The following is a 56,834-nucleotide window of genomic DNA, read 5'->3' on the forward strand; positions in this document are numbered from 1 at the left end:
CATCCTGGCGCGGCCTCGGCACCCGAAACGAGTTATCCACCACGTCTGGGGCCAATTCGAGTCATCCGGTCAATTTCGGCCAGGTGTGAGCGAAGTAGCGCACGCTCAAGCCACGCCGACTTCTCGATCGCGGAGTGTCAATCTGCGGCTTACCCCGCCCTCGACCCCGCAATTTGAGACTCCGCGATCCATGGGGAGGGTCGGCAGGCGTCCACCCCTACGCGGCAGGGGGCACAGGGGACGCAGGGGATTCCCAGACACCGTCGGCCCGCACCTCTCGGTCGAGCCAGAGCTCCGCGGTAGCCTCGCGGATTCGCTCCGCCCCCACGCGGTCGAGCAGCGAGATCGCACCCAGATTGTCGTCGAGCTGCCGCACGCTCGAGGCCCCGAAGAGCACGTTCGCCGTCGCGGGGTTCGCGAGGCAGAACGCGATGCCGAGCTGCGCGGGCGTCGCATCGAACGTTGCAGCGATCTCGGCGACGCGCGGGTAGGCTGCGACGATGCGCTCGCGGATCCCCCCGACGTCGGCGCCGATCTTGCGGCGCGGTTCGAGCTTGCCGACCAGGATCCCGCCCTCGAAGGCATCCGATGCCTGCAGCGCGAGCTTGCCGTTCTCGAACCAGCGTCCGTAGAACTCCCCCTCGGCCATGCTGCGGCGCACGAGCCCGTACTTGAGCTGGGCGAAGCTCGGCGGGGTCAGCCCCTCGGCGGTCGCCGTATCGAGCGCGAGCTGCAGCGACTCGGCCGGCCAGTTGTTGACCCCCCAGCTGGCGAAGCTGCCGCGGTCGATCTCCGCCTGCACATCGCGCACCACCTGGGCGATATCGATGTCACCCATGAAGTCGCCCACGACGACCGTGTCGAAGCTCTCGGGTCCGCCGGCCCCGGCGCCGATGCGCTCGAGCGAGACGTCCATCTGGCTCGCGAAGCCGGTATCGGGGTATTCCCACAGCCAGAGCTTGCCGCAGAGCCGATAGTCGGAGCGCGTCAGGCCGAGATCCCGAATCGTCTCACCGAAGAGCAGGTCGGTGCGGGAGGCCTCGGCATGCGGCCCCATGTTGTAGTAGGCCACGTCGAAGAACGCCGATCCCGCTTCGGCGGCCCGGCTCATCAGCGCGCGGCGATCCGCGGCCTCCATGCGGTCCCAGATATTCCAGGAGCCGAGCGCGAAGACCGGCACCTCCGGCCCGCCGGGTCCGAGCTTCCGAGTGGGAACCTTGCCGTTGAACTCCACAACCGCCTCCTCGCAGTTCGAGATTCCGGCTCCGCCGAGCCGTTGCCGTTTATTTTCTACGATCGTATAATATAAATCGCGAACGATCCACTCTCGCATTCGACCGACGAAGGAGTCACCGTGACCTCACCCGCGCCCACCTCCAGCCCCAGCCCAGGCAGCACTGGACCCCGCACCGTCCTCATCACCGGCGGCGCCGGCGGGATCGGACAGAGCATCGCCCGGGCCTTCATCGCAGCCGGGGATCGCGCGATCCTCGCCGACCGCGATGCCGCAGCGGTGACCGCGGCGGCATCGGAGCTCGGCGCCGAGGCCCTCGCGCTCGACATCACCGACGCCGCGGCCGTCGCCGCCGCGCTGAACGGCCTCGCCGAGCGCGGCGGCGTCGACGTGCTCGTCAACAACGCCGGGATCCTGTCGGTGCGCGGAGCGGTGACCGAGCTCGAACCCGACGCCTACCGCTCGATCCTCGAAGTGAACGTGATCGGCACCTTCAACATGATCCAGGCGTTCGCGAGGCACCGCATCGCGGCCAGCGGCGGTGGTTCGATCGTCAACATCTCGTCGATCGGCGGACGCCAGCCGACCCCGGGCATGGGCGCCTACGAGTCGAGCAAGGCAGCGGTCGACTCCGTGACCCGCTGGGCGGCGATCGAGCTGGCCGCCCACGGCATCCGCGTCAACGCGGTCGCCCCCGGGCCCGTGCTCACGCCAACGCTCGAGATGGGAATGCCCGAGGGATCGGCGGCGCGCGAGGCCTGGTCGAGCCGGATCCCGCTCGGCGACCTCGCGAAGACCACCGACATCGCACCCTCCGTGGTATTCCTGGCGAGCACCGATGCCGGGCACATCACCGGAGTGAGTCTGGCCGTGGACGGTGGCCAGCTGCTCACCTGAGCCTGGGTACCCGCACCCGCACCGGCACCCGCACCCGCACCGGCACGCCAACGCGGAGTCCCGAACTGCGGCTTCCACCCGAGGAGTACCAGCAGAATGGGACTCCGCGTTGGCGTCGGCCTTGGGTCGGGATTGGCGTTGGGCTCGGGGCTGGCATCGGCGCATGCGGGAGCGCGCCGCCTAACGTTCGAACACGACCCGCCCGTCGAGCACGGTGAGGTCGACGGGCACCTCGGGCAGCGCCGCGGCACCGACCTCGAAGGGGTCGCGCGCCAGCACGACGAGGTCGGCGACCTTGCCCGTCTCGATCGTGCCCTTCCACGTGGCGGCACGGTCCTGTGCCGCCGGCACCGCGGTGTAGGCGCGCAGCAACCGATGCAGGCGGTCTCGCGCCGCTTCCGGCGCGGCCGATCCGCCCATCGCGACGATGCGGGCGTCGGCGTCGGCGATCCATCTCCGCCAGTCGAACCCGAGGATCGGCGAATCCGACGAGAGCACGAGCACCCCCGCATCGAGCGCGGCGCCGAGCTGCCAGGCGCTGTCGGCCACGGCATCACCCATCATGCTCGCGAGCCAGTCGCGAGTGATGGCGGCGATGCCGGGCTGCGTATTGAGCCAGACGCCCAGCTCGGCCATGCGCCGCACCTGAGCCTCGGTCGCGAGGTCGCCGTGGATCATGACGTGGCCGAGCTCGTGCGACGAGGGGGCGTCTGGCGCGGCCTGGGCCTCGGCGATCGCGTCGAGCGCGACCTGGATCGCGCGGTCGCCGGTGGCGTGGAGGCCGATCTGCAGGCCCGCCGCGTGGGCGGCTCGGATCATCTCGGCGAGCCGCTCGGCCTTTTGCTCGACGGTGTCGCCGTGCACGAGCAGGTCGCCGTGGGTGCCGTCGTCGTAGGGGTGCGAGGTCCACGCCTGGCGCGAGAGCGGGATCAGATCGCCGAAGATCTTCACGCCGGGGACGTTGAGCCAGGCGGGATCGGGTTCGGGATCGGCTGCCGCCCGCTCGCGGATGCCGGCGAGCACGGTATCGACGTCGCACGGGCCGTCGAGAACCCCGTAGAGGGCCAGCATGGTGACCCGCTGGCGCAGTTCGCCGGCCGCGGCGAGCTCGCGGTAGACGTCGAGCACCTCGCTGTGGAAGCACCCGGTCTCGCCGTCGTCCTCCCCCGGGCCGATGCCGGGTTCGGTGTAGCTGGTGATGCCGAGCTCGGAGAGCATGCGGCCGGCGGCGAGGATCGCGGCGCGGCGCGAGGCCCGATCCGGCGCGAGCATCCCGCTCACCTTCGCGGCGGCCTCGGGATCCGGAGCGCCGAAGAAGGTGTGCGGCCAGCGCGCCCCGAGCCAGGTGGCGTGCAGATGGGAGTCGTTGATGCCCGGCAGCAGCGCCCGGCCCGCGAGATCGACGACGCGGGTGCCGGGGCCGATCAGCGGCTCGATCTCGGTGTCGGAGCCGACGGCCGCGATGCGCCCTTCGACGACCGCGACGGCCTCGGCGCGGTCGTCTGCGCCACCGACGCCCGCACTGCCGCTCCCCTCGGCCATGGTCAGCACGGTTCCGCCGCGCAGCACGAGGTCCGCCCGACCGGACGCGAAGAAGGGGTCGACCTCGCGCGCCCCGCCCGAGGATGTGTCACTGCACTGCACCATGGATGCACTCCGTCTCGATGAATTCTCTCGCGACCTCGCGATTTCGCGACTCTCGGTTCGGCGCCCGCATCGCATCGGCGAATCGGGCTTCCCGTTTGGGTCAACGTATGTAGAATAAAACCACATCCTCGGCAGTCGGGCAACGACGCCATGCCGACATCCACGGAACGGAGCATTCGATGACGATCCCCACGTCCACCCGCGCCGCGGTGCTCACCGAGCACGGGCGCCCCCTCGAGATGCAGGACCTGCCTCTGCCGGAGCGCATCGAAGCCGGCGCGGCGCTCGTGCGCATCACCTGCACCACCCTCTGCGGCACCGACATCGAGATCTGGGCGGGCAAGATGAGCTTCCCCGGCATGCTGCCGATGGTGCTCGGCCACGAGATGGTCGGCGAGGTCGTCGCGGTCGGCGAGGGCACGACCGACGCCCTCGGCGAGCCCATCGCGGTCGGCGACCGCCTCGGCTGGTCGGAGTCGGTGTGCGGCGAGTGCTTCGGCTGCACCATGCTGCGCCAGCCGAACGCCTGCTCCAAGCGCGGCTACGGCTTCCTGCAGCGCAGCGACGTGCCGCCCTACGCCACCGCAGGGCTCTCCGACTACGCCTACGTCACCCCCGGCGCCCAGAAGCTGCGGCTGCCGGCCGAGGTGAAGGACACGTGGGCCTCGGCGGCCGGCTGCGCGGCGAAGACCGTGCTGCGGGCCTTCGATCGGGCGGGCGGCGTGCGTGCCGGATCGCGCGTGGTGGTGCAGGGCTCGGGGGCACTGGGCCTGTTCGCCACGGCCGTCGCGAGCATCTCGGGGGCCGGCACCGTCGTCACCGTCGGGGCGCCCGCCGCACGGCTCGAGCTGGCGAAGCGCTTCGGCGCGACCCACACGGTCGACATCGGCGCCGCCGGCGTCGACGGCGGGCCCGGCGGGTCGGATGCGACGATCGCGCGCGTCATGGAGATCACCGACGGGCAGGGCGCGGATCTCGTGCTCGACTTCGCGGGCGCTCCGAGCATCGGACCGGAGGCCGTAGCCATGGCGGCGCAGCGCGCCACGGTGGCGATCGTCGGCTCGACCGGCCCCGCGGGGGACCCGTTCCCGCTCTCGACCGTCATGGGCAAGGAGCTCACCGTCGTCGGATCGCTCAACGGCGACGTCTCCGACTACTACCGCTCGATCGAGTTCTTCCGCACCTTCGCCGACCGCTTCCCGTGGGACGAGCTGTTCTCCGCGCCCTGCGGCCTGGCCGAGGCCTCGGACCGGATCGCGAACATGCACCGTCTGGGCGAGGTCAAGGCCGTGATCGATCCGCGGATCGACGCCGCCTGATCCGCGACTCCACTGAAAGGACCTGTACATGAACACCCCGATCCCCCGCCGCCGCATCGGCCTGAGCGACCTCGAGACCTCGATCTTCGCGCTCGGCTCCTGGCACATCTACGACCGCATGCACTTCGAGGACGCCGTCGCGATGGTGCGCACCGCGATCGACCGCGGCATCAACCTGTTCGACGTAGGCGTCTACGGCGCCCCCGGCATGCCGCCGGCGTTCACCGACGTGCTGTTCTCGGCGATCATCCGCGCCGCGGGTGTGCGCCGCGACGACTACCTGCTCTCGGAGAAGCTGTGGCTCGAGGGGTGGGACTCGGATCGCGGATTCCGCCCGCAGCTCGAGAACGCCCTCTTCCGCGTCGGCGACGACCGCGCCGACCTCGTGATCCTCGGCGATCTGCGCCGCGACGACGTCGAGCTGCGCGATATCGCCCTGAGCCTCGATGAGCTGCGCCGGGACGGTCTGATCCGCGCCTGGGGCGTGAACAACTGGTCGGCGGCCAACGTGCAGGCCCTGCTCGACATCGCCGAGGCCGAGGGCGTCGCCCGCCCCGAGATCGCGCAGCTCAAGTACAGCGTCTCGCGCCGCTCGATCCCCGACGGCGAGCCGTTCGCTCGGCTGTGGCAGCGGGGGCTCTCGATGCAGGCCTCCGACGTGATGGAGGGCGGCTACCTCGCGGGCAAGGTCGAGACCGACCGCGTGGTGGGTCGGGATCCGGGCGGGATCCGCCAGCGCATCATCGACGACGTGCCGGCCTTCGTGGAGCTCGCCGAGGAACTGGGCGGCACCCCCGTGCAGCTCGCGATCGCGTTCACGCTCACGCACCCGGCGACGGCGACGACGCTCTTCGGCACCTCGAGCGAGGCGCAGCTGGAGGCGAACCTCGGCAGTCTGGAACTGCTCGAGCGTGTGGGCGCCGAGGAGATCCGCGCCCGCGTCGAACCGTTCTGGGCCGATCGCGGTCTCGTCGATCCGGAAGGGCCGTGAGCGCGATGAGCACCCCGAACCGTCCGATCGCGCACGGCGCCCCCAGCGTCGCCCCCGTCCCGTTCGATCCCGAGCTGCTGCCCGCGCTCGAGGCCCTCGCGGCATCGCCCCAGCCGGGGCTGAGTCGCGCCACGCTCGCCGCGATGCGGGAACCCGGCGCCGGGCCGGCCTTCCCGAGCGGCGCCGAGCTGGTCGCGGGGCGCCCCGTCACCGCCGAGGAGCTGCTGATCCCCGGGCCGGATGGCGCACCCGACCTCGAGATCACGGTGTTCGCTCCCGCGGATCGCGGGCCGAGCCCGCTGCCGGTGCTCGTGAACTTCCACGGCGGCGGCATGATCGTCGGGCATCGCACCTGGGAGCATGGCCGGGTGGCGGACCTCGTCGAACGACACGGCGTGGTCGGCGTCAACGTCGAGTACCGGCTCGCCCCCGAGCACCCCTACCCCGCCGGGGCCGAGGACAACTACGCCGCGACCCGCTGGGTCTCGGAGCACGCGGCCGAGCTGGGCGCCGATCCGGATCGCCTCATCGTGATGGGCGGCAGCGCAGGCGGCGGCTTCGCGGCGGCGGTGTCGCTCATGGCACGGGATCGCGGCGGCCCAGCGATCGCGGGCCAGCTGCTGCTGTGCCCCATGCTCGACAACACCAACTCGACCGTGTCGAGCCTGCAGTACGACGGCATCGGCACCTGGGCGCGCGAGGCGAACCTGCTCGCGTGGGAGTGCGTGCTCGGCGAGGAGCTCGCCTACTCGCCCGAGGCTCCGGCCTACGCGGCTCCGGCGCGGGCGGCCGACCTCTCGGGACTGCCGCCGGCGTTCATCGAGGTGGGCGCGGCCGAGATGTTCCGCGACGAGGACGTCGACTACGCGCGGCGCATCTGGGCTACCGGCGGACAGGCCGAGCTGCACGTCTGGTCCGGCGGATGCCACGGCTTCGACATGTACATGCCCGACACCGAGATCAGCCGGGCCGCGCTCGCATCGCGCGACTCGTGGATCGCCCGCGTGCTGAGCGGAGGCGGCGATGCCTGAGACCGGCTCCCCCTACCGGGCGCCCGAGCCCGCGAGCCGCCCCGCTCCTGTGCCCTATGACCCCGAGCTCGAGAGCGGGCTCGCCTTCTTCCTCGATCTCGTCGAGCGGATCCCGCTGCGTGCCCACACGATCCTCGAGAACCGCGCCCACTTCGAGACCGTCATCCCGCCGATCGAGGCGCAGGCCGACGGCAGGGCGGTCGAGTGGGAGCACCGCACGATCCCCGGCCCCACTGGCGCGCCCGACGTCGACGTGACGATCGTGCGTCCCAGCGACTCCTCCCGCAGAACGACGGATCCTCTCCCGGGAGTGCTCGGCATCCACGGCGGGGGCTACGTGCTCGGCACGCGCTTCTTCGGCACCGGCGAGCTGATCGATCTCGCCGAGCGCTACGGCACCGTCGGCGTCGCGGTCGAGTACCGCCTCGCCCCCGAGCACCCGGCACCCGCCGCCGCGGAGGACTGCTACGCAGCACTCGCCTGGATGGCGCAGCACTCCGCAGAGCTCGGCGTCGATCCCACCCGCATCGTCGTCTCGGGAGCCTCGGCCGGAGGCGGCCTCACCGCCGCGGTGGCGCTCATGGCGCGGGACCGAGGCGGCCCGGCGCTCGCGGGACAGCTCGTGGGCTGCCCCATGATCGACGACCGCAACGCCACGGTCTCGGCGTGGCAGTACGACGGCATCGGCGCCTGGGACCGCAACAACAACGACACCGGCTGGGACGCCGCGCTCGGCGCAGACCGCGGCGGCGAGCGCGTGCACCCGTACCAGGCTCCCGCGCGGGCGACCGACCTCTCGGGTCTGCCCCCGGCGTTCATCGAGGTCGGTTCGGCGGAGATCTTCCGAGACGAGTCCGTCGACTACGCGAGCCGCATCTGGGCCGCCGGCGGAGAGGCCGAGCTGCACGTCTGGTCCGGCGGGTACCACGGCTTCACGGGCTTCTCACCCGATGCCGCAGTGTCGCGCGCCGCGAACGACGCCCGCGACAGTTGGTGGCGCCGGATCCTCGCCCGATGAGCGCGCGGAGGCGACGGAGCGCGCGATCCTCCCCCGCCCGGCCGATGGGGCTGCTGCGGATCACCCTCGTGCTGGGGCTGCTCGAGGCCTTCGGTCCGCTCTCGATGGATCTCTACCTGCCGCAGCTACCGCAGCTCGCGCAATCCCTCGGCACCTCCGATGCGCTCGCGCAGGCGACCATGTCGGTGTGCATGATCGGGCTCGGGATCGGGCAGCTCGTCGCCGGCCCGCTCTCCGATCGCTTCGGCCGCAAAAGACCGCTGGTCGTCGGGGTGATCCTCTTCTCGGTGCTCTCGGCGGTGTGCGCGATCGCGCCGACGATCGAGGTGCTGCTCGCGGCGCGTCTCCTGCAGGGGCTCGCCGGATCGGCCGGGGTGGTGATCAGCATGGCCGTGGCGAGGGATCTGTTCCATGGCATCGAGCTCTCGCGCATGCTGTCGCTGCTCGCGCTCGTGACCTCGCTCACCCCGATCATCGCGCCCGTGATCGGAGGGCAGCTCGCCCGGGTGATGGACTGGCGCGGCATCTTCTTCGTGCTGGCGGGGATCGGCGCCGCGCTCGTGTTCGTCGCGGTGTTCGGTCTGCGGGAATCGCTGCCCGCGGCGGGGCGGCACGCCGGCGGGGTGCTCGGCACGACGGTGTCGCACGCCTCGGTGGTGCTGCGCGATCCGCTGTTCGTCGCACTCATGCTTGCGGCGTGCCTGAGCGGCGCGGCCTTCTTCTCCTACCTCTCGATGTCGAGCTTCGTGCTGCAGGGACAGTTCGGGCTCACCCCGCAGCTCTTCAGCCTGGTGTTCGCGATGAACGCACTGTCGCAGCTGGGCGGGGCGCAGATCAGTCGGGTGTTCGTGCGGCGGCTGGGCACGGCGCGCATGTACCTCACCGGGCAACTCGCCGGGGCGACCGCGTCCTTCGCGCTGCTCATCGCGACGCTGCTCGGTGCGCCAGTGCCCGTGTTCATCGCACTGCTCGCACTCTACCTGGGGGCGGCGGGGCTCGGCGGGCCCAACGGCACGGCCCTCGCACTCGGCGGGCACGGGTCGCGAGCCGGCACCGCGTCCGCGCTGCTCGGCATGGCCATGTTCACGGCCGGCGCCGTCGCGGCACCGGTGGTATCGGCGCTCGCCGGGAGCTCGGCCGCGACCATGACGACGAGCATTGCGGCGGGCGCCGCGGCGGCCGCGCTCATCGGCTGGCTCGCCGTCCGACGGCTCGCCCGTGAAGCACCGGGGACCGATCCCGCCCCCTCGCCGGCGACTGTTCCCTCAGAGACAACGGGGGCACCGCACGAGTCAAGCCCCGATGAGGCGGGGAAGCTACGCTGAGAGCACCTAGCGGTATTCGACCTGGAGGATCCATGGAAACCTACGAAAGCCTGCTCGCGGCGGTTGTCGCCACTGGTGGCGAGACGCGTGACTCGGTCAATCCGGCCACTGACGAGGTCATCGGGAAGGTGCAGAAGCAGTCGATCGAGGATCTCGAGGCCGCGATCGACACGGCCGAGGCGGCGCAGCCGGCGTGGGCCGCGCTCTCCGACGAGGAGCGCAGCGCGTATCTGCACCAGGCGGCGGACAAGATCGAGGCGTCCGCCGAGGCGCTCGCCGAGCTGCTCTCGCGCGAGCAGGGCAAACCGCTCAACGGCCCGAACGCCCGCTTCGAGGTCGGCGGCTGCGTGGCCTGGACCCGCACCGCGGCCGACACCCCGCTGCCGGTCGAGGTCATCGTCGACGATGAGTCCGGGTACGCCGAGATGCACTACCGCCCCATCGGCGTCGTCGGCGCGATCTCGCCGTGGAACTGGCCGATGATGATCTCGATCTGGCAGATCGCGCCCTCGCTGCGCATGGGCAACACCGTCGTGATCAAGCCGGCCGACACCACCGCGCTCTCGGTGCGCGCGCTCGTCGCCGTCATGAACCAGGTGCTGCCCGAGGGCGTGCTCAACATCGTGACCGGTCCCGGCCGCACCGTGGGCGACGCCCTCACCCGGAGCCCGAAGATCGGGAAGATCATGTTCACCGGTTCCACCCCGGTCGGCCAGCAGATCATCGAGGCGTCGGCGAACAACGTCACCCGCCTCACGCTCGAGCTCGGCGGCAACGACGCCGGCATCGTGCTCCCCGACGTCGATCCCGCCGCGATCGCCGAGGAGCTCTTCTGGGGCGCGTTCATCAACACCGGTCAGACCTGCGCCGCGCTCAAGCGCCTCTACGTGCACGACTCGGTCTACGACGCCGTCGTCGACGAGCTCGCGAAGTTCGCCGCGAACGTGCCCATGGGCGTCGGGCTCGACGAGAACAACGTGCTCGGCCCCTTGCAGAACCCGGGCCAGTTCGACACCGTCGACCGGCTCGTCGAGGCCGCCAAGGCCTCCGGCGCCCGCGTAGTGCTCGGCGGGGAGCCCGACCGCGACGCGCCGGGCAACTTCTACCCGACCACCATCGTCGCCGATATCGACCCCCACAACGATCTCGTCGTCGAGGAGCAGTTCGGGCCGGCGCTGCCCATCATCCGCTACACCGACCTCGACGAAGCGATCCGCCTCGCGAACGAGCTCGAGTTCGGCCTCGGCTCCTCGGTCTGGACGCAGGATCGCGCCAAGGCGCTCGAGGTCGCGGGCCGCCTCCAGGCCGGCACCACCTGGATCAACTCCCACGGCGGGCTCCACCCCATGGTGCCCTTCGGCGGCGCGAAGAAGTCCGGCTACGGCCGCGAGTTCGGCGTCGAAGGCCTCAAAGCCGTCGCCGAACCCCAGGTGATCAGCGGACGCTGACCCGAGGCTCGAAGAAGGGCGCGGTGCTCGCTCGAGCACCGCGCCCGCCGTCGTCTCGTCGCCGTGTGAGACCTCCCATCGTCTTCCCGATATGAGCAGGAGAACAGTATGAGTGAAGCAGCAGCGGTCGAGGCCGCAGTGCAGAAGTACGTCGACGGGTGCAAGGCAGCCGATCCCGCGGTCGTGCGCGACGCCTTCGATCCGAACGCGATCATGTGGGGCTATCTCGGACCCGACTACGCCACGATGAGCGGAGCGGAGTTCGCCGACAACGTCGTGGCGACCGCAGCACCCGCAGGGCCCGAGTACTCCTCCGAGATCCACAGCGTGACCGTCACCGGTGACATCGCCCACGCCGTGCTCGACGAGCAAGGCTTCCTCGGCGCCGACTTCCGCAACCACTTCGGGCTCATCAAGCGCGACGGGGTGTGGCGCATCACCAGCAAGGTTTTCACCACGGTCTGAGCTCGAGGGGCCTCAGTGACCGACAGCGCGCCTTCCACCGGCCTCGACTTTCTCTACCTCGACGAGCCGGCCATGATCGCCGCCGGCGTGACCGACATGGCGGCGTGCGTCGACACCATGACCGACGTGCTCGAGCTGTTCGCCCGGGGCGACTACCGCTTGGCCGGCGCCGACAGCCTCTCGCACGGAGCGATGCTGTCGTTCCCGGCCGATCCGGAGTTCCCAGGCATGCCCGCCGACGGCCCCGACCGCCGATTCATGGCGATGCCCGCCTATCTCGGGGGCGACTACCGCGCGACGGGGTGCAAGTGGTACGGATCGAACGTCGAGAACCGCCAGAGGGGTCTGCCCCGCTCGATCCTCATGTATACCCTCAACGACACCGACACCGGGGCGCCGCTCGCGATCATGTCGGCGAACCTGCTGAGCGCCTACCGCACCGGCGCGATCCCCGGAGTGGGGGCGCGATACCTCGCACGCGAGGATGCCCGCACGGTGGGCGTGGTCGGACCGGGACCGATCAACCGCGCCTCGTTCGAGGCTTTCATGGCGGTGCGGCCCGGCATCGTCGAGGTGAAGGTCCACGGCATCGTGCGAGCCGACGTCGACGGGTTCATCCGCTGGACACGACAGCAGTTCCCTGCGGTCGCCTCGGTGGTGGCGGTCGACAGCATGGAGGCCGCGGTCAGAGGCTCCGATATCGTCAGCATCGCGGTGCCCAGCCCTTCGGGATCCGAGCACTATCCCTTCGTCGTCGACGAGTGGGTGAAGCCCGGCGCGTTCATCTTCTGTCCAGCGCACCTCGCGCTCGACGATGCACTGGTCGAGCGAGCTCGGCACGTCGTCGACGCCCGGCGCATCTACGAGGTGTGGGCCGACGAGGTGCCCGCTCCCGCGTACGAGACCGTGGGACTCTGGGGCGTGCACCTCGTCGAGCGCGTGCGCGCCGGGAGCCTGTCGGCCGAGCGATTCGAGGACCTCGGCGAGATCATCCCCGGCCTCGCCCGCGGACGCGAGCACGACGACGAGGTATTCGTGTTCGGCACGGGCGGCATTCCCGTGCAGGATGTCGCGTGGGCGACCAAGGTCTACCGCAACGCGATCGAGCGCGGCATCGGCACGAGGCTGCGGCTCTGGGATTCGCCGGCGCTCTCGTAGGGCGGGCCGGACGCGACGCGTCCGGCCCCGAGCGTGCAGTCGGTAAGACCCGCGTCTACCAGCGGGGCTTGCGCTTGCCGTCGGCGCGGTTGCCGCCGCGGTCGCGCTGACCACCGTCGCGCTGACCACCGTCGCGCTGGCCGCCATCGCGGCGGTCGTTACGATCCCAGCGGTCTCCCCCGCCCCGGCGGTCGTCGCCGCGGTCCCAACCGCGGTTGCCGCGGTCGCCACGGTCATATCCGCGGTCGCCGCGATCGTTGCGGTTGCGGTCGTAGCCGCCCCGGTCGTAACCACCGCGATCGTCACGCGAGCCGCGATCGTAGCCGCCTCGATTGCGATCGTAGCCGCCTCGATCGTCGCGGTCGCGGCGCTGGTATCCGCCCGAACGGTCTCCGCGATCCCCGCGCTCGTACCGATCGTTGCGACCCCCGCGGTCGTAACGATCACCGCGATCTCCGCGGTCGCGACCGCTCGAGCCGCCCTTGTCGAGAGACATGTCGATGAGCTTGCCGCTAATGCGGGTCTGCGCCAGCTTGTCGAGCGAGTCGGCGGGCAGGTGCTTGGGCAGCTCGACGAGGGTGAACTCGTCGCGGATCTGGATGCGCCCGAAGTCGTCGCGCGACAGCCCGCCCTCGTTCGCGAGCGCGCCCACGATCTGCCCGGGCTTCACCTTCTGGCGATGCCCGATCTCGAGGCGGTACATCGCGAGGTCGTCGCGGCGCGCACGCGGGCCGCGATCCTCGCGCTCCCGGCGGTCGCCCCGGTCGCCGCGATCACGGCCTCGCGAGCCGTCCTCCAGGAAACGCGCGGCCTGGGCGCGATCGCGCTCGAACTTGCGGTCATCGGCCTCGGTGAGCAGCAGCGGGGTGTCGCCCTGGGCGACGACGGCGAGCGCCGCGGCCACATCGGCCTCGGGAACATCGTGGTGCCGCACATAGTGGTCGATGATGTCGCGGAAGGCCTCGATGCGCTTGGTCTCATCGAGCGCGGCCGTGATGGCGTCGTCGAAGCGCGAGAGCCGCGTGGCGTTGACCTCCTCGACGCGCGGCAGCGGCATCTGGGTGAGCGGCTGCTTGGTGGCCTTCTCGATCGCCTTGAGCAGGCGCTGCTCGCGCGGGGTGACGAAGCTGATCGCGTCACCGCTGCGACCGGCGCGGCCGGTGCGGCCGATGCGGTGCACGTAGCTCTCGGTGTCGATCGGCAGATCGTAGTTGATGACGTGGCTGATGCGCTCGACGTCGAGGCCGCGCGCGGCGACATCGGTCGCGACGAGGATGTCGAGCTTGCCGTCCTTGAGCGCCTGCACGGTGCGCTCGCGCTGCGCCTGCTGGATGTCGCCGTTGATGGCCGCCGCCGAGTAGCCGCGGGCGCGCAGCTTCTCGGCCACCTGCTCGGAGTCGCCGCGCGTGCGAGTGAAGACGATGAGTCCGTCGAACTCCTCCACCTCGAGAATGCGCGTGAGCGCGTCGAGCTTTTGCGTGTACGAGACCACGGTGTAGCGCTGCGTGATGTTCGAGCTCGTCTGCGTCTTACCCGCGATCTTGATCTCTTGCGGGTCGTTGAGGTGCTGCTGGGAGATGCGCCGGATCTGCGCGGGCATCGTCGCGGAGAACAGTGCGACCTGCTTCTCGGCCGGGGTGTCGGCGAGAATCGTCTCGACGTCCTCGGCGAAGCCCATCTTCAGCATCTCGTCGGCCTCGTCGAGCACGAGGTACTTGATCTGCGAGAGGTCGAGCGAACCGCGGTTCAGGTGGTCCATCACGCGTCCCGGCGTGCCGACGACGATATCGACGCCGCGGCGCAGTGCACTCAGCTGCTGGCCGTAGGCCTGGCCGCCGTAGACGGGCAGCAGGCGCACCTCGGGCAGGTGGGAGGCATACGATTCGAAGGCCTCGCAGACCTGCAGCGCGAGCTCGCGGGTGGGTGCGAGCACGATGGCCTGCGGCACGCCGAGGCCCGGCTGGATACGGGAGAGGATCGGCAGCGCGAACGCGGCGGTCTTGCCGGTACCGGTCTGCGCGAGGCCGACCACGTCGCGGCCGCTGAGCAGCACCGGAATCGTCGCGGCCTGGATGGCCGAGGGGTTCTCGTAGCCGACATCGGTGATGGCGCGCAGCACGTCGGGTTGGAGCCCGAGGTCTGCGAAGGTGGTGCGGGGCTTCTCGGCGGCAGCCTCGGTGGTGGAATCGGTCTCGGGAGCGGGGTTGGCCGGGGTATCGGCCTCCGCGGGAACTTCGGGCTGGGTCTCAGCCGGCACAGCAGCCTCGGTAGAGGCGACGTCGGTGGCGGTCTCGATGGGCTCGCCTGCGTCGACGTTTTCAGAATTGGTCATCATACAAGCTTACCGCGGATTCCTCGACGCCGCGCCGACGCGCTCAACTCCCGGCTGTGAGTCCGCCCTCGGCGATCCACGACTCCGCCCAGCGCATCGCCTTCGCAGGGTCATCGGTGACCCGGGAGGGGCCGCCCCAGAATCTCATGCCCTTGCGGATCGCCTTGGCATTCGCGGCCTGCGACTCCGCCGACAGCACCACGGCCAGCCCGAGGCAGTTCTGCTGCAGCAGCGGCTTCATCCGCTTCGCGATGCGCACGAGCTCTGCCGCGCTGCCCAGCAGCCGCAGTTTGCTCACGACCGAGGGCAGCTCGATCACCGCGGCGAAGCGGCCGCCCTCCGCCGCCCGCTCCAGCTCTCCGGCGAGTTCGCGCGCGCCCTCGATCGGTGTGCGGTCGCTGACGTCGAAGCGCAGCAGCCGTGCCTCGGATGCAGATGTCGGGCCGGTTCCGGTCAAAGCGGTTCTCCTCGTGCTGTGCGTCATAACGGTCGCATGGGGGTTCGCCCACGGCGACCGGCTTCCGATCGAGGCTACACCGGGCGGGCCGCGCCGGTCGAGCTCACCCTCACTCGCGCACCCGCAGACGCGGAGTCCCGAATTGCGGCCTCGGGCCGGCTCGAAACCGCAATTCGGCACTCCGCGTTCGCGGCCCGGGATGAGCGCGAATCGCCCCTACGCCGTCGGGGACTCGCGCAGCGCGAGCCATTCCGCCCGGCGCTCCGCCTGCCGTGCCGGATCCGCGACCGGGGAGGCCGCGAGCAGGCGCCGGCTGTAGGGGTGCTGCGGATCCCGCGTCACCTGCTCCCCCTCCCCGATCTCGACCAGATTGCCGCGGTACATCACGGCGACGCGGTGGCAGATGCGCCGCACCACGCCCAGGTCGTGCGAGACGAAGAGGTACGAGACCCCGATGTCGCGCTGCAGTTCGATGAGCAGATCGAGCACGGTCGCCTGGGTCGTGAGGTCGAGCGCGCTCACCGGCTCGTCGCAGATGATCAGCCGCGGCTTGCGCACAAGGGCGCGCGCTATCGCGATGCGCTGCCGCTGGCCGCCCGAGAACTCGCTCGGGTAGCGGTCGATGACGCTCGCCGGCAGGTTGACCCGCTCGAGCATCTCGCTGACGACCCTGCGCGCTTCGGAGCGGGAGGTCCCCGCGGTCGAGAGCGGCTCGGAGAGGATGTCGCCGATGGTCATCTGAGGGTTCAGCGAGCCGTAGGGGTCCTGGAACACGACCTGGACATCGGAGGCGAGGTCGCGCCTCGCCCGGCCCTTGAGGTGCGTGATGTCGCGTCCGTCGAAGGTGATGCGGCCCCCGGCGACGGGCACGAGGCCGAGGATCGCCTTCCCCAGTGTCGACTTGCCCGATCCCGACTCCCCGACCAGGCCCACGCACTCCCCCGCGCCGATCTCGAGGGACACCTCGTGCAGCACCCGGTTGGGCTTGCGCCGCGACCCGTACTCGACGACGACGTTCTCGGCGCGCAGCAGCGGCTCGACCGCACTCGCGCCGACTGCACCCGATTCGTTCGCGCTCATGCCTGCTTCTCCTTCGCTGTGTCGAGTTCCACTCGGCTCTCCGCGCCGTCGAGCGAGGCCGCGATGAGCTCTCGGGTGTAGTCGCTCTCGGGATCCTCGAAGATGGGGCCGACGTCGTCGATCTCGACGATGGATCCGGAACGCATCACGACGACGCGGTCGCAGAGGTCGGCGACGACGCCGAAGTTGTGGGTGACGATCACGAGGGCCATGTCGTACTCCTGCTGCAGTTCGCGCAGCAGCTCGAGCACCTCCGCCTGCACCGTCACGTCGAGCGCGGTCGTCGGTTCGTCGGCGACGAGCACCGAGGGCTTGCCCGCGATTGCGCCCGCGATGAGCACGCGCTGGGCCATGCCGCCCGAGAGCTCGTGCGGGTACGACTTCATCACTCGCTCGGGGTCGACGATGCCCACGCGGTCGAGCATGGCGAGCGCCCGCTCCCGTGCTTCGGCCTTGCTCATGCCGTGCACCGCGCGCAGGGGCTCGGTCAGCTGGAACGCGATGGTGTACGAGGGGTCGAGGTTCGACATCGGCTCCTGCGGAATGTAACCGATCTCGTGGCCGAGCAGCTGCGCCCGATCTCGCTTCGACAGCGCCGTCACATCTTCACCGCCGATCCAGATGGCGTCGGCCGTGTAATAGCCCGACTTGGGCAGCAGGTCGAGCATCGAGAACACGGTCTGCGATTTACCCGAGCCCGACTCGCCGACGATGCCGAGCACCTCTCCGGGCGCCACGTCGAGCGTGATGCCGTGCACCACCTCGACCTCGCCGTCGGGGGTCTCGTAGTTGACGCGCAGGTTCTCGAGCCGCACGGCCGAGTCGACCGCGGCGACCGAGATCGAACCGGTGGTCGTGGTGGTCGCGCCGACCGGCTTCTTCTCGGCGTTGAGGCGGGCGATGCGCTTGCGCTCTCTCCGCGACAGGGTCGGGGTCTTGACGCTGATCACGTCGGCGAGGGTGGACCCCATGATCGCGAGCACGGCGATCGTGATGCCGAGTGCGAGCGAGGGCCAGAGCAGGAGGAGCGGATCGGTGCGCATCACGCGGAAGCCCTCGTTCATCGCGGCGCCCCACCCGGGGGTCGTGCCGCCGCCGATGCCGAGGAACTGCAGGCCGGCCTGCATGCCCATCGCCATACCCGCGGTAAGAGCCGACTGGATCACGATGGGCGCGACGACCGCGCGGATCACGTGACGTCCCATGATGCGCAGGTCGGAAAGGCCGGCGACCTTGGCTGCGTCGACGTAGGCCTCGCCGCGCACCGCCATGACGGTGGATCGGGTGAGGCGGAAGTAGCCGGGCGCCATGAACACGCCGACCGTGATCATGAGCACGGTGAAATCGTTGCGGAAGGCGGTCGCCACGATCAGCAGGATGATCATGCCGGGGATCGCCTGGAGCCCGTCGCTGATCCAGGTGCCGATGCGGTCGACCGCGCCGCCGTAGTATCCGGCCGCGAGCCCCGACGGCACGCCGAGCACGAGCGAGGAGAGGATCGCGACGAGCGCCCCCCACAGCGTGATCTGGGTGCCCCAGATGATGCGGCTGAGCACGTCGCGACCCGTCGTGTCGACGCCGAGCGGGTGCTCCGCGCTCGGCAGAGAGCGCGCGAGACCGAGGTCGACGGCGTTGGGGTCGTAGGGCGAGAGCCACGGCGCGAGCACCGCGACGAGCACGATGAGCAGCAGGATCGCGGTGGTGACGGCGCCGGCGGGGCGGCGCAGGAAGCGGACGAGGGTCGTACCGCGGTTGCCGCCGCGCGAGTCGACGGAGTCGGCGACGGTGTCGGTGATCGGTGCGGTCATTTCACACGGGCCTTCGGGTTGATCCAGCCGAGCAGGACGTCGAGCAGGAAGTTGACGATGACGACGAAGACCACGGTGATCACCGTGATCCCGAGCAGCATCGGGATGTCGCCGTTCTGAGAGGCGCCCTGGGTCATGGCGCCGATGCCGGGCAGGGCGAAGATCTGCTCGACGACGATGGCGCCGGAGAGCAGGCCGACGAACATGAGGGCGAGGATCGTGAGCGATGCGGGCGCCGCATTGCGCAGCAGGTGGATGACGACGCGCCACTGCGGCAGGCCCCGGCTGCGCAGCGTGCGCACGTAATCCTGCCGGTCCGCCTGCATGATGGCGTTGCGCAGCTGCTCGGCGATCATCACGATCGCCCCGAGGGCGAGCGCGACCGCCGGCAGCGTGATCGACAGCGCCCAGCCGCTCACGGACTGCGAGGGCTGGGTGTAGCCGACGGCGGGGAACCACTTGAGCTGCACCGCGAAGATCATCACCAGCACGAGCGCGACCCAGAAGCCGGGGAGGGCGAAGAGGATCACCGATCCGGCCTTCACGGCGCGGTCGATCCAGGTGTTGGGGCGCAGGCCGGCGATGACGCCGAGCACGCCGCCCAGAATCGCGGAGAGCAGGATCGAGACGCTCACGACCGACAGCGTGACGGGGAGCTTGAGCGCGATCTGCTTGCCGATGGGCTGGAAGTTCTTCCAGGATTCCCCGAAGTCGCCCCGCAGCATGCCGCCGACCCAGTCGCCGAACTGCACGAGCAGCGGTCGGTCCGTGCCGATCTTCTGCGCGAGCGCCGCCTGCGCCTCGGGCGTAGCGGCACTGCCGAGCAGGCCGAGCGTGGGATCGGGGATCGCGGCGTGCGCGAGGAAGAAGGTGCCTGTCGCGACCGCGAGCAGCAGGATCACCCCCGAGAGCAGCCTCTTGAGCGTGAATGAGAGCATCGGATCTCCTGGGTCGTGGGTACTCGGGAACGGAGGATCGGGGAGGGCGCGCACCGCGCGCCCTCCCCGATCGCCGTCAGCCCTCGAGGTTGATGTGGCGGAGGGTCGGGAACATCATGCCGATGACCGGCGTGACGGTGAACTCCGACGTCGAGATGTAGGCGTTGTTCGCCTGGTACCAGACCGAGTAGAAGGCCTCCTCGGTGACCATCTCGTTGAGCTTCTCGATCTCGGCGGTCTGAGCGTCGCCCGGCTCGGCCGCGAACACCTTGTCGGCCTGGGCCTTGATCTCGGGGAAGTCATCCATGCCGGTGTTCGGGTTGTACCACTGCGGATTGACGATCTGACGCTCGACCGTGGCGACCGCGTTGCCGTCCATCGAGATCACGCCGATGAACATGGGGTAGGTAGGCGCGTTGCCCATGTAGTCCATGAACTGGTACTCGTCCCACGTCACCTTGATGCCGAGCTCGCCGAACACCTGCTCCACCGAGGCCTGGTAGGGCTGGAACGGAGGCGCCATGGGCATCTTCACCTCGAAGCCGTCGGCGTAGCCCGCGTCGGCGAGCAGCTCCTTGGCCTTGTCGAGGTCGTACTCGTAGAGCCCGTTGAGATCGGGCACGTTGCCCGCGGTGCCGTCGGGGAAGACCTGGTTGGTGGCGGCCCCCTCGCCCTGCGCCAGGGCGTCGAGCATCTCGGGTCCGTTGAAGGCGTAGTTCAGCGCCTGGCGCACGCGCACGTCGCCGAGCGGCTTGCCCATCTCCGTCGAGCCGGCGCGGTCGGTGAACTGCAGGCCGACCCAGGTGGCGACGCCCGAGCTCACATTCCAGCCGTGATCCTTCGCGAGATCGATCGCGGTGCGGTCGCCGTAGATGACGTTGAACTGGCCGCCCTCCATGCCGTTGAGCATGGCGGTCGGATCGCTGAGGGGCGAGATCACGAGCGGATCGAACGGGAAGTCGTCGGCGGCCCAGTGGTCGGCGACCTTGTCGAAGTGGTACTCGGAGCCGGCGACGCTCGCGTCGGAGAGCGTGTAGGGTCCGGATCCGACGGGCGCCGTCGCGAGGCTGCCGTCGTCGATGGCGGAGGGCGCCATCATGTAGCTGCGGCCGAGACCCATGAAGTAGAGGATCGTATCGTCGCGCTGGGTGAGGTGGATGGCGATGGTGTCCTCGTCGACGGCCTCGAAGCTCTCGACCTTCGTGTAGGCCTCCTGCGAGCGCACGCCCTCCTTGAGGTACTCGAGGCTCTTGACCGCGGCGTCGGCGTTGAACTCCTCGCCGTTCGAGAACACGGCGTCGGTGCGAAGATCCATGGTGATGGTCTTGAAGTCGTCGGAGACCTCCCACTTCGTCGCGAGCGCCGGCTCGGGCTCGCCCTTGCCGTTGTCCACGACGAGCGGATCGTAGACCGCGGAGAGGTACGGGCCGTCGAAGCCGATGTCGGCGAGTGCAGGGTCCCACGAGGTCACATCGAGGAAGTTGCCGACGTTGAGCGGCACGACGGCGGCGGCTTCGTCGCCGCCCCCGCTTCCTTCGCCGGAGCCGCCGGCCGAGCAGGAGGTCAGCGCGAGCGACACTGCGGCTACGGCAGCGAGGCCCGCGAGGGTTTTCTTCATCATGTCTACTTCTCTCGGTCTTCGGAGATTTGCGTGAGGGGTGAGGCGCCGTCGCTACTCCACCGCGCAGCCCGGGAACGGTGTCCCAACAGATGCGATGGACGTCACTCCGGCGTGCCGTCGGGTTTCATTCTACGCACGTTGACAATAAAAACAAGTCGGATTCGATGCCGAGAATGTTACGAATTCGCCACGGATGATTCACGCCGAAACAGTGGCGCGCTGCGCGGGGGATCGTATACGATCTTCGCAAGGCGAGGCGGAGCCGCACGGCGCACCGTCGCGCACCGAACGAACCAGGAGGCCCAGTGCTCGAGCAGTCACAGATCGAATCCATCGCAGACGAACTGGTGCAGGCGGACAAGGATCGCGCGATCCTGCCCAAGCTCACCGCCCGCTACCCCGGGATGGTGATCGAGGATTCGTACGCGATCCAGAAGGTCTGGTCCGATCGCCGCATCGAGGCGGGCGCCCGCCTCGTGGGCCACAAGATCGGCCTCACCTCCAAGGTGATGCAGGTCGCGACCGGCATCACCGAGCCCGACTACGGCGTGATCCACGACGACATGGTCTACGAGTCGGGGTCGGTACTCGAGTTCGACCGCTACTCGAACGTGCGCATCGAGGTCGAGCTCGCGTTCGTGCTCTCGAAGCCGCTCTCGGGCCCCGGCACCACGATCTTCGACGTACTCGACGCCACCGCCTACGTCGTCCCCGCCCTCGAGGTGCTCAACTCGCACCTCGAGCTCGAGGGGCGCACGATCGTCGACACGATCAGCGACAACGCCGCGATGGGGGCGATGGTGGTGGGCGGACGCCCCGTGAAGGTCGACGAGCTCGACCTCACCTGGGCGAAGGCGCTGCTCTACCGCAACGAGACGATCGAGGACTCGGGCGTGGCCGGCGCCGTGCTCGGGCACCCCGCACTGGGCGTCGCCTGGCTCGCGAACAAGCTCGCGCAGCACGGCCAGTCGCTCGAGGCCGGCGAGATCATCCTCGCGGGCTCGTTCACGAAGCCGATGTGGGTCGAGCGCGGCGACACCGTGCACGCCGACTACCACGAGCTGGGGTCGGTGACATGCCGCTTCATCTGACTCTCCCGGCGACCCTCCGCGACCGACTGGAAGAGGCCGAGCGCCCGCTCATCGGACTCTGGGCCTGCGCCGGCAGCCCGATCACCGCCGAGATCGTGGCCGGCAGCGGCTGCGACTGGGTGCTGCTCGACGCCGAGCACTCCCCCAACGGCCTCGAATCAGTGCTCGCACAGCTCTACGCGATGTCGGCCTATCCCGTCGCCCCGCTCGTGCGCCCGCCATACGGCGACACCGTCACGATCAAGCAGTTCCTCGACCTCGGGGCGCAGAACCTGTTGATCCCGATGGTCGACTCGGCCGAGCAGGCCGCCGAGATCGTGCGCGCCGTGCGCTACCCCGACGGCTCCTCCGGGGGCGGGGTGCGCGGCGTCGGATCGGCACTCGCGAGGTCCGCCCGCTGGAACCGCGTCGAGGGCTACCTCGGCCGCGCCTCCGAGACGATCAGCCTCACCGTGCAGATCGAGTCGGCGGCCGCGGTCGCGGATGTCGAGCGGATCGTGGCGGTCGACGGAATCGACGCGATCTTCGTCGGCCCCTCCGACCTCGCGGCGTCGATGGGTCTGCTCGGGCAGCAGAACCACCCCGACGTGGTCGAGTCCGTGCTGCGGGCGATCAGGGCGGGTGTCGCCGCGGGCAAGCCCGTCGGCGTCAATGCCTTCGTCGCCGCCGACGCGGACCGCTACATCGAGGCCGGCGCCTCCTTCGTGGCCGTCGGCGCCGACGTCGCGATCCTCGCCCGCCAGACCGAGGCCCTCGTCGAGCGCTTCACCGGCGGCACGGGCACGGAGCGCGCGAGCTACTGAGGCGCGGCGCGGCCCCCAGTTCCCTCTCGCCTCCCCTCCCCCCTCCCCCTCCCAGAAACGAGGAGTCCCGAATTGCTGGTTCCAGAGATGAGGAAGCAGCAGTTCGGGACTCCGCATTCTCGGAAACGGGGATCGAAGATGCTCGGCAGGGAGGGATCGAGATGCTCGGAACCGGGGATCGATCCCCCCCTTCCCAAACCCACCCAGATCGTATACGATAAGAAATACAACGAGCGCACGCCCCGGCGTGAGCCAGATGAGCGAGGTAGCCATGACATACGGAATCGAGCAGCTGGGCATCGAGACCCCCGGCAAGATCATTGCCGTCCACCTCAACTATCCGTCGCGGATCGCGCAGCGAGGCCGCGAGCCCCAGTTCCCGTCCTACTTCTTCAAACCGGCGTCGTCGCTGGCCCCCACGGGCAGCACGATCGAGCGCCCCGCCGGCACCGAGCTGCTCGCGTTCGAGGGCGAGGTCGCGCTCGTGATCGGCGAACCCGCCCGCTGGGTCTCCCCCGAGGACGGCTGGAAGCACGTCGCGCAGGTCACCGCCGCCAATGACTTCGGCCTCTACGATCTGCGCGCGGCCGACAAGGGTTCGAACGTGCGCAACAAGGGCGGCGACGGCTACACCCCGATCGGCCCGGCCGCGATCTCCACCGAGGGGATCGGACAGGATCAGTGGCGCGTGCGCACCTGGGTGAACGGCGAGCTGGTGCAGAACGACACCAGCGACACGCTGAAGTTCCCCTTCGGGCAGCTCGTCGCCGACCTGTCGCAGCACATGACCCTCGAGACCGGCGATGTGATCCTCACCGGCACCCCGGCCGGCTCCTCGGTCGTGATCCCCGGCGACGTGGTCGAGGTCGAGGTCGACGCGCCGAACGCGCCTGGCGCCCCCACCACCGGTCGTCTCATCACGACCGTCACTCAGGGCGAGCACGCCTTCGGCGACTTCGGCAACAGGCCCGCCGTGGACGACAAGCAGCGCATCGAGGCCTGGGGCAGCGAGGCCGAGCAGGCAGCCGCGGCCGCGGCCGGTCGCGCCACCCCGCTCGACGCGCCCTCCTCGGCCGACGAGTCCGGTCCGGCAGCCGGCCCGCTCACCGCCGAGATCCGCGAGCTCCTCGACGGAGTCGCCGTCGCGACCGTGTCGGCGGCCCTGCGCAAGCGCGGCTACGTCGACATCTTCATCGACGGCGTGCACCCGAACCACGAGGGAGACACGATCCTCGGTACGGCGAAGACGCTGCGCTTCATCCCGTTCCGACCCGACCTGTTCAAGCAGTACGGCGGCGGGTTCAACGCGCAGAAGCGCGCCTTCGACACCGTGAACGAGGGCGAGGTGCTGGTGGTCGAGGCCCGCGGCATCCCCTCCACCGGTACCGTGGGCGACGTGCTCGCGCTGCGCGCGCAGGTCCGCGGCGCCGCCGGCATCGTCACCGACGGCGGCGTGCGCGACTTCGCGGCCGTGCAGGAGTTCGACATCCCCGTGTTCTCGCAGGGTGCGCACCCGAGCGTGCTCGGCCGCCGGCACGTGCCCTGGGAGGTCGACGTGACCATCGCCTGCGGCGGTGCGGCCGTGCAGCCGGGCGACATCATCATGGGCGACCGCGACGGTGTCATCGTGATCCCGCCGTTCCTGCTCGAGGAGGTCGCCCGCGAGGCAGCCGCGCAGGAGGCGGCCGACGCGTGGGTCGCGGAGCAGGTGGCGAAGGGCGCCCCCGTCGACGGCCTGTTCCCGATGAACGCCGAGTGGAAGGCCCGCTACGAGGCCGAGCGCGCCGAGAAGGAAGCGCAGGCGTAACCATGGCCGCCGAGTCCAAGTCCGAGCGCGCGTACCGCCTGATCCGCAGCAGGATCGACAGCGGTCAGTACGTGCCCGGATACCGTCTCGTGCTCGCGACCATCGCGAGCGAGCTCGACATGTCGGTCGTGCCCGTGCGCGAGGCGATCCGCCGCCTCGAAGCGGAACAGCTCGTCACCTTCGAGCGCAACGTCGGCGCCCAGGTCTCCCTCGTCAAGGAAACCGAGTATCTGCACACCATGCAGACCCTCGCCCTCGTCGAGGGAGCGGCCACCGGTCTCGCGGCGCCCTACATCACCGCCGACCAGATCACCCGCGCGCGGGCGGTCAACCAGACCATGCGGGAGTCGCTCAGCGCGTTCGATCCATTGCGCTTCACCGAACTCAACCTCGAGTTCCACAGCGTGCTGTTCGAAACCTGCCCCAACCCGCACATCCTCGACCTCGTGCACCGCGGTTGGAACCGCATGAAGGTGCTCCGCAACTCGTCCTTCAGCTTCGTGCCGGGACGAGCGCAGGAATCGGTCGAGGAGCACGAGCGGATCCTGCAGCTCATCGAGAGCGGCGCGGATGTGCTCGACATCGAGATGGCGGCGAGAGCGCACCGCACCTCCACGCTCGAGGCCGTGCTCGCCCACTCGGACGAGCACAAGCACGCGTCGGAGCGGCAGAGCATTCCTGCCGCCTGAACCCACTTTCCATTCCACCCACCACCGCAAATCCAACCCCGGAGGCGAAAACATGACCCAGGAGAAGCCCGCAGGGCTGCCAGACAAGATCCGCCACTTCATCGACGGCAAGGACGTCGACTCCGTCGGAGGCGAGGAGTTCGAGGTTCTGAACCCCGTCACCAACGAGACCTACATCATGGCCGCATCGGGCCAGAAGGCCGACATCGACCTCGCGGTCGCCGCAGCGAAGCGCGCGTTCGAGGAGGGCCCCTGGCCGAAGATGAAGCCCCGCGAGCGCTCGCGCATCCTGCACAAGGTCGCCGATATCGTCGAGTCGCGCGACGAGCAGCTCGCGCAGTTCGAGAGCTTCGACTCGGGCCTGCCCATCACCCAGGCCAAGGGCCAGGCGCGCCGCGCGGCCGAGAACTTCCGCTTCTTCGCCGACCTCATCGTGGCGCAGCACGACGACACCTTCAAGGTGCCCGGCGTGCAGATCAACTACGTCAACCGCAAGCCGATCGGCGTCGCGGGCCTCATCACCCCGTGGAACACGCCCTTCATGCTCGAGTCGTGGAAGCTCGGCCCGGCACTCGCGACCGGGAACACCGTCGTGCTGAAGCCGGCGGAGTTCACCCCGCTCTCGGCTTCGCTGTGGGGCGAGATCTTCCGCGAGGCCGGCGTGCCCGACGGCGTCTTCAACCTGGTCGGCGGCTTCGGCGAGTCGGCCGGCGACTCGCTCGTGAAGCACCCCGACGTGCCCCTCATCTCCTTCACCGGCGAGAGCCGCACCGGCCAGATCATCTTCGGCAACTCGGCGCCGTTCCTCAAGGGCCTCTCCATGGAGCTCGGCGGCAAGAGCCCGGCGGTCATCTTCGACGACGCGGATCTCGACACCGCCCTCGACGCCACCGTCTTCGGCGTGTTCAGCCTGAACGGCGAGCGGTGCACCGCGGGCAGCCGCATCCTCGTGCAGCGCGGCATCTACGACGAGTTCGTCGAGCGCTACGCCGAGCGCACCAAGAACATCGTGGTGGGCCTCCCCTCGGATCCCAAGACCGAGGTGGGCGCGATCGTGCACCCCGAGCACTACGAGAAGGTCATGAGCTACGTCGAGATCGGCAAGAGCGAGGGCCGTCTCATCGCCGGCGGCGGGCGCCCCGAGGGCTTCCCCGAGGGCAACTTCGTCGCCCCGACCGCCTTCGCCGACGTCGCGCCCGACGCCCGCATCTTCCAGGAGGAGATCTTCGGCCCCGTGGTTGCGATCACCCCCTTCGACACCGAGGAGGAGGCGCTCGAGCTCGCCAACAACACCAAGTACGGCCTCGCGGCCTACATCTGGACCTCCGACCTCAAGCGCGCGCACAACTTCGCGCACGCGGTCGAGGCCGGCATGGTGTGGCTTAACTCGAACAACCTGCGCGACCTGCGCACCCCCTTCGGCGGTGTGAAGGCATCGGGCCTCGGCCACGAGGGTGGTTACCGCTCGATCGACTTCTACACCGATCAGCAGGCCGTGCACATCACGCTGGGCACCGCGCACTTCCCCCGCTTCGGCGCCGGGAACTGAGGCAGCCCTCACTCTCCATCACACTGCAAGGAAGCAACATCATGGCAAAACTGAACGAAGAAGATAAGCAGTCCGCGGGCTTCTGGGTCACCAAGGAGGCCCCGATCGTCTCCGACAACCCGATCCCGACGGCGACCTCCCCCGCGCCCGACATCCTGCGCTGCGCGTACATGGAGCTCATCGTCACCGACCTCGCCGCCTCGCGCGAGTTCTACGTCGACGTGCTCGGTCTCTACGTGACCACCGAGGACGACGAGGCGATCTACCTGCGCTCGACGGAGGAGTTCATCCACCACAACCTCGTGCTCCGCAAGGGGCCCGTGGCCGCGGTCGCCGCATTCTCGTACCGCGTGCGCACCCCCGAGGATCTCGACAAGGCCGTGGCGTTCTTCACCGAGCTGGGATGCGAGGTGCGTCGCAACGAGAACGGCTTCGTGAAGGGCATCGGCGACTCGGTGCGCGTCATCGATCCGCTCGGCTTCCCCTACGAGTTCTTCTACCAGACCGAGCACACCGAGCGCATGTCGTGGCGCTACGACCTGCACATCCCGGGCGAGCTCGTGCGTCTCGACCACTTCAACCAGATCACCCCGGATGTGCCGCGCGCCGTCGGCTACATGCAGAACCTCGGGTTCCGCGTGACCGAGGACATCCAGGACAACGAGGGCACCGTCTACGCGGCGTGGATGCGCCGCAAGCCCACCGTGCACGACACCGCCATGACCGGCGGCGACGGCCCCCGCATGCATCACGTGTGCTTCGCGACCCACGAGAAGCACAACATCCTCGCGATCTGCGACAAGCTCGGCTCGCTGCGCAAGTCGGACAGCATCGAGCGCGGCCCCGGCCGCCACGGCGTCTCGAACGCGTTCTACCTGTACCTGCGCGATCCCGACGGCCACCGCGTCGAGGTCTACACCCAGGACTACTACACCGGCGACCCCGACAACCCGGTCGTCACCTGGGACGTGCACGACAACCAGCGCCGCGACTGGTGGGGCAACCCGGTCGTGCCCTCGTGGTACACCGACGGCTCGCTCGTGCTCGATCTCGACGGCAACCCGCAGCCGGTCGTGAAGCGCACCGACGACAGCGAGATGGCCGTGACCATCGGCGCCGACGGCTTCTCGTACACCCGCGAGGGCGACGACGTGAAGGGCTTCAAGCTCGGCGAGACGCTCTAGGACGATCCTTCGAGGGGCTCGGGCGCGCAATGCGTCCGAGCCCCTCGTCGTTCATCGGCTCCGAGCTCCCCAGCCGCCCGGCGCTACCGCGGTGGGATCCCGAGTGCGAGCTCCGCGTAGCTGCGCACCGCGGCGCGGCACTCCTCCCTCGGCGTCCGATCGCCCACGAGGGGGTAGAGATCGTAGGCGTCCTCGAGCGCGACGAGGTTGCGGGCGATGATACCCGGGGGCGAGGCGAGGGTGAACTCCCCCGTGCCCGCGCCGATCTCGATGAGGGTGCGGTAGAGCATGATCTGGCGCTCGGTGAGGGCGCGGTGCGCGGGCAGGTACTCGGGGTGCTCGGCGAGGATCGGCACGCTCTCGTAGACATAGCGCAGTTCGTCGCTGATCTCGTCGGGGACTCCCGCTTCGATGAGAGCGTAGATCCGCGCCGTCGCGCTCTCCGGTCGATCGATGATGCGTTGACGCTGTTCGCTGAACTGCTCCATCGCCCCCGCGAGCGCGGTGATCTGCAGCTCGTTGAGGCTGGAGAAGTAGTGCAGCACGTTCGCCGGGCTCATCTGCGCCTCTGCGGCGACCGAGCGCACGTTCACGGGTTTGCGGGGGTGGGATCGGGCGACCCTCCAGAACGCCCGGATGATGTCTTCGCGGCGTTCGTGCCGGCGGCGCGCGGTCGCGTTCATGGTCTCAGCCTAGCGGGCGGCCCCCGGGCCCGGGAGCCGCCCGGACCGTCCTCCCTACTCGGCGGCCACGACCTTCACCGACTCGGTGAGGCTCGCATAGTAGGCCGGCTTGCGCTTCTTGAGCACGAGCCCCACGATGATGCCTCCGATGAACAGGATCGGCGTCGGCAGGAGAAGCACCTGGTTGATCGCCCCCTCGAGCCCGGTGACCACCTCGAAGTTGGTGACGATGAGGAAGTAGCCGATCAGCAGGCCCACCGCACCGATCGCAGGCGCGATGATGACCCGCCAGACGCTGTGCCCCCGGCGATCCCTCACGAAGTACCAGACCACCGCGACCGCGGTGATCGCCTGGGCGAAGACGAGTCCCTGCACACCGGTCGCGTAGGTCCAGATCGCGAGCCCGAGGAACGGATCCGCCTGCAGCAGCAGCGCGATCACCACGGCGAGGAGCGAGACTGCCGAGAGCGCGATGCTCGCGACCGCAGGCGACTGGCTGCGCACGCTGGAGCGGCCGAGGACTCGCGGCAGGAGACCCTCGCGCCCGAGCGAGAAGAGGTATCGAGTGCACGCGTTGTGGAAGGCCAGCACGCAGGCGAAGAAGCTCGTGACGATGAGGATCTTCATGACGAAGGCGGCCCAGGCGCCGGCGTAGTCGCCCGTGCCCTCGATGACGAGCGTTTCGAAGGCGTCACTGCGTGCCAGCTCGATGAGTCCGTCGACGCCGAATGCGAGGGTGAGGATCCAGAAGGTGAAGGCGTAGAAGATGCCCAGGAACGCGATCGCGATGATCGTCGCGCGCGGCACGGTGCGCTCGGGCCGCTTCGCCTCCTCCGCGTAGATCGCGGTGCTCTCGAATCCGAGGTAGGCGCCGAATCCGATCACGAAGAGCGCCCCCGCGCCTGGCGCGAAGAACACGTTCTGCGGGTCGAAGGAGGCGAGGCTCGCGGGCTCGGGTCCGCCGTCGATGAGCACTGCGGCGGCGAGTACGAGCAGGATCGCCACCTCGAGCGTGAGCAGCACCGCGAGAACCTTCGCGCCCACGTCGACCTTGTTGTAGCCGAGCACGCCTACGACGAGCACCGCGCCGATCGAGTAGACGCCCCAGTGGAGTTCGAGCCCGAAGAGCTCGGCGAAGGTGAACTCGGCGAAGAAGCCGATGAAGCCGTAGAAGCAGGTGACGAGGGCGACATAGGCGAACACGGTCACCGAGGAGACTGCGAGGCCGGCCGGCTTACCGAGTCCGCGCGAGACGTACGCGTAGAAGGCCCCGGCGTTGCGCACGCTCTGGGACATCGCCGTGAATCCGAATGCGAAGCAGATGAGCACGGCGCCCGAGAAGAGGATCGCGCCCGGAGCGCCGATGCCTCCCATGCGGAAGGAGGTGATCGCCCCGCTGACGATCACCGTGAGCGGAGCCGCGGCGGAGATCACGAAGAAGACGATGTCCCAGGTGCCCAGCCTTCCGGAGGCGAGCTCGCCGCCCTTCGCCGTTACCGTGGTGGATGTTGCTGACATTTCGACCCCTTCGTCTTCGGAACCCCCGGGATTGTCGAACACCGATCGAATCAGTGCGGCTCAAGCCCTAGAAATGTAGTGTAGTAACAGAAGGAAGGATTAAACAATGTTCAATATCTCGGATCCGGGGATGTCCTCGACCGACCGACCGCAGGACGCGCCGCGCGCTCGCGACCTCGGCATCCCATTCGACGGCACTCCGGGTCCGCTGAACGCGATCACCGACGTGCCGGGTGTCGAAGTGGGCTTCGTGACGCTGACCGGCGAATCCCCCGCCGTCGCCCGCACCGGGGTCACCGCCGTCCTGCCGCGCGGTCGCGACCGAGCCGGGCTCCCCTGCGCTGCCGGAATCGCGGTGCTCAACGGCAATGGCGAGCTCACGGGGCGCAGCTGGATCGAGGAATCCGGCCAGCTGCAGGCCCCCATCGCGATCACCAACTCGCACGCCGTCGGCGCGGTGCACCGCGGCATCGACCGATGGATGGCTCTTCATCACCCCGCGGTCGCCGCTGCCTGGATGCTGCCGGTGGTCGGCGAGACCTGGGACGGCTACCTCAACTCGATCAACGCCGATATCGTGCGCCCCGAACACGCCGAGGCAGCGCTCGACGCGGCCTCCGGCGGGCCGCTCCCGGAGGGCAACGTCGGGGGCGGCACCGGCATGAACTGCTACGGATTCAAGGGCGGCACGGGCACGGCCTCGCGCGAAGCGCGGATCGGCGAGGAGTCGTACACGGTCGGCGTGCTGCTGCAGGCGAACTTCGGGTCCCGAAGCGAGCTCAAGGTCGCCGGTCGGCCGCTCGGCCGCGAGTCGCAGGCCCCCAACCCCATGGAGACGAGCGACTGGTTCGACCGCGAGCTCCCCGGTTCTCGCGCGGTGCCGGGAGCCGGCAGTGTCATCGTGATCGTCGCGACCGACGCGCCGCTGCTCCCCGATCAGTGCGAAGCCCTCGCCCGCCGTGTGCCGCTCGGTCTCGCCCGCACGGGCACGACGGGCAGCCATTTCTCGGGCGACATCTTCCTCGCGTTCTCGACCGCGAACGAGGGATCTCTCGGGTCGCGCATGTCGGAGACCGGGCCGGTGGTCGAACAGCTCTCGCACGTGGCGTGGGGGCGCATCGATCCCCTGTACGCCGCGGTGGTCGAGGCCACCGAGGAGGCGGTGCTCAACGCACTCGTCGCCGCCCGGGACACCGTGGGGCGAGACGGACACGCGAGCTTCGCACTGCCCCATGACGAGGTGCGGGCCGCGTTCGCCGCGAACTGAGCACAGCTCGCGGCGAACGCGGCCCGCAGAGACAGGCCTGAGCGCTACGCCTCCGATCCCTCCAGCTCGTCGAAGTTCTCGAGATCCTGCGTCAGCCGCTCGTAGGTCTCGGGCCGCCGCGCCTTCAGGTAGCGCGCGTAGATCAGACCGCCGATCACCGCGAGCACGAGCACCCACGGCAGCATGAGCACGTACAGCGCACTCGAGCCGGCGACCAGATCGAAGTTGACGATCGCCATGATGCTGAAGAGCAGCAGGGCGAGGAATCCGAGGCCCGGAGCGACGAACGTGCTCAGGATCCGCGGATCGCGCTGACGCCGGAAGTACACCAGCACCGCGAGCGCGGCGATGGCCTGCACGATCATGATCGAGAGCGTGCCGAAGCCGAGGCCGACCGGCACGAGCGTGGCGACGGGGGGCAGCGGATTGCCCTCGGGGTCGGTCTCGACGAAGATCGCGAAGATGCCCGCGATCACGAGGGCGAAGACGAGGTTCACCGCGAGCCCGCGCTGCGGCGCCCCCTTCGCATTGGTCTTCGCGAGCCAGCTCGTCAGCACGCCCGCGCGGCCCAGCGCGTACAGGTATCGAGCCGCCGAGTTGTGGAAGGCGAGCTGCGCCGCGAAGAGGCTGACCACGAGCAGCACGACCGCGACGATCCCCATCACCGGTCCGAGGTACTGATCCATGAGCACGAGGGTGAGGTCGCCGCCGTCGAGGTGGTCGAGACCCGCCTGCTGCGCGTCGAAGACCCCGAGCGCGCTCACGATCGCCCACGCGCCGAATGCGTGCAGCGCGCCGATGAGGATGATGGCGACGTAGGTCGCCCGCGGAATCGTCTTGCGAGGCTCGCGAGCCTCCTCTCCGAAGAGGGCGGTGGCCTCGAATCCGATGAACGCAGTCGCGACGAGCAGCAGCGCGATCCAGACCGATCCTCCGACCAGGATCTCCGGGCTGAAGGCGAGGGTGAACGCCTGGAAGTCGAACCCGGTCGTGAAGAGCACCGAGAACCCGAAGACGAGGATGAGCAGGATCTCGAGCACCAGGGCGATCGCGAGCACGACGGCACTGACGTGGATGCCCGAGCGGGCGAGCAGGAAGACCACGATGCAGAGCACGAACCCGCACAGGTACCAGTGCAGCTCCACGCCGAAGATCATGGGCAGCGCCACCGCCCCGGTGAAGAAGCCGATGGTGCCGAGGGCTCCCGCGACGAAGACGTTGTACCCGATCGTGGCGATGAGGCCGGTGATGAGCCCGGCGGCCCTGCCGAGCCCTTTCACCGCGATCGCGTAGAACCCTCCGGCGTTGGTGAGTTCCTTGGTCATCTGGGCGTAGCCCACCGCGAAGAGCAGCAGGGCGATCGCGACGAGGATCACCGCGACCGGTGTGCCGCCGCCGTTGCCGAAGGAGATCGCGAGGGGCAGCACGACGATCGCGACCGTGACGGGCGCGACCGCGGCGAGGACGAGGAACACGATCGACGAGACGCCGAGCTTGTTCCGGGCCAATTGGTTCTGAGAGATGTCATTCATGCTGACTTCTTAACACGGCGGCGGGAGGCGGGGGCGGGCACGGAGCCCCGCCGTCGCTCTCAGTCAAGGATCGGCTCGGGATCCGCGCCCGGAGTCACGACGGGCACCGGTGAACAAGCGGCCCAGCCGGCCGGTCACCGAATTATCCATATGGATAGCCGTGCGCTCATCCTCAAGCCCCGTGCGCCCAGAGCACAGCCTCGGGCTTCGCTCTCCAGCGACCGGTTCATAGACTCATCACGAACACGCCTCCGGCGCCCCACGGGCGCGTCCGGCAACGCAGCCATTCCGAGAGGAAACCCGCATGACCACATCAGCACCGACAGCAGAGGTCCACGACCCGGGTCTCAGTCGCCGCACGCTCGGCGTTCCCGCCATCACCTTCATGATCATCGCGGCCTCGGCGCCGCTCACCGTCGTCGCCGGCGGCGTCACCACGTCGTTCGCGGTCACCGAATCGCTCGGTGTACCCCTCGGCTTCCTGCTCATCGCGATCATCCTGACCGTCTTCGCCGTCGGCTACACGGCGATGGGACGGTTCATCACCAACGCCGGCGCGTTCTACGCCTACATTTCCCGCGGCCTCGGCCGCCCGGTCGGGGTCGGCGCCTCCCTCATCGCGCTCGTCGCCTACAACGCGATGCAGGTGGGCATTTACGGGCTCTTCGGCTTCCAGCTCTCCATGTTCCTCGAGGCCAAGTTCGGATTCTCATCGCCGTGGTGGCTGTGGATCCTGCTCTGCATCGTTGTGGTCGGCGTGCTCGGCGTGAACCGCGTCGATCTCTCGGCCAAGGTGCTCGGACTGCTGGTCGGCCTCGAGTTCCTCGTGGTCATCGTCTTCGACATCGTCTCGCTGAACGTCGCACCCGAGGGCGTCACCGCCGCTACGCTCGACCCGTCGGCGCTCTTCGGCCCGTCGCTCGGCATCATCCTCGTGTTCGGCGTCGCGGCGTTCATGGGTTTCGAGGGCGCCGCGATCTACGGCGAGGAGGCGAAGGATCCGAAGCGCACCGTGCCCCGCGCCACCTACGCGGCGGTCGCGATCATCGGCGTCTTCTACGCCATCAGCGCCTGGGCGTTCTCGGTCGGCATCGGGCCGTCGCAGATCGTCGCCCAGTCGCAGGAGTTCGGCCCCGACCTCATGTTCATCTTCATGGGTGAGCACACGGGCGTCATCTTCGCGGACATCATGACCCTGCTCTTCATCACGAGCCTCTTCGCATCCCTCCAGTCGTTCCACAACGCGGTCGCGCGCTACTTCTTCTCGCTGGGACGCGAGGGCGTGCTGCCCGCCTGGTTCGGGCACACGAGCAAGGCCGGCGCCCCTTGGGCCGGCTCCGTCGCGCAGACCGTCATCGCGCTCGTCGTGGTGATCGGCTTCGCCCTCGCGGGCGACGCCTTCGGCGGCGCCGAGGCGATGCTCGGCGACATGGCCTTCCTCTACCCGGTGCTCACGATGTTCACCTGGCTCACCAACACCGGAGCCGCGGCTCTCGTGCTGCTCATGGCGGTGATCGCGGCGGCCGTCATCGGCTTCTTCCGCAAGAATCGCCACGATCTCAGCCTGTGGACCACGGTCATCTCGCCCGTGATCTCGGGGCTCGCGCTGCTCTGGGTCTTCATCATGATCCTCGCGAACTTCCAGCTCATGCTCGATCAGGAGAAGCCCGACGCGACCACCTTCATCCTGCCCGGCCTCATCTTCGCCGCGGGCATCATCGGCGTGGTGTGGGGCCTCGTTCTCCGCTCCCGCAACCCCCAGGTATACCGGCAGATCGGACACGGCACCGAGCCCGGCGCCTACGGCACCGAGATGATCGACGTGGTCGACGAGAAGCTCTGATCACATAGAAACGGGTGTGGCCCGGAAGCGTTCGCTTCCGGGCCACACCCGTTTCCGGTCCTGCGGACTATCAGGCCGCCACCCCGCGCTTCGCTCCGTAGGCTGGCCCTGTGGGGCCACCGCGGCCTGGCAAAACGCTGCCGCGTTTTGCTGTCAGGCCGCGCCCTCGAACATGCTCGTGACCGAGCCGTCCTCGAAGACCTCGTGGATCGCCTTCGCGAGCAGCGGAGCGATGGGCAGCACGGTGAGCTTGTCGAACTGCTTCTCGGGCCCGACGGGCAGGGTGTCGGTCACGACCACCTGATCGATGAAGTCCTGCGAGAGGTGCTCGGTCGCCTTGCCCGAGAAGATCGCGTGCGTGCAGGCGATCGTGACGCCGCGCGCACCGGCCTCCTTCAGCGCCCCGGCAGCCTTCGCGATCGTGCCGCCCGTGTCGATCATGTCGTCGACCACGACACACCAGCGATCCTTCACCTCGCCGACGATCTCATGCACCGAGACCTGGTTCGGCACGAGCGGATCGCGGCGCTTGTGGATGATCGCCAGCGGAGCGTCGAGCCGGTCGCTCCACACGTCGGCGACGCGCACGCGCCCCATGTCGGGCGAGACGACGGTGAGGTCATCACGATCGATCGTCTTCTTGAAGTGATCGAGCAGCACCGGCATCGCAAAAAGGTGATCGACGGGGCCGTCGAAGAAGCCCTGGATCTGCGGAGCGTGCAGATCCACCGACATGATGCGGTCAGCCCCCGCGGCCTTGAAGAGGTCGGCGACGAGGCGCGCCGAGATGGGCTCGCGCCCGCGCCCCTTCTTGTCCTGGCGGGAATAGGGGTAGAAGGGCGCCACCACGGTGATGCGCTTCGCCGAGGCGCGCTTGAGCGCGTCGACCATGATGAGCTGCTCCATGAGCCACTCGTTGATGGGGTTGGTGTGCGACTGGATCACGAACGCGTCGGCGCCGCGAACGCTCTCGTCGAATCGGGCGTACAGCTCGCCGTTGGCGAAGGTGCGCGCGTCGGTCGGAACGAGTTCGGCGCCGAGTTCAGCGGCCACCTGCTCGGCGAGCTCGGGATACGCCCGGCCCGTGATGAGGACAAGCTTCTTCTGCCCCGCCATCTCGATCTTGCTCATGGGTACTATTTCCCGCTGTCCTTTGCTCGTTGCGTTTCCTGTGCGAGTTCCGCCGCGCGGGCGGTACTCGTGCCGGGCCGGTGCTCGGCCACCCACCCCTCGAGGTTGCGCTGCGGCGCTACGTTGAGCGCCAGCGATCCCGAGGGGACATCCTTTCGCACGACCGTGCCGGCGGCCGTGTACGTGCCATCCTCAATGGTAACCGGAGCGATGAGCACGTTCTTCGAGCCGATGCGCACACCGTTGCCCACGACCGACTGGTGCTTCTGCACACCGTCGTAGTTGGCGAAGATGGTGCCCGCCCCCACGTTGCTGTCGTCGCCGATCACGGCGTCTCCCACATAGCTGAGATGCGGCACCTTGCTGCCCTCGCCGATCTTCGCGTTCTTCGTCTCCACGAACGCGCCGAGCTTGCCGCCGGTCCCGAGTTCGGTGCCGGGGCGGATGTACGAGAACGGCCCGACGCTCACCTCCGGCCCGAAGACGGCGAGGGTGGCTTCGCTGCGCCGGATCCGCGCGCCCTCTCCCACTTCGCAGTCGACCAGCGTCGTATCCGGGCCGATCACCGCACCCGCCGAGATCGTCGTGGCGCCGTGCAGGAAGGTGCCCGGCAGGATCTCGGCGTCGGCCTCGATCGAGACATCCGCGTCGATCCAGGTGGTCGCCGGATCCTGAATGGTGACCCCGTTCCGCTGGTGCTCGCGCACGATGCGGCGATTGAGCTCGCGACCGGCCTCCGACAGCTGGGCGCGGTCATTGACACCCGCGATGATCCAGGGATCGTCGGTGGCGACCGCCTCCACTCCCCCGCCGCTCGACAGGATACGGGCCGCCGCGTCGGTGAGGTACTTCTCGCCCTGGGCGTTGTTCGTGTCGATCTGCGCGAGCGCGACCTCGAGCGCGCGCCGAGCGAACACGTAGATGCCCCCGTTGATCTCGGTGATGCGGCGCTGCGCCTCGCTCGCGTCCTTCTCCTCGACGATGCCGGTGACCGAGCCGCTCGCATCGCGGAGCACGCGGCCGAGCCCCGTCGGATTGTCGAAGATGGCGGAGAGCATGGTCATCGCCCGACCACCCTCGAGGTGACCCTGCACCAGGCGATCCAGCGTCGCGGTGTCGATGAGCGGCACATCTCCGGACAGCACCACGACCGAACCCTCGAAATCGTCGGGAAGCGCGGCGAGCGCCTGCTCGACCGCCCGGCCGGTGCCCGGGATCTCGTCCTGGTCCACGATCACGGTGTCGGGGGCATGATCGAGGATCGCCTCGGCCACCCGCTCCCGATCGTGGCGCACCACCGCGAGCACCCGCTGCGGAGAGAGGCCGGCCGCGGTGTCGAGCACGTGGGCGATGAGCGAGCGCCCCCCGATGCGGTGAAGCACCTTCGGCAGCGACGACTTCATACGGGTGCCCTGGCCCGCCGCGAGGATGACAACTGCTAGGGAGCGTTCTGACATGTGATGTTTCCTTACCCGGTAGTGCAGAGCGGGCTTTCAATGCTCCGCATCGGAACACCGCTCCCAACATAACGGAGAAGCTGCGCTTCTCCTCATGTCTGTCTGCGCTTGTGAGCGCAGGGCGGAGCGGGCTCCGCCCCTAGGGTTCGAACCTAGACCTCACAGCTCCAAAGGCTGTCGTGCTGCCATTACACCAAGGCGGATCGTGCCGCGAGGGCACCATACAAGTCTGCCAGATCGTCGGAGGTCCCGCGCCCAATCCGCCCCGGCGATGGCTCCTGCGGCGCAGATCTGCCGCGCAGCACACCGATACACGCGATTCCGTGTACCGCACGGCAGATCCGCGCTGCACCGCCGTGCCGACCCGATCTGCCCGCTCACCCCTTTCCCGGGCACGAGCAGGGATAATGGTGGGATGAAGCAAGAGGATGAGGTCGATCGCATCATTGCCGCGTGGGAGCGTGAGCGCCCCGATCTCGACCTTGCACCGTTGACCGTGTTCTCGCGGCTGTGGCGCATCGCCAAGCACGTCGAACGCGCACGCGCGCACGCGTTCGAGCGCTCCGGGCTCGCTTCCTGGGAGTTCGACGTGCTCTCGGTGCTGCGCCGCAGCGGATCCCCGTTCACGCAGAGCCCCAAGGTGCTCGTGCAGCAGACCATGGTCTCGAGCGGCACGATGACGAACCGCATCGACCGCATGGTCGAGCGCAACCTCGTGCGCCGCCTCACCGACCCCAACGATGGCCGAGGCGTGCTCGTCGAGATGACCCCGAACGGCCTCACTCTCGTCGACGCCGCGATGACCAGGCTGAGCGACGCCGAAGAGCACCTGCTCGGCGGGCTCGCCCGTTCCGAACGGGACCGCCTCTCGGTGCTGTTGCGCAGGCTCGCAGCGAGCGTCGACCGCTTCGAACCGGTCACGGGCCCCATCGACCTGCCCGCGGGAGGCTGAACGGCTCGAGGAGCCCCGGCGGACTCCCCCGTGCCGCGGAACGGGTCAAGTAGTAGATTCCCCCAGAGAGGGAAGGAGCTCATCATCGAAGCCATCGTGTTCGACTGCGACGGGGTGCTCGTCGACAGCGAGAGACTCTTCGTCACCATCGACCAGCAGGTATTCCGCGAACTCGGCTGGGAGGCCACCGTCGAGGAGATCACCACTCGTTTCGTCGGCAAATCCGGGCGGGACTACGAGAAGGCGCTCCGCTCCGTGCTCGGCCCGCTTCCCGATGACTGGCGCGAACCCTATTCCCACCTGTACGCCCAGGCCATGAGCGAGCGTCTCACCGCGGTCGACGGAGTGGAGGCGGCGCTGCAGAGCATTCCGCTCCCCAAAGCCGTCGCTTCGAACAGTTCGAGGGACGCGCTCCGAGCGTCGCTCACCGTCACATCCCTGCTGCCGTACTTCGACGACCGCGTCGTCAGTGTCGACGACGTCGAGCACGGGAAGCCCGAGCCCGACGTGTATCTCCGCGCCGCGGAGCTCCTCGGGCTATCGCCGGAGCAGTGCATCGCCGTCGAAGACAGTCCCACGGGCGCCACGGCAGCACTGGCTGCGGGGATGCACGTGCTCGGCTATGGCGGCGGGCTGGTGCCGCCCGGTGCGTTGAGCGAGCTCGGCGCGTCGGTCTTCATGTCGATGGACGAGCTCCCGGCCATCGTCGCCGAACTCACGTGACGCCCCTTCGACAAGCTCAGGGGGGGCGGGCGCTCCTCGGTCAGACTCCGGGCAGCTCGCGGTCTTCTGGGAGCGCCGGCGTCGAGGCCGGCGGACGGCGCAGGCTGCCGGATCCACCGCCCTCGAACGCCGCGGCATATCCGAGCAGCACGGGGTCGGTGTAGGCGGCGCCCGCGAAGGTGAGGCCGACGGGCATGCCGATGTCGCTCATGATCCCCATCGCGACCGTGACGCTCGGGATCCCGAGGTGCCGCAGCGCGTAGTTGCCGTTCGAGAAGAACACGCCGTTCGACCAGGCGTGATCCGCCGCGTCCATGTCGCGCTCGGCGTTCTCGCGGGCCACATCGGCGTTCGCGGGGAACACCACCCCGTCGAAGCCGTTCTCGGCGAGCCACGATTCGAAGAGATCCTCGCGCAGCCTCACGAGTGCGCGCAGACCGTCTGCGAAGTCGGGGCGCTCGCGCGGGTCCGGGATCCCCCGCTTCGCGTAGGCCACGGTCTCGCGGTAGCGGTTCTCGTAGTCCTCGACCTCCTCGTAGCGGTCGGGCAGCGTACCGGGAGGCTGCGGGAAGATCTGATCCGGATCCACCACCGCGAGCTCAGGGATCGCGGGATCGCCGTTGGCCTTCAGGAAGTCGTCCCAGCCGAAGGCGAGGAAGTCGGTGAACTCGGTGTCCATCCACCCCTCGGGCAGCACTCCGAGCGCTCCGACGTTCTCCTGGCCCGGCCGAGCGCCCTCGTACTGCTCGATGAGCGGGAAGTCGGTCACCACGACCTCGGCGCCCAGCGATTCGAGACGCGCCCTCGCCTCCGCGAAGAGCTCGAGCACGGAGGGCCGCACAGCGATCGGGAAGTTCGGGTCTTCACCGAGGTACATCCGCGGAACCGCGAACCGCTTACCCTCGAGGGCTCCGGGATCGGCGACCTCGAGATAGGAGGCCGGCCGGTGCTCGCTCGGCTTCGGCAGCTCGACGACGCTCTGGTTGCGCCAGAAGTCGCCGCGGGTGATCTCGTCGTCCTGCACGAGCACGTCGAGCAGGCGCAGCATGTCTGGCATGGAACGGGTGTGCGGCACGACCACGTCGCGCGCCGGGAACAGGGGCCAGTTGCCGCGGATCGACAGCACGCCCCAACTGGGCGTGTACGCGCAGAGAGCGTTGTTGGAGGCGGGGCTGCGGCCGCTCGACACCGTCTCCTCGCCCATGCCGAAGACGGCGAGGTTGGCAGCGGTCGAGACGCCCGAGCCGTTCGACGACCCCGAGGCGTACGCCGCGGCGAGGTAGTCGCGGTTGTAGGGGCTCTCGGCGCGGCCGTACACGCCTCGCTGCATGCCGCCGTCGGCCATCGGCGGCATGTTGGTCTTGCCGATCAGCACCGCTCCGGCCTCGCGCAGCTTCGCGACCGAGAACGCGTCCCACTGCGCCACGAGATTCTTGAACGCCGGCGATCCCGAAGCCACCGTGAGACCCTCGACCATGTACGAGTCCTTCACTGTGAACGGCACGCCCTCGAGCGGCCGCTGCTCCCCGGCTGCCCAGCGGCGGTCGGATTCAGCGGCCTCCTCCAGCGCCCGCGGGTTGGGCACCACGATCGCGTTGAGGCCGTTCTCGCCGCGGTCGTAGACCTCGATGCGGGCCAGGTAGCGCTCGGTGAGCCAGGTGCTCGTGATCTCGCCGCGGCGCAGTGCGCCGAGCACATCATCGATGCCCGCCTCGATCAACTCGAACGCCTCCGGAGTCGCGGCCCCCGCTTCGTACGCCTCGGTGCGGTCACCCATGGATCCCTCGCTTCTTTCGATTCTTCGGATGCGCGGCCATTGCCGCGAACGGCAGAGCGCCGTATCCTGAAAATAGTTTCAGTTGTGATCGACCGGGTGTCAAGTGGCCCGCGCCGATCAGTCGGAGAAAGGGCGGGATCGTGGCGGCGGAAACCCGTGAGCGCATCATCGAGGCCTGCGAACGCGTGATCGCGCGCGGAGGCCTCCGCGGTTTCCGCATGGGCGATGTGGCTCGCGAGGCAGGCGTCTCGATCGGCCTGCTCGCCTATCACTTCGGCGACCGCGACGGGCTGCTGCAGGCGGCCCTCGACCACGTCAACGAGAGCGCGGCGCGGCGTGCGGAATCGGCCTCCGAGCAGGCCGTGGCCGGGGCGGCCGGGAACGAATCACCTCCGCCGGCGGACCGGCTCGCCGCACTGCTCTGCTCGGAGTTCGGCGACGATCCGCAGGTGCGCGCGGGGTCGACGGCGTGGAACGAGTTGCGAGCCGCTGCCGTGTTCGACGCGGATCGGGCCGCCGCGGTCGCCCGATCCACCGCCGATTGGCAGCGGGAGGTGCGGGAGCTGCTTCTCGAGGCCCGGCCGGAGATCGATCCGGATCCCGCGGCGCTGATCCTGACCGCCCTCGTCGAGGGCCTCTCCGGACGATGGCTCACGGGTCAGCTCACGACTGAGGAGGCGCAGGGCGCGGTCCACGAGGCGCTGCACGGGCTCGGGATGCGGGTCTGATCGTTGCGAGGGCGAGGATCAGGCGCGCCTCGACGGCCGGGCGCGCCGAGCCCTCTCAGCGGCGACACCGCGCAACGCCTCACCCAGCCAGGAGACGACAGCGGCGTTCTCGCCTGCGCGGCGCATGAATGCCACCCGTCGTTCACCGAGATCCTGCACGGTCGGTCGCAGTACGACGTCGAAGTCAGGATCGACGCTGGCGGCGGTCGTGAGCGCGAACCCGAGCCCCTCCTCGACGAGTCCGTGGATCATGTAGAGGTCATCGGTTCGCATCAGTTCGCGCACCGGGTAGCCGGCAGCACGGCAGACGCGGCGCAGCACCCGGTCAGAGGCTTCGTCATCGCTGCGGCTGCAGAGCCAGGCCACACCCTCGAGCTCGGCGAAGTCCAACTGCTCGCGGGCCGCCCACTCCCCCTCGCGCGCGACCATCACCCCGTAGGGTTCGCTCAGCAGCGTTTCGAGCACCAGGTCGGGAGCCGCGAACGCGGGATCGGCGGACGCGTCGAACACGAGCCCCGCGTGGACCTCCCCCGCTCGCAGCAGCCGTGCGACCTCGCTCGGCTCGGCTTCGATCACCTCGACGCGCACCGGGCTGCGCTGCTGCAGCGCCGAGATCGCTGCAGGCAGCAGCCGCGATCCCATAGAGGCGAAGGTACCGACTCGCAGCGTGACGAGTCCGGCGTCGCGCAGATCCACCACTTCTCGCTCCGCGCGATCGATACCCGCGAGCGCCTGCTCGATCCGCTCGGCGAACGCGGCGCCGAGCGGGGTCAATCGCGTTCCCCGGCGGTCACTCTCAACGAGCTTCGCGCGAAGATGCGCTTCGAGCCCGCGGAGATGATGCGTGAGGGTGGGCACACCGTAGTGGAGCGCATCGGCCGCGCGCGTCAGGCTGCCGTGCTCGCGCACCGCGATCAGCACTCGGAACTGCTGCAGATTCATCACCCCTAGAGAATATGTCACTGAGATCAAATTTCTGATATTCCGAATGTGATCTCCGATCCCTACTCTGATGCTCATGTCCACCACCACCCCGCACGCCCCGGCGCCACGAGACTCCGCCGCGGCGATCCCTGAACACCAGTTCGAGACCCCGTTCGCCGACGCCCTGCGCTCGCTCGCGCGGCACGACTGGCAACGACTGCACGTACCCGCACACCACGGTCACGCGGAGAACGCGCCCGGCGTCGCGAATCTCGTCGGCGCCGAGACGCTGCGGCTCGACTTCCCGATGCTGTTCAGCAACGCGGATCAGGAGACCTGGCGCCTCGTGACGCCCGGCCGGAGGACCCCGATCATGCGCGCGCAGGATCTCGCGGCTGAAGCCTGGGGCGCGAGCCGGGCCTGGTTCATCACCACGGGCGCCTCGGGCTGCAACCACATCGCGACCTCGGTCGTGCGCGGGCTCGGATCGGAGCTGGTCGTGCAGCGCAGCGTGCACTCGAGCGTGATCGACGGCATCACGCACGCGGGCCTCATCCCCCATTTCGTCTACGGCTCGGTCGACGCGGGGCTGGGATCCTCCCACGGCGTCACCGCGGAGCAGGTCGAGGCCGCGCTCGCCGCCGCCCCCGCGAGCGCCGCGGTCTACATCGTCTCCCCCAGCTACTTCGGCGCCGTCGCCGACATCGCGGCGATCTCGGAGGTCGCCCACCGCCACGGCGTGCCGCTCATCGTCGACGAGGCCTGGGGCGCCCACTTCGGTTTGCACCCCGAGCTGCCGGCCAACGCCGCGCGCCTCGGCGCCGACCTCGTGATCTCGAGCACGCAGAAGGGCGCGGGATCGCTCGCCCAGTCGGCGATGCTGCACCTCGGGCACGGACCGCAGGCCGAGCGGCTCGAGTCGCTCGTGGACCGCGTGGTGCGCTCCTATCAGTCGACGAGTACGAGCGGCCTGCTGCTCGCCTCGCTCGACGAGGCGCGGCGCCACCTGGTGACGCGGCCCGACCGGATCGAGGCCGCACTCGCCTCGGCCGAGCGGATCCGTTCGCTGGTGCGGGCGGATCGCCGGTTCCGCGACGCCACCCCCGACATCCTCGCGAGCCCCGACGCGATCGCGAACGACCCCTTCAAGATCGCGATCGACACGCGCGGCGCGGGCATCACCGGGGATGACGCCCACAATCGGCTGCTGCGCGACCACCGCATCTACTGCGAACTGTCGACGCCCGCGGCCCTGTTGCTGCTCATCGGAGCCACCTCCCCCGCCGACGTCGACCGCTTCTGGGAGGCGCTGCAGGCGTTGCCCGAGGCCGCCGTCGAGCCGGAGCGACCGATCGCGCTGCCCGCTCCGTGCGAGCGCGCGATGGGCCTGGACGAGGCGTTCTACGCCCCGGTCGAACTCGTATCGCACCATGCCGCCGTCGGCCGCGTCTCGGCCGATTCCCTCGCCGCGTACCCGCCGGGCGTGCCCAACGTCATGCCGGGCGAGGTGCTCTCGGCGGAAGTCGTGGGGTTCCTGCGCAGTACCGCGGCGTCGCCCTCCGGCTACGTGCGGGGCGCCGCCGATCCCGAGCTCGCCAGCTTCCGCGTCGTCGCCCAGTAACCTCGAACACCGTCAGGGCCGAAAGGCCACCGCACAAAGGAGTGTCATGTCCACCACCGAAACCACCGCGCCGCCCGAGGAGATGCATCGCGGCCTGAAGAACCGCCATCTCCAGCTCATCGCCATCGGAGGCGCGATCGGCACGGGCCTCTTCCTGGGCTCCGGCAAGCTCATCAGCGTCTCGGGGCCGTCGATCATCTTCGTCTACATGGTGATCGGCTTCTTCGTCTTCTTCATCATGCGCGCGCTCGGCGAGCTGCTGCTGTCGAACCTGCACTACAAGACCTTCGGCGACATCGCGAAGGACATGCTCGGGCCGTGGGCCGGGTTCTTCGTGTCGTGGAACTACTGGTTCTCGTGGGTCATCGCCTGCGTCGCCGACATCGTGGCGATCACCGCGTACGTGCAGTGGTTCAACGAGGACATCCCCAGCTGGGTGCCCGCACTCGTGGCAGCCGTGGTGCTCCTGCTGCTCAACCTGCAGCCCGTCAAGTACTTCGGCGAGACGGAGTTCTGGTTCGCCATCATCAAGATCGTCGCGATCCTCGGTCTCATCGCCGTCGGGCTGATCCTCATCTTCACCCGCTTCGAGAACCCCGACGGCGACGTCGCCTCGATCACGCACCTGTGGGATCACGGCGGCATGTTCCCGATGGGCGCGAGCGGCTTCGTGCTCGGCTTCCAGATGGGCATCTTCTCGTTCATCGGCGTCGAGCTGGTCGGCACTGCCGCCGCGGAAACCCAGAACCCGCGTAAGACCCTGCCCAAGGCCATCAATTCGATCGTCGTGCGCATCATCATCTTCTACGTGGGCGCCCTCGCGATCATCATGAGCGTCACCCCGTGGGACCGGATCGAGCCCGACAAGAGCCCGTTCGTGTCGACGCTCGCGACCGCCGGCTTCGGGCTCGCGGCGTTCGCGATCCAGCTCGTGGTGCTCACCTCGGCGGCGTCGAGCGCGAACTCGGGGCTCTATTCGGGCACGCGCATGCTCTTCGGTCTCTCGAAGGACGGCCACGCCCCCAGGGCGTTCTCGCTGACCGACTCGCGCGGCGTGCCGACGAGGTCGGTATTCTTCACGGCGGTGTTCCTGTTCAGCGCGATCCCGCTGCTCTTCGCCGGCGACGGCGTGGTCGCCGCGTTCACGTTCGTGTCGTCGATGTGCGCCACGCTGATCCTCTTCACCTGGGGCTCGATCGTGGTGAGCTACATCGTGTACCGCCGACGCTTCCCCGAGCGGCACGCGGCCTCGAAGTTCAAAATGCCGCTCTCGCGGATCGCGCCCTGGCTCGTGCTCGCATTCTTCGTCTTCATTGCCGGCACCCTGCTCTACGGCGATGACACCCGGCCCCCGTTCCTCGCGGCCCCCGTGTGGTTCATCGTGCTCACCGCGCTCTGGCAGTTGCGCAAGCGCAAGCTGCAGCGCGAGGGGCGCCCGCTGACCGCTCCGGTGCCCACGGTGCCCCACCCCCTCGACGAGGAGTAGACGGGGCCCACGGGGCGGGGCGGGTCACCCCCTGAATCGGACGGGACCCGCCCGAGCACCTGACGCGGAGTCCGCGCCGGCGAACGGCTCGGGATCTGGCGGAGCTGCAGACCCGAGCGACGGGCCCGTCCCCGGTGGGTGGTCGGTGTAGGTGCGTCCGGTGGGGCTGGTCCAGCGGAGTGTTCCGCGGGAGTGCTGCTCGGCGTGCCAGCCGCCGTGGTGTTTGAGGGTGTGGTGTCCGCGGCAGAGGTGAGCGAGGTTATCGGTCGCGGTCGGCCCGCCCCTGGCGGCGTCGAGGGTGTGGTCGAGATCGCAGCGAGTGGTGGGAACTCTGCAGCCGGGGAATCGGCAGCGCTGGTCTCGTACTGTGAGGATGCGGCGCATCTGCTCGCTCGGGCGGTAGCGGTCCACGCTGAGCACCTCACCGGTCGGGTCGGTGTGCACTCGGGTCCAGGAGTCGGCGTGCCCGGCGAGCTCGCGTGCGGTGTGTTCGTCGATGGGCCCGTACCCCGAGAGCTCCGCCCCCGCGTGCCGCTGATCCGCGGGATCGCCGCCGGGCTCGTCTCCGGGTGGGAGGATGTGTGCGGGGACGGTGATCTGGACGCTCGCGCGGATCGCTTCGCCCGGGGACCCGGCGAGCATCACGCGCTCGTCGGAACCGAGCAGTAGGTCCGTGAACGCGTCGGCACGGACCTGGTCCCGGGTGCGGGGCACCGGTTCGGTCTCCGTGTGGCGGGGAGCGGTGTCGTGTACGGTGCGCGCGCCGCGCTCGGCGGCTCTGGCGATACGGGTGAGCCGGTCGTGAATCGCATAAGCCTCCACCGCGGGCAGGTGCGCGATCAGATCTGCCATCCCGTCGTCCCCGTCGACCACCCGCACGCACCGCTGAGCGATCGCCTCCCGGTGCCGGGTCTCGATCGGGCGCTCGGCCCAGCGCTCGGCGATACGCTGCGCGATCGGACGCAACCGGTTCGGCGTCTCCCGCACCGCGATCCCGAGCACCTCGCCCTCGTACCCCGCCCGCCGCTGGCGCACCCCCTCCTCGTCGCCGGCACCGATCACCATCCCCGCGTCGACGACCACGCGCGCATGCGCGAGCGACACCTCGGCCTGCTCGAGCGCGGACAACGTCGCTGGGGACCCATGGGTGAGACGGAACGCGAGATCCATCTGCGACTCGACCTGGTACTCACCCACCCCCAGCGCGGTCGCCAGTTCCGCCCGAAGCGAGCGATACCGGATCTCCCGCGATGCCCCGCCCCCGAAACCTGCCCCGGCATCCCCGATCGTGACCTCATCGATCGCGGCCGCGATCAACCGCGCACGGCCCGCATCGACCCGGCGCTGCTGCCACTCCAACCGCTCCAACCACGACACCACCCCATCCACCCCGCACAACCCACCCGAGGCCTCCCCCGACCGGCCGGCCGAAGACACGTCGGGCAGTTCGCCCGAAGATACCTCCGGCAGACCACTCCCGGGCGCGCACCCCGGCGCGCCGGCCCCACCCGCGGCCCCGAAGCAGTACTGATCGGTCATGACACCATTGCACCAGCAACCACCGACATTCATAGAGCCGGCTGTTCCTGAGCCGATTCCCGCTCTGAGCAAGGGCGGGGCGCAGGAGGGCGAGCGGCCAGAAATGAGGTCTACGCGTTCGCCGCGCTCCGCGCTAGATGCAGTTCGTGAGCTTCGAGTTCCGTCTCCACATTGGGCTCGGAGCCGGCCAGCGCCTGCCCCGCGGTCTCCCGGATGCAGCAAACGGCGATGAGCCCCACCACCGACATGCCCATCAGGTAGAACGCCGCGGCCGCCGGATTGCCCGTGGTTCGCACCAGCGAATCGATCACGAGCGGCGCGGTGCCCCCGAAGAGCGCGATGGAGATGTTGTACGAGACTCCGAGGCTCGTGTTCCGCGACGCGGTCGGGAACATCGCCGGGTAGGTCGACGCCAGAGTTCCCATGTAGAGCGCGACCGGGATACCGATGAGCGCGAGGCCTCCGACGATGGCGACCGGGGAATCGGCTCCGATCAGCATGAACGCAGGGAAGGCCAGCACGATCACCCAGATCGCGGCAGCGAAAAGAACCGGTTTGCGCCCGAGACGATCCGAGAGCATCCCGACGAAGGGCATGAGGCACGCCATGAGCAGCATGAGCGGGAGAGAGAAGAGATTGCCCTGGACGGCGTCGTGTTCGAGCACCGTGGAGAGATAGGTGGGCATGTAGGAGGTGAAGGCATAGCCAGCCGAGTTCGCGGCGGCGACGAGCAGCACCACCAGCAGCATCGGGCGCCAGTTCCTCGCGAAGACGCGCAGTGGATTGACCTTCAGCGGGCCCGTCGCATCTGCGCTCCGCTCTGCCGCGAGCGCCGCGAAGTGGGGCGACTCCTCCACCCGCATCCGCAGGTAGACCGCGATGAGGCCGAGCGGGCCCGCGATGAGGAACGGCACCCGCCAGAGTCCGGCTTCCATTGCTTCCTGCCCGCACAGGACCTGCATCACGGTCACGATCGCGGCCCCGAGCACGAAACCGAGGTAGCTACCCCCGTCGAGGAACGCCGCGTAGAACCCTCGCCTGCGATCCGGAGCCGACTCGCTGATGAAGGTGAGGGCGCCCGTGAATTCTCCACCCGCCGAGAAGCCCTGCAGCACCTTCAGCGCGACCAGCAGCACGGCCGCGCTGGCCCCGATCATCGAGTACCCGGGGAGCAGTCCGATGAGGAAGGTAGCGACCGCCACCAGCGTCAGCGTCATGAACAGGACGCGTTTGCGTCCGATCTTGTCGCCGAGCCATCCGAAGAAGAGGCCACCGAGAGGCCGGAAGAGGTACGTGCTCGCGAAAGTGCCGAGCATGAAGATCACCTGGGTCGCCTGATCCGCCTCCGGGAGGAAGACGGGCCCCAGCGTGACGATGAGGTACCCGAACACCCCCACGTCGTACCACTCCATGATGTTGCCGACGAAGGTGCCCCGTACGGCCCTGCGCAGCTCTCGTTTGCGGACCACGTTGATGGTCCCTGTATCGAGCGTCGTGCTCTCAGGGGCAGCGGGTTCGGTCATCTCGGAACTCCTTTGTCTGTGACGATGATGGATGGCACTGGGGCGGCCGAGCAGGGCCGGCCCGCAGGATCGGTGCCGCCGTGCTGAGCACGGATGTCAGTCGGCCGTGGGAGCGGTACGTCGCTGCCCGAACACGGCGAAGTAGTAACAGAGGTATGCCGCGAGCGTCGCGGTCATGTCCTGATGATCCGTCATCGGGTTGACCTCGGTCACCGCGAACGAATCGCAGTGCGGAGCGAGCGCCGCCACCGCGTCGATCGCCTGACGCGAGGTCAGCCCGCCGGGTTCGAGCGCACCGGCCCCGGGTGCGTGCGCCGGATCGATCGCATCGATATCGAAGGAGAAGTGCACGTGATCGGCACCGGCAATGCGACGCAGGATCCGATCCACCGCCGCGTCGGTGCCGATGCGCGCGAACTCCTCAGCGGTGATCCGAGCGAGCCCCGAGTCTTCGAGGTATCGTCGCGACGAGGGGAAGTTGAAATGCCGGAGACCGACCTGGATACTGTGCGCGGTACTCGCGCGCGGGAGCTCGAGAGAGCGCCGCATACCGCTCGATTGGCTGTGCGTGCCCTGCTGCACATTGGCGTCCATGACGTCGAGATGGGCGTCGAAGTGGATCACGGCGACGCTTCCCTCGGTGGCATCGTGCAGTCCTCGCGTACCCGCGTAGAGGAAGCAGTCGTCGCCGCCCAGCAGGATGGGTACGCGCCCCTCACGCACTGTCGCGGCCACCCGGTCGGCCGTGCGATCCAGTGTGGTCATGAGATCGTGAGCCACGACCTCCGCGTCGCCGCCGTCGATGAGCTCCGGAGCCGGGTGGAGCTCGCCCGTTTCGAGCGAGAAGACCTCTCCTCCCTCCACACGCTGGGTGATCCAGCCCAGCGCGTGACGGATGCGGTCGGGAGCGTACCGCGATCCGGGGAACCCGAGCGTGGAGGCGCCGTCGAAGGGCGCTCCGATGAGCTCGAACTGGCGGGCTGCTGCGATCATGCGGTCTCCTCCGTAAGGTGGTCGTCTCGGTCCGATGCGGTGTTCTGTCCCAGCCTCACGGGTGCTCCACAATGAAACAACCACGTATATCGTGAATGTCAATCTCAATATTCACTATCATCGTGAATATGGCTCCGACGCTCGCCGATCTTCTTTCCAACCGATCGCTCGCCCTCACCTGCGTCACGGGCCACGACTCCCTCCATCGGCCCGTCTCCCGGGTGCACGTGGCAGAGGTGAGCGATCCGAGCCCCTGGTTGACACGGGACGTGCTCCTGCTGACGACCGGACTGCTTGAGCGAACGCCCGAGGAACTCGACAACTTCTTCGCCGCGCTCGCGGGCCGCGAGATCGCCGCGGTCGGGTTCGGCGTGGGTCTCATCGTCGAGGCGGTTCCCGAGGAGTGGGTGCGCGCTGCCGACCAGCACGGGATCCCTCTGCTGAGCATTCCGCTCTCCACCCCCTACATCGCCATCTCCGAGTTCGTCTCGACCCGTCTGGCCGACCGGCAGCTCGATCAAGTGAGACGCATGCTCGAAGTCCAGCAGCGCATCGCGTATTCAGAGGCGCCCCCCGCTCAGCAGATCGAGGCGCTCCGATACCTCGCACGGGAGCTCGAAGCCGTCGTGCTCTGGATCGCACCCGACGGCGCGCTCCGCACAGCCGGAGACGGTATCGCGCTCGGCGCCCGCGAACGGCAGATGGTGAGCACGGAGCTCTCGCGCCACATCGCCTCGGGCCGTTCGACCGGTAGTGCGTCGATCGGCGGATTGTTCGTGCACTTGAAAAGCACCGCCGGCTCACCGATCGCGGTGGCGCGCCCTCGGCGCTATTCCCCTCTGGAGCAGGGACTCATCGGTTCTCTCGCCACCTTCATCGATCTCTCGCGCGATACCGCGGCGTTGCCCGGTCTTGCCGCTTCCCTGCGCGAGCAGCTGCTCTCCGAGGCGATCACCGGCCGCCTGACGGCGGACGCCCGACTCTTCGAGGTGCTCTTCTCGGGCACCGAGGCGTGCACGGCGGTCTTTCTCGCTCCGACCCCGGAGACGAGGGACGCCCGGGTTCGGGAGCCGGCCGCCGGCCTCCTGCTCAAGTCCTATCTCGCCGCTGAGCTGGCCGAGGGAATCCCGGCCGCCGCGCCGCTGTTGAGCACCGTCGACGACGGCTTCTATCTGATACTCCCCACCGTATCGGCGAACCGGGCGGCTCCGGCGGTCGAGCGCTTCCTCACCCGGGAAGCGAGTATGCTCACGGGCTGGAGCGCCGGTATCAGCGAGACGCGGGAGCCCGGCATTCTGCGTGAGCTATGCGCATCGGCCCGACGAGCGCAGGAGGCAACGGCGTTCCACCGGGAAGCCCTGGTACTCAGCGCCGACCAGCTCGGTCATCTGGAACTCATGGGCGATTGGTTCCGCAGCAGCGGCGAAGCACCGGTCTTTTCGGATTGGCGCCTCCGGATCACCGACCTCGAGCCGGCCCGGGCCGAGCGCCTGCTCGGCCCGCTGCGAGCATTCCTCTCCGTGAATGGGGCGCTGGAGCGCGCCGCCGCCGCACTCGGCCTGCACCGCCAGACGCTGAACGCCCGACTCGCCGAGGTCGAGCGAGTGCTCGGCGTGTCACTCTCGGACCCGACCGACCGCGCTCTGCTGTGGCTCGGTTTCGAGTCCGGCGCACTGAACGGCACGGATGCAGGATGACGCTCGGGGGTCAGCCCCGCCGCCCCTCAAGCGAACGCCGACACCCCCGTGATATCGCGGCCGATGATGAGCGCCTGCACCGTCTCGGTGCCCTCGTAGGTGTGCAGCGCCTCGATGTCGGCGAAGTGACGGGCCACCCGGTTCTCGAGCAGGATCCCGTTGCCTCCGAGCAGATCCCGCGCGTTGGCGGCCATCGCCCGAGCCGTGCGGGTCGCGGTGTACTTGCCGAGCGATGCGCCGGGCCCGGAGAGCTCGCCGCGTTCCTCGGCTCGCGTGAGCTGCATGAGCAGCGTCTGCAGCGAGGTGAGCTGCGAGAGCATCTCGGCGAGTCGCGCCTGCACGATCTGAGACGCGGCGAGCGGTCGGCCGAACTGCACGCGCTGCTTCGCATAGTGCACAGCGGTCTCGTAGACGGCGGTCGCCTGGCCGAGGGCTCCCCAGGCGACGCCGAGGCGCGTCGCCTGCAGCACCCGCGCGGTGTCCTTGAAGCTGCGGGCGCCGGGCAGCTTGGCGGATGCCGGCACGCCGACGCCGTCGAGTTCGATGTGCGCCTGCCAGATGGCACGCAGCGACATCTTGCCCTCGATCGTGGTGCCACGATAGCCCGGAGAATCCTGCGGAACGATGAACCCCTGCACCTGCCCGTCGTCGCCGCGCGCCCAGACGACCGCGATACTGCCCACGCTTCCCGATCCGATCCACTTCTTGTGGCCGGTGATGACGTAGCCGCCGTCGCGAGCCTCGGCCCGCGTCTCGAGACTCACCGAGTCGGAGCCGTGGGTGGGCTCAGTCAGGGCGAAGGCCCCGAGCTCGGCGCCGCGCGCCATCGGTTCGAGCCAGCGCTGCCTCTGCTCCTCGGAGCCGCACTCCGCGATCGATCGCATCGCAAGGCCGCCCTGCACCCCGACGATAGTGGCGATAGATCCGTCGCCGCGCGAGAGTTCCATCATGGTGAGGCTCGCTGCGAGCAGGCTCTGCTCGGGGAAGCCGGGCACCTCGATGCCGTCGCGCAGCAGGTCGAGGTCGCCGAGCCGCTTCGCGAGGTCGAGCGGGTACTCGGCACGATCCCAGATCCCGGCGATCACGGGGCGCACCTCGTTCTGCACGAATTCGCGTGCCCGATCGCGGTAGGCGAGGTCGTCGGCCGAGAGGCCGCGGAACACCCCCGCGACGTCGGGGTCGATCGGCTCCCACAAATCGTATTCCGGTTCCTGGGTACCGAGTGCGACGGGCGACTTGCTGTGCTGAGACATTGCGGATCCTCCCCGCGCCGTCGGATTCTCGTGCCACTGCGGTGGCCGGGTCGGCGCGTGTTTCGAGCATGACTGAGACCGCGTCTCATGTCAAGCTGTGATCCCCGGATACATCACCCCTCATGCTTCATCAATTCAGCACTTCATACGATGGGACTCCGTGCCATTTCGGTGAAATGTGCTACCGTCGGCGTATGCCAGCGAAGCCCCCGACCGTCTCCGCGCCGCACGAGCACGAGAACTCGACTGCCGCGATCCGCCGCCTCGCCGAGCAGGGCTACGAGGCGACCACGGCCGGCGACCTGGCAGACGCGGTGGGCATGAGCCGCAGCACGTTCTTCCGCCGTTTCGGCAGCAAGGACGACGTGATCTTCGCCGATCACGACCACGCCCTCGCACAGCTCGGAGCCTCCCTGGACTCCACCGAGCTCTCCCCCGCGGATGCTCTGGCCGAGGGCACGGCCGACGTGCTGCGTCTGCTGGTGCGCGATCCCGAGGCCGCCCGTCTGCGCTTCGAGCTGATGCGCGAGACGCCGGCGCTGCGCGACCGGGAACTGGTGATCACGCACCGCTACGAGCGGGTGTTCGCGCGATACATCCGCCGTGTGCAGCAGCCCGCGACGCCGGACTGGGTGGCATCGGCGCTCGCGGCGTCGCTCGTCGCGGTGCACAACGCGACGCTGCGCGATTGGCTGCGCGACCGGGTCTCCGATGCGCCTCGGGCCGTGGTTCGGGATCTGCGCAGACTGCTGGCGCTCTACGATCGCTGGCTCTCAGCCGAGGGCGCGCACCAGCGGGTCCTGGTCGCGGTCTACGACGCAGCGGCCTCCCCCGATGCCGTGCTGGGCGCCGTCGCGTCTCAGCTCGAGGCCGAAGCCCGCTGAGGTTCGCGCGATCCGGCGCACCGAGCCCGCCGATCCCGAGCGCCCGCGCCTACGCGCTTACGATGGACACGTGACCACCGGCGACCCGCTCCCCCGACGATGAACCATCTCGTCGACTCGATCCCGACCCTGATGGGGATCGCACTGCTCGTCGCCCTCGCAGCGGTCGTGCTGCGGTACGCAGGCGCGGGCGGCTGGTGGGTCCCCGCCCTAGCAGTGCTGCGCGGCGGCCTACAGCTCGCCGCCCTGAGCATCGTGCTCACGGGTGTGATCACGGATCCGCTGTGGGTCGGGATCGCGCTCGCCGCGATGTTCTCGGTAGCTTCGACGACCAGCGCCCGGCGCATCTCCTGGGGATGGCGGCGGTTCGGAATCATCGCCTCGGCAATGCTCGCAGGCGTCGCGTCGACGCTCGTCATCATCTTCGCCAGCGGTGCCGTGGACCTCGCGCCGCGCTATCTGCTCGCGCTGGGCGGGATCCTGATCGGCAACTCGATGACCGTGGCGACGCTCGCGGCCCGGCGCGTGCACGAGGGCATCGACGAGCACTGGGACGAGGTGGAAGGCTGGTTCGCCCTCGGAGCAACCCCGCGCCAAGCGACCGCCAGTTTCGCGAGGCGCGCCATCGGCGAAGCGCTCGTGCCGTCGACCGATCAGACGAAGACGACGGGATTGGTCACGCTGCCGGGCGCTTTCATCGGCGCGATCTTCGGCGGTCTCGATCCGATCGAGGCCGGCCGGTTTCAGATCGTGGTGCTCGCGGGCATCCTCGCCGCCGGTACGATCACTTCGGTCATCGTGGCTCGCGGCCTCGCACCCGTGACTCAGCGCCCCTGAAGCGGGATCGTCACCCCCGGTTCAGCCCCTCGGCGAGCATCACGAGGATGCCACTGGGTCCGCGGAGGTAGGTGAGTCTGTAGACGTCCCCGTAAGTCGCCACACCGCGCAGCGGGCGGCAGCCGTGACGCGCCGCGATCTCCAGAGCCTCATCGAGGTCGTCGACCGAGAACGCGACTCGGTGCATGCCGATCTCATTGGGGAGCGTGGGCTCCGTCTCGATCGCGTCGGGGTGGATGTACTCGAAGAGCTCGAGCCGGCCGTGGCCGTCAGGTGTCTGGAGCATCGCGATCCTGGCATGATTGCCGTCGAGGCCGACCGCGGTATCGGCCCACTCGCCGCTCACCGTATCGCGCCCCAGCACCGTGAGGCCGAGATCGGTGAAGAAGGCGATGGCCGCTTCGAGGTCGCGAACCGCGATGCCGACGTTCTCGAGTCTGATGCTCATGGACGCATGATAATCGAGGCTGCGGCGAGCGCTCTCAGAGAATCGGATCGCTCGCGAACAACTGAGCGAATCACCCGATGAGCTCGCCCAGCTCCAACCAACGGTCCTCGAGCGCCGCCACCTCGTCCTCGAGCGCCGTGATCTTCACCATCTCGGCGTTCAGCAGCGCGTAGTCGCTCTGGTCGAGATCGGCGAGCCCGGCGCGCGCCTTCGCGGCATCGGCCTGCAACTTCTCCATCTTGCGCTCAACCGCGACGAGCTCCTTCTCGGCTGCACGGCGCTCAGCACCGGAGAGGGCGGCGTTGGATTCCGCGACCTGCTTCGCGTCCGCAGAATGACCGGAGGAGTCCACTCCCGCCGCAGAGCGAGACGGACCCGCCGTCGCTGCACGATCCTGAGCCGCCCGCAGTTCGAGGTACTGGTCCACTCCCCCGGGGAGATGCCGCAGACGCCTGTCGAGGATCGCGTACTGCTGGTCGGTGACGCGCTCCAGGAAGTACCGGTCGTGCGAGACCACGATCAAAGTGCCGGGCCACGAGTCGAGCAGATCCTCCATCGCGGCGAGCATGTCGGTGTCGAGGTCGTTGGTCGGTTCGTCGAGGATCAGCACGTTCGGTTGGTCGAGCAGGATCAGCAGCAGCTGCAGCCGTCGCTTCTGACCGCCCGAGAGATCCTTCACCGGCGTCGACAGCTGCGCGCTCGTGAAGCCCATGCGCTCGAGCATCTGCCCCGGGGTCAGCTCCTGGGCCTTCGACCCACTGCCCACGGTGAAACTCGTGCGCAGACGGCCGATGACGACCCGCACCTGCTCATTCAGGTGCTCCTCGAGTTCGTCGAGGCGCTGGGTGAGCGTGGCGACCTTCACGGTCTTGCCGCGCTTGACATCCCCCGTCGTCGGCTCGACGTCGCCCGAGATGAGACCGAGCAGCGTCGACTTGCCCGCCCCGTTGACACCGAGGATGCCAGTGCGCTCTCCCGGAGCGAGCCGCCATTCGATGCCTTCGAGGACGACCCGATCCCCGTACGAGACGCCGGCGTCGAGCAGGTTCACGACCTCTTTACCGAGGCGCTGCACGGCCATCGACTGCAGTGAGACCTTGTCGCGGACCTCGGGGACGTCGGAGATCAGCTCGTTCGCGGCGTCGATGCGGAACTTCGGCTTCGAGGTGCGGGCGGGCGCGCCGCGGCGCAGCCAGGCCAGCTCCTTACGCGCCAGGTTCTGCCGCTTCTGCTCGATCGTCGCCGCCTGCCGATCCCGCTCGACGCGCTGCAGGATGTAGGCGGCGTACCCACCCTCGAACGGTTCGACGATGCGATCGTGCACCTCCCACGTCGTATTGCACACCTCATCGAGGAACCAGCGATCGTGCGTCACGACCAGCAGTGCGCCCTGCCCCTTCGGCCAGCGGCGTTTCAGGTGCTCGGCGAGCCAGGCGATGCCCTCCACATCGAGGTGGTTGGTGGGCTCGTCGAGGAAGAGCACCTCATGGTCGCCGACCAGCAGACGTGCCAGTGCGACACGGCGACGCTGGCCGCCCGAGAGCGCATCGACCCGGGCCTCCCAGTCGAGGTCGCCGACGAGGCCGGCGATGACGTCGCGCGTGCGCGAGTCGCCGGCCCACTCGTACTCGGGCCGGTCACCCACTATCGCGTGCCCCACCGTCGCGCCGTCTTCGAAGACGTCGGCCTGATCCAGCACCCCGATCGTGGTGCCGCTGCGCATCGTGACCTGCCCGTCGTCGGGTTCGCGACGCCCGGCCAGCATCATGAGCAGGCTGGACTTGCCGTCGCCGTTGCGACCGACGATGCCGATCCGATCGCCCTCGGCGACCCCCAGCGTCACCGAGTCGAACACGGTCTTGGTCGGAACTTCGAGGTGCAGGGCCTCGGCCCCCAGGAGATGAGCCATAACCCATCCAGTCTAGGCGTGCGAGCGGTAATTGCGATGCGTCGATACCCAGGGAAGGGCCGTGCCTGCGCGGAGCTGGGGAATAACTCGGATGCGCGGACACGGCCCTTCCGGTGCCGCTCGCCGCGGAGGCGTGCGGCGCACCTCGCCGCACGTCGGGGGAGTACGTGCGTCGAGGCGGCTCGATGGCGGCGCTCGGTCGGTGCCGAGCGCCGGT

General features: G+C 69.0%; 46 protein-coding genes and 1 tRNA gene. 25 read left to right on the forward strand and 22 right to left on the reverse strand.

Annotation, left to right across the window (positions count from 1 at the left end; genetic code table 11):
* Positions 1 to 217 precede the first annotated feature (217 nt).
* Complete coding sequence (locus AC0KXF_RS08290; protein WP_473108729.1) at positions 218 to 1,234, reverse strand: aldo/keto reductase; 1,017 nt, start codon at positions 1,232 to 1,234, stop codon at positions 218 to 220.
* Positions 1,235 to 1,354: 120 nt separating this feature from the next.
* Between AC0KXF_RS08290 and AC0KXF_RS08295 the strand changes: the two genes are divergently transcribed.
* Positions 1,355 to 2,131, forward strand: a complete 777-nt coding sequence (locus AC0KXF_RS08295; RefSeq protein WP_473108730.1) for an SDR family NAD(P)-dependent oxidoreductase — start codon at positions 1,355 to 1,357, stop codon at positions 2,129 to 2,131.
* Positions 2,132 to 2,311: 180 nt separating this feature from the next.
* Here the strand turns inward: AC0KXF_RS08295 and AC0KXF_RS08300 are convergent, their stop codons facing one another.
* A complete protein-coding gene (locus tag AC0KXF_RS08300; RefSeq protein ID WP_473108731.1) occupies positions 2,312 to 3,778 on the reverse strand; it encodes an amidohydrolase in 1,467 nt (488 codons plus the stop codon).
* Between the two features lie 179 nt (positions 3,779 to 3,957).
* Here AC0KXF_RS08300 and AC0KXF_RS08305 point away from each other — a divergent pair, with 179 nt between their 5' ends.
* The 8 genes from AC0KXF_RS08305 to AC0KXF_RS08340 all read left to right on the forward strand — a co-directional run bounded on the left by AC0KXF_RS08305 (position 3,958) and on the right by AC0KXF_RS08340 (position 12,533).
* Entirely contained in the window at positions 3,958 to 5,097 is a 1,140-nt protein-coding gene (locus tag AC0KXF_RS08305) for a zinc-binding dehydrogenase (protein ID WP_473108732.1), read from the forward strand.
* Between the two features lie 28 nt (positions 5,098 to 5,125).
* On the forward strand, positions 5,126 to 6,088 hold the full coding sequence (locus AC0KXF_RS08310; RefSeq protein WP_473108733.1) for an aldo/keto reductase: 963 nt from the start codon (positions 5,126 to 5,128) through the stop codon (positions 6,086 to 6,088).
* Between the two features lie 5 nt (positions 6,089 to 6,093).
* Positions 6,094 to 7,119: an alpha/beta hydrolase gene (locus tag AC0KXF_RS08315; protein WP_473108734.1), complete on the forward strand. Its 1,026-nt coding sequence runs from the start codon at positions 6,094 to 6,096 to the stop codon at positions 7,117 to 7,119.
* Entirely contained in the window at positions 7,112 to 8,137 is a 1,026-nt protein-coding gene (locus tag AC0KXF_RS08320; RefSeq protein ID WP_473108735.1) for an alpha/beta hydrolase, read from the forward strand. The genes AC0KXF_RS08315 and AC0KXF_RS08320 overlap by 8 nt, the downstream gene beginning before the upstream one ends.
* The gene (locus AC0KXF_RS08325) at positions 8,134 to 9,462 is read left to right on the forward strand and encodes a multidrug effflux MFS transporter (RefSeq protein ID WP_473108736.1); all 1,329 of its coding nucleotides are present in this window, start codon (positions 8,134 to 8,136) and stop codon (positions 9,460 to 9,462) included. Before AC0KXF_RS08320 ends, AC0KXF_RS08325 begins: the two co-directional genes overlap by 4 nt.
* Before the next feature lie 32 nt (positions 9,463 to 9,494).
* The gene (locus tag AC0KXF_RS08330) at positions 9,495 to 10,910 is read left to right on the forward strand and encodes an aldehyde dehydrogenase family protein (protein ID WP_473108737.1); all 1,416 of its coding nucleotides are present in this window, start codon (positions 9,495 to 9,497) and stop codon (positions 10,908 to 10,910) included.
* Between the two features lie 108 nt (positions 10,911 to 11,018).
* On the forward strand, positions 11,019 to 11,375 hold the full coding sequence (locus tag AC0KXF_RS08335) for a nuclear transport factor 2 family protein (protein WP_473108738.1): 357 nt from the start codon (positions 11,019 to 11,021) through the stop codon (positions 11,373 to 11,375).
* A 15-nt stretch (positions 11,376 to 11,390) separates the two neighbouring features.
* Positions 11,391 to 12,533: a tyramine oxidase subunit B gene (locus AC0KXF_RS08340; protein WP_473108739.1), complete on the forward strand. Its 1,143-nt coding sequence runs from the start codon at positions 11,391 to 11,393 to the stop codon at positions 12,531 to 12,533.
* Between the two features lie 55 nt (positions 12,534 to 12,588).
* Here AC0KXF_RS08340 and AC0KXF_RS08345 read toward each other — a convergent pair whose 3' ends face one another.
* The 6 genes from AC0KXF_RS08345 to AC0KXF_RS08370 all read right to left on the reverse strand — a co-directional run bounded on the left by AC0KXF_RS08345 (position 12,589) and on the right by AC0KXF_RS08370 (position 20,769).
* Positions 12,589 to 14,865, reverse strand: a complete 2,277-nt coding sequence (locus tag AC0KXF_RS08345; RefSeq protein WP_473108740.1) for a DEAD/DEAH box helicase — start codon at positions 14,863 to 14,865, stop codon at positions 12,589 to 12,591.
* A 43-nt stretch (positions 14,866 to 14,908) separates the two neighbouring features.
* Positions 14,909 to 15,322: a hypothetical protein gene (locus AC0KXF_RS08350; RefSeq protein ID WP_473108741.1), complete on the reverse strand. Its 414-nt coding sequence runs from the start codon at positions 15,320 to 15,322 to the stop codon at positions 14,909 to 14,911.
* 216 nt (positions 15,323 to 15,538) lie between these two features.
* The gene (locus tag AC0KXF_RS08355; RefSeq protein ID WP_473108742.1) at positions 15,539 to 16,402 is read right to left on the reverse strand and encodes an ABC transporter ATP-binding protein; all 864 of its coding nucleotides are present in this window, start codon (positions 16,400 to 16,402) and stop codon (positions 15,539 to 15,541) included.
* Positions 16,399 to 18,210, reverse strand: coding sequence for a dipeptide/oligopeptide/nickel ABC transporter permease/ATP-binding protein (locus AC0KXF_RS08360; protein ID WP_473108743.1), 1,812 nt, complete (start codon positions 18,208 to 18,210; stop codon positions 16,399 to 16,401). The genes AC0KXF_RS08355 and AC0KXF_RS08360 overlap by 4 nt, the downstream gene beginning before the upstream one ends.
* Positions 18,207 to 19,148, reverse strand: a complete 942-nt coding sequence (locus tag AC0KXF_RS08365) for an ABC transporter permease (RefSeq protein WP_473108744.1) — start codon at positions 19,146 to 19,148, stop codon at positions 18,207 to 18,209. The genes AC0KXF_RS08360 and AC0KXF_RS08365 overlap by 4 nt, the downstream gene beginning before the upstream one ends.
* Positions 19,149 to 19,224: 76 nt before the next feature.
* On the reverse strand, positions 19,225 to 20,769 hold the full coding sequence (locus AC0KXF_RS08370) for an ABC transporter substrate-binding protein (RefSeq protein WP_473108745.1): 1,545 nt from the start codon (positions 20,767 to 20,769) through the stop codon (positions 19,225 to 19,227).
* A 305-nt stretch (positions 20,770 to 21,074) separates the two neighbouring features.
* Here AC0KXF_RS08370 and AC0KXF_RS08375 point away from each other — a divergent pair, with 305 nt between their 5' ends.
* The 6 genes from AC0KXF_RS08375 to hpaD all read left to right on the forward strand — a co-directional run bounded on the left by AC0KXF_RS08375 (position 21,075) and on the right by hpaD (position 27,892).
* Positions 21,075 to 21,860 carry a fumarylacetoacetate hydrolase family protein gene (locus tag AC0KXF_RS08375; RefSeq protein WP_473108746.1) on the forward strand — a complete coding sequence of 262 codons (786 nt, stop codon included), beginning with the start codon at positions 21,075 to 21,077 and terminating at the stop codon, positions 21,858 to 21,860.
* Entirely contained in the window at positions 21,845 to 22,663 is an 819-nt protein-coding gene (locus tag AC0KXF_RS08380) for an HpcH/HpaI aldolase family protein (RefSeq protein WP_473108747.1), read from the forward strand. The genes AC0KXF_RS08375 and AC0KXF_RS08380 overlap by 16 nt, the downstream gene beginning before the upstream one ends.
* A gap of 271 nt (positions 22,664 to 22,934) precedes the next feature.
* A complete protein-coding gene (locus tag AC0KXF_RS08385) occupies positions 22,935 to 24,470 on the forward strand; it encodes a fumarylacetoacetate hydrolase family protein (protein ID WP_473108748.1) in 1,536 nt (511 codons plus the stop codon).
* A 2-nt stretch (positions 24,471 to 24,472) separates the two neighbouring features.
* Complete coding sequence (locus tag AC0KXF_RS08390; protein WP_473108749.1) at positions 24,473 to 25,159, forward strand: GntR family transcriptional regulator; 687 nt, start codon at positions 24,473 to 24,475, stop codon at positions 25,157 to 25,159.
* A gap of 52 nt (positions 25,160 to 25,211) precedes the next feature.
* On the forward strand, positions 25,212 to 26,708 hold the full coding sequence (gene hpaE, locus AC0KXF_RS08395) for a 5-carboxymethyl-2-hydroxymuconate semialdehyde dehydrogenase (protein ID WP_473108750.1): 1,497 nt from the start codon (positions 25,212 to 25,214) through the stop codon (positions 26,706 to 26,708).
* Between the two features lie 41 nt (positions 26,709 to 26,749).
* Positions 26,750 to 27,892: a 3,4-dihydroxyphenylacetate 2,3-dioxygenase gene (hpaD, locus tag AC0KXF_RS08400; RefSeq protein ID WP_223043465.1), complete on the forward strand. Its 1,143-nt coding sequence runs from the start codon at positions 26,750 to 26,752 to the stop codon at positions 27,890 to 27,892.
* An 83-nt stretch (positions 27,893 to 27,975) separates the two neighbouring features.
* On the opposite strand, the gene AC0KXF_RS08405 is transcribed toward hpaD, so the two are convergent.
* Complete coding sequence (locus AC0KXF_RS08405; RefSeq protein WP_223043464.1) at positions 27,976 to 28,575, reverse strand: hypothetical protein; 600 nt, start codon at positions 28,573 to 28,575, stop codon at positions 27,976 to 27,978.
* Between the two features lie 54 nt (positions 28,576 to 28,629).
* Positions 28,630 to 30,093, reverse strand: a complete 1,464-nt coding sequence (locus tag AC0KXF_RS08410) for an APC family permease (RefSeq protein ID WP_473108751.1) — start codon at positions 30,091 to 30,093, stop codon at positions 28,630 to 28,632.
* 106 nt (positions 30,094 to 30,199) lie between these two features.
* On the opposite strand from AC0KXF_RS08410, the gene AC0KXF_RS08415 reads away from it, so the two are divergent.
* Positions 30,200 to 31,360: a DmpA family aminopeptidase gene (locus AC0KXF_RS08415; RefSeq protein WP_473108752.1), complete on the forward strand. Its 1,161-nt coding sequence runs from the start codon at positions 30,200 to 30,202 to the stop codon at positions 31,358 to 31,360.
* 44 nt (positions 31,361 to 31,404) lie between these two features.
* Here AC0KXF_RS08415 and AC0KXF_RS08420 read toward each other — a convergent pair whose 3' ends face one another.
* Positions 31,405 to 32,892 carry an APC family permease gene (locus tag AC0KXF_RS08420; protein WP_473108753.1) on the reverse strand — a complete coding sequence of 496 codons (1,488 nt, stop codon included), beginning with the start codon at positions 32,890 to 32,892 and terminating at the stop codon, positions 31,405 to 31,407.
* A 304-nt stretch (positions 32,893 to 33,196) separates the two neighbouring features.
* Between AC0KXF_RS08420 and AC0KXF_RS08425 the strand changes: the two genes are divergently transcribed.
* Positions 33,197 to 34,735, forward strand: coding sequence for an APC family permease (locus AC0KXF_RS08425; RefSeq protein WP_473108754.1), 1,539 nt, complete (start codon positions 33,197 to 33,199; stop codon positions 34,733 to 34,735).
* A gap of 153 nt (positions 34,736 to 34,888) precedes the next feature.
* Here AC0KXF_RS08425 and AC0KXF_RS08430 read toward each other — a convergent pair whose 3' ends face one another.
* The 3 genes from AC0KXF_RS08430 to AC0KXF_RS08440 all read right to left on the reverse strand — a co-directional run bounded on the left by AC0KXF_RS08430 (position 34,889) and on the right by AC0KXF_RS08440 (position 37,526).
* The gene (locus tag AC0KXF_RS08430) at positions 34,889 to 35,866 is read right to left on the reverse strand and encodes a ribose-phosphate diphosphokinase (RefSeq protein WP_223043459.1); all 978 of its coding nucleotides are present in this window, start codon (positions 35,864 to 35,866) and stop codon (positions 34,889 to 34,891) included.
* A gap of 5 nt (positions 35,867 to 35,871) precedes the next feature.
* Entirely contained in the window at positions 35,872 to 37,323 is a 1,452-nt protein-coding gene (gene glmU / locus AC0KXF_RS08435) for a bifunctional UDP-N-acetylglucosamine diphosphorylase/glucosamine-1-phosphate N-acetyltransferase GlmU (RefSeq protein WP_473108755.1), read from the reverse strand.
* A gap of 131 nt (positions 37,324 to 37,454) precedes the next feature.
* A tRNA-Gln gene (locus tag AC0KXF_RS08440) sits at positions 37,455 to 37,526 on the reverse strand.
* Between the two features lie 212 nt (positions 37,527 to 37,738).
* Between AC0KXF_RS08440 and AC0KXF_RS08445 the strand changes: the two genes are divergently transcribed.
* On the forward strand, positions 37,739 to 38,275 hold the full coding sequence (locus tag AC0KXF_RS08445; protein WP_473108756.1) for a MarR family winged helix-turn-helix transcriptional regulator: 537 nt from the start codon (positions 37,739 to 37,741) through the stop codon (positions 38,273 to 38,275).
* Between the two features lie 30 nt (positions 38,276 to 38,305).
* Positions 38,306 to 38,998: an HAD family hydrolase gene (locus AC0KXF_RS08450; protein ID WP_473108757.1), complete on the forward strand. Its 693-nt coding sequence runs from the start codon at positions 38,306 to 38,308 to the stop codon at positions 38,996 to 38,998.
* 40 nt (positions 38,999 to 39,038) lie between these two features.
* Here AC0KXF_RS08450 and AC0KXF_RS08455 read toward each other — a convergent pair whose 3' ends face one another.
* Positions 39,039 to 40,775 carry an amidase gene (locus tag AC0KXF_RS08455; protein WP_473108758.1) on the reverse strand — a complete coding sequence of 579 codons (1,737 nt, stop codon included), beginning with the start codon at positions 40,773 to 40,775 and terminating at the stop codon, positions 39,039 to 39,041.
* Between the two features lie 140 nt (positions 40,776 to 40,915).
* Here AC0KXF_RS08455 and AC0KXF_RS08460 point away from each other — a divergent pair, with 140 nt between their 5' ends.
* Entirely contained in the window at positions 40,916 to 41,503 is a 588-nt protein-coding gene (locus AC0KXF_RS08460) for a TetR/AcrR family transcriptional regulator (RefSeq protein WP_473108759.1), read from the forward strand.
* Positions 41,504 to 41,521: 18 nt separating this feature from the next.
* Here AC0KXF_RS08460 and AC0KXF_RS08465 read toward each other — a convergent pair whose 3' ends face one another.
* Positions 41,522 to 42,445, reverse strand: a complete 924-nt coding sequence (locus AC0KXF_RS08465) for a LysR family transcriptional regulator (protein WP_473108850.1) — start codon at positions 42,443 to 42,445, stop codon at positions 41,522 to 41,524.
* A 76-nt stretch (positions 42,446 to 42,521) separates the two neighbouring features.
* Here AC0KXF_RS08465 and AC0KXF_RS08470 point away from each other — a divergent pair, with 76 nt between their 5' ends.
* On the forward strand, positions 42,522 to 44,048 hold the full coding sequence (locus AC0KXF_RS08470; protein ID WP_473108760.1) for an aminotransferase class I/II-fold pyridoxal phosphate-dependent enzyme: 1,527 nt from the start codon (positions 42,522 to 42,524) through the stop codon (positions 44,046 to 44,048).
* A gap of 46 nt (positions 44,049 to 44,094) precedes the next feature.
* Entirely contained in the window at positions 44,095 to 45,534 is a 1,440-nt protein-coding gene (locus AC0KXF_RS08475) for an amino acid permease (protein ID WP_473108761.1), read from the forward strand.
* Positions 45,535 to 45,558: 24 nt separating this feature from the next.
* Here AC0KXF_RS08475 and AC0KXF_RS08480 read toward each other — a convergent pair whose 3' ends face one another.
* The 3 genes from AC0KXF_RS08480 to AC0KXF_RS08490 form a co-directional block, all read right to left on the reverse strand.
* The gene (locus AC0KXF_RS08480) at positions 45,559 to 47,073 is read right to left on the reverse strand and encodes an HNH endonuclease signature motif containing protein (RefSeq protein ID WP_473108762.1); all 1,515 of its coding nucleotides are present in this window, start codon (positions 47,071 to 47,073) and stop codon (positions 45,559 to 45,561) included.
* Positions 47,074 to 47,183: 110 nt separating this feature from the next.
* Complete coding sequence (locus AC0KXF_RS08485; protein ID WP_473108763.1) at positions 47,184 to 48,596, reverse strand: MFS transporter; 1,413 nt, start codon at positions 48,594 to 48,596, stop codon at positions 47,184 to 47,186.
* 96 nt (positions 48,597 to 48,692) lie between these two features.
* Positions 48,693 to 49,589 (reverse strand): arginase family protein, encoded by an 897-nt coding sequence (locus AC0KXF_RS08490; protein ID WP_473108764.1) that lies wholly within the window; start codon positions 49,587 to 49,589, stop codon positions 48,693 to 48,695.
* Positions 49,590 to 49,717: 128 nt separating this feature from the next.
* Here AC0KXF_RS08490 and AC0KXF_RS08495 point away from each other — a divergent pair, with 128 nt between their 5' ends.
* Positions 49,718 to 51,286: a PucR family transcriptional regulator gene (locus AC0KXF_RS08495; protein ID WP_473108765.1), complete on the forward strand. Its 1,569-nt coding sequence runs from the start codon at positions 49,718 to 49,720 to the stop codon at positions 51,284 to 51,286.
* A 26-nt stretch (positions 51,287 to 51,312) separates the two neighbouring features.
* Here the strand turns inward: AC0KXF_RS08495 and AC0KXF_RS08500 are convergent, their stop codons facing one another.
* Positions 51,313 to 52,539, reverse strand: coding sequence for an acyl-CoA dehydrogenase family protein (locus AC0KXF_RS08500; protein ID WP_473108766.1), 1,227 nt, complete (start codon positions 52,537 to 52,539; stop codon positions 51,313 to 51,315).
* Positions 52,540 to 52,733: 194 nt separating this feature from the next.
* Here AC0KXF_RS08500 and AC0KXF_RS08505 point away from each other — a divergent pair, with 194 nt between their 5' ends.
* Positions 52,734 to 53,423, forward strand: coding sequence for a TetR/AcrR family transcriptional regulator (locus AC0KXF_RS08505; protein ID WP_473108767.1), 690 nt, complete (start codon positions 52,734 to 52,736; stop codon positions 53,421 to 53,423).
* 99 nt (positions 53,424 to 53,522) lie between these two features.
* On the forward strand, positions 53,523 to 54,260 hold the full coding sequence (locus AC0KXF_RS08510) for an ABC transporter permease (protein WP_473108768.1): 738 nt from the start codon (positions 53,523 to 53,525) through the stop codon (positions 54,258 to 54,260).
* A gap of 10 nt (positions 54,261 to 54,270) precedes the next feature.
* On the opposite strand, the gene AC0KXF_RS08515 is transcribed toward AC0KXF_RS08510, so the two are convergent.
* Positions 54,271 to 54,708, reverse strand: coding sequence for a VOC family protein (locus AC0KXF_RS08515; protein WP_473108769.1), 438 nt, complete (start codon positions 54,706 to 54,708; stop codon positions 54,271 to 54,273).
* 70 nt (positions 54,709 to 54,778) lie between these two features.
* Positions 54,779 to 56,617 (reverse strand): ABC-F family ATP-binding cassette domain-containing protein, encoded by a 1,839-nt coding sequence (locus AC0KXF_RS08520; protein WP_473108770.1) that lies wholly within the window; start codon positions 56,615 to 56,617, stop codon positions 54,779 to 54,781.
* Positions 56,618 to 56,834: the final 217 nt, after the last annotated feature.

This window comes from Leucobacter holotrichiae, from assembly GCF_055791005.1.

Excerpts from the sequence above, each read along its gene's own strand:
- AC0KXF_RS08315 (WP_473108734.1), top strand. The coding sequence starts at position 6,094 with ATGAGCACCCCGAACCGTCCGATCGCGCACGGCGCCCCCAGCGTCGCC.
- AC0KXF_RS08520 (WP_473108770.1), bottom strand. The coding sequence starts at position 56,617 with ATGGCTCATCTCCTGGGGGCCGAGGCCCTGCACCTCGAAGTTCCGACC.
- AC0KXF_RS08470 (WP_473108760.1), top strand. The coding sequence starts at position 42,522 with ATGTCCACCACCACCCCGCACGCCCCGGCGCCACGAGACTCCGCCGCG.
- AC0KXF_RS08300 (WP_473108731.1), bottom strand. The coding sequence starts at position 3,778 with ATGGTGCAGTGCAGTGACACATCCTCGGGCGGGGCGCGCGAGGTCGAC.
- AC0KXF_RS08475 (WP_473108761.1), top strand. The coding sequence starts at position 44,095 with ATGTCCACCACCGAAACCACCGCGCCGCCCGAGGAGATGCATCGCGGC.
- AC0KXF_RS08420 (WP_473108753.1), bottom strand. The coding sequence starts at position 32,892 with ATGAATGACATCTCTCAGAACCAATTGGCCCGGAACAAGCTCGGCGTC.
- AC0KXF_RS08330 (WP_473108737.1), top strand. The coding sequence starts at position 9,495 with ATGGAAACCTACGAAAGCCTGCTCGCGGCGGTTGTCGCCACTGGTGGC.
- AC0KXF_RS08345 (WP_473108740.1), bottom strand. The coding sequence starts at position 14,865 with ATGACCAATTCTGAAAACGTCGACGCAGGCGAGCCCATCGAGACCGCC.
- AC0KXF_RS08325 (WP_473108736.1), top strand. The coding sequence starts at position 8,134 with ATGAGCGCGCGGAGGCGACGGAGCGCGCGATCCTCCCCCGCCCGGCCG.
- AC0KXF_RS08360 (WP_473108743.1), bottom strand. The coding sequence starts at position 18,210 with ATGACCGCACCGATCACCGACACCGTCGCCGACTCCGTCGACTCGCGC.
- AC0KXF_RS08385 (WP_473108748.1), top strand. The coding sequence starts at position 22,935 with ATGACATACGGAATCGAGCAGCTGGGCATCGAGACCCCCGGCAAGATC.
- AC0KXF_RS08305 (WP_473108732.1), top strand. The coding sequence starts at position 3,958 with ATGACGATCCCCACGTCCACCCGCGCCGCGGTGCTCACCGAGCACGGG.
- AC0KXF_RS08515 (WP_473108769.1), bottom strand. The coding sequence starts at position 54,708 with ATGAGCATCAGACTCGAGAACGTCGGCATCGCGGTTCGCGACCTCGAA.
- AC0KXF_RS08380 (WP_473108747.1), top strand. The coding sequence starts at position 21,845 with ATGCCGCTTCATCTGACTCTCCCGGCGACCCTCCGCGACCGACTGGAA.
- AC0KXF_RS08455 (WP_473108758.1), bottom strand. The coding sequence starts at position 40,775 with ATGGGTGACCGCACCGAGGCGTACGAAGCGGGGGCCGCGACTCCGGAG.
- AC0KXF_RS08445 (WP_473108756.1), top strand. The coding sequence starts at position 37,739 with ATGAAGCAAGAGGATGAGGTCGATCGCATCATTGCCGCGTGGGAGCGT.
- AC0KXF_RS08500 (WP_473108766.1), bottom strand. The coding sequence starts at position 52,539 with ATGTCTCAGCACAGCAAGTCGCCCGTCGCACTCGGTACCCAGGAACCG.
- AC0KXF_RS08495 (WP_473108765.1), top strand. The coding sequence starts at position 49,718 with ATGGCTCCGACGCTCGCCGATCTTCTTTCCAACCGATCGCTCGCCCTC.
- AC0KXF_RS08425 (WP_473108754.1), top strand. The coding sequence starts at position 33,197 with ATGACCACATCAGCACCGACAGCAGAGGTCCACGACCCGGGTCTCAGT.
- AC0KXF_RS08310 (WP_473108733.1), top strand. The coding sequence starts at position 5,126 with ATGAACACCCCGATCCCCCGCCGCCGCATCGGCCTGAGCGACCTCGAG.
- AC0KXF_RS08390 (WP_473108749.1), top strand. The coding sequence starts at position 24,473 with ATGGCCGCCGAGTCCAAGTCCGAGCGCGCGTACCGCCTGATCCGCAGC.
- AC0KXF_RS08370 (WP_473108745.1), bottom strand. The coding sequence starts at position 20,769 with ATGATGAAGAAAACCCTCGCGGGCCTCGCTGCCGTAGCCGCAGTGTCG.
- AC0KXF_RS08490 (WP_473108764.1), bottom strand. The coding sequence starts at position 49,589 with ATGATCGCAGCAGCCCGCCAGTTCGAGCTCATCGGAGCGCCCTTCGAC.
- hpaE (WP_473108750.1), top strand. The coding sequence starts at position 25,212 with ATGACCCAGGAGAAGCCCGCAGGGCTGCCAGACAAGATCCGCCACTTC.
- AC0KXF_RS08355 (WP_473108742.1), bottom strand. The coding sequence starts at position 16,402 with ATGAGCGCGAACGAATCGGGTGCAGTCGGCGCGAGTGCGGTCGAGCCG.
- glmU (WP_473108755.1), bottom strand. The coding sequence starts at position 37,323 with ATGTCAGAACGCTCCCTAGCAGTTGTCATCCTCGCGGCGGGCCAGGGC.
- AC0KXF_RS08365 (WP_473108744.1), bottom strand. The coding sequence starts at position 19,148 with ATGCTCTCATTCACGCTCAAGAGGCTGCTCTCGGGGGTGATCCTGCTG.
- AC0KXF_RS08505 (WP_473108767.1), top strand. The coding sequence starts at position 52,734 with ATGCCAGCGAAGCCCCCGACCGTCTCCGCGCCGCACGAGCACGAGAAC.
- AC0KXF_RS08405 (WP_223043464.1), bottom strand. The coding sequence starts at position 28,575 with ATGAACGCGACCGCGCGCCGCCGGCACGAACGCCGCGAAGACATCATC.
- AC0KXF_RS08430 (WP_223043459.1), bottom strand. The coding sequence starts at position 35,866 with ATGAGCAAGATCGAGATGGCGGGGCAGAAGAAGCTTGTCCTCATCACG.
- AC0KXF_RS08410 (WP_473108751.1), bottom strand. The coding sequence starts at position 30,093 with ATGTCAGCAACATCCACCACGGTAACGGCGAAGGGCGGCGAGCTCGCC.
- AC0KXF_RS08480 (WP_473108762.1), bottom strand. The coding sequence starts at position 47,073 with ATGACCGATCAGTACTGCTTCGGGGCCGCGGGTGGGGCCGGCGCGCCG.
- AC0KXF_RS08510 (WP_473108768.1), top strand. The coding sequence starts at position 53,523 with ATGAACCATCTCGTCGACTCGATCCCGACCCTGATGGGGATCGCACTG.
- AC0KXF_RS08485 (WP_473108763.1), bottom strand. The coding sequence starts at position 48,596 with ATGACCGAACCCGCTGCCCCTGAGAGCACGACGCTCGATACAGGGACC.
- AC0KXF_RS08320 (WP_473108735.1), top strand. The coding sequence starts at position 7,112 with ATGCCTGAGACCGGCTCCCCCTACCGGGCGCCCGAGCCCGCGAGCCGC.
- AC0KXF_RS08335 (WP_473108738.1), top strand. The coding sequence starts at position 11,019 with ATGAGTGAAGCAGCAGCGGTCGAGGCCGCAGTGCAGAAGTACGTCGAC.
- hpaD (WP_223043465.1), top strand. The coding sequence starts at position 26,750 with ATGGCAAAACTGAACGAAGAAGATAAGCAGTCCGCGGGCTTCTGGGTC.
- AC0KXF_RS08415 (WP_473108752.1), top strand. The coding sequence starts at position 30,200 with ATGTTCAATATCTCGGATCCGGGGATGTCCTCGACCGACCGACCGCAG.
- AC0KXF_RS08465 (WP_473108850.1), bottom strand. The coding sequence starts at position 42,445 with ATGAATCTGCAGCAGTTCCGAGTGCTGATCGCGGTGCGCGAGCACGGC.